Source organism: Enhygromyxa salina (assembly GCF_002994615.1).
Lineage (GTDB): Bacteria > Myxococcota_A > Polyangia > Nannocystales > Nannocystaceae > Plesiocystis > Plesiocystis salina_A.
Map to the genome: position 1 here is coordinate 1 of NZ_PVNK01000025.1, position 57671 is coordinate 57671.

Annotated in this window: 50 protein-coding genes and 1 tRNA gene (1 of these 51 running past the window's edge); 22 read left to right on the forward strand and 29 right to left on the reverse strand. The window is 69.0% G+C overall.

Annotation, left to right across the window (positions count from 1 at the left end):
• Together ENSA5_RS02475 and ENSA5_RS35470 are read right to left on the reverse strand one after the other, a co-directional pair.
• Positions 1-495: alanine dehydrogenase (locus tag ENSA5_RS02475; RefSeq protein WP_373422410.1), on the reverse strand; the 495-nt coding region annotated here is incomplete at its 3' end.
• 320 nt (positions 496-815) lie between these two features.
• On the reverse strand, positions 816-1601 hold the full coding sequence (locus ENSA5_RS35470) for an HAD family hydrolase (protein ID WP_146155250.1): 786 nt from the start codon (positions 1599-1601) through the stop codon (positions 816-818).
• 57 nt (positions 1602-1658) lie between these two features.
• Between ENSA5_RS35470 and ENSA5_RS02485 the strand changes: the two genes are divergently transcribed.
• The 5 genes from ENSA5_RS02485 (at position 1659) to ENSA5_RS02505 (ending at position 7000) form a co-directional block, all read left to right on the forward strand.
• Positions 1659-2861, forward strand: a complete 1203-nt coding sequence (locus ENSA5_RS02485; protein ID WP_181197250.1) for an FHA domain-containing serine/threonine-protein kinase — start codon at positions 1659-1661, stop codon at positions 2859-2861.
• A gap of 75 nt (positions 2862-2936) precedes the next feature.
• Positions 2937-3010: transfer RNA gene (locus tag ENSA5_RS02490), tRNA-Pro, on the forward strand.
• Between the two features lie 83 nt (positions 3011-3093).
• Positions 3094-3693, forward strand: a complete 600-nt coding sequence (locus ENSA5_RS02495) for a response regulator (RefSeq protein ID WP_106389946.1) — start codon at positions 3094-3096, stop codon at positions 3691-3693.
• Between the two features lie 430 nt (positions 3694-4123).
• Positions 4124-4723 carry a response regulator gene (locus tag ENSA5_RS02500; protein WP_106389947.1) on the forward strand — a complete coding sequence of 200 codons (600 nt, stop codon included), beginning with the start codon at positions 4124-4126 and terminating at the stop codon, positions 4721-4723.
• 27 nt (positions 4724-4750) lie between these two features.
• A complete protein-coding gene (locus tag ENSA5_RS02505; protein ID WP_106389948.1) occupies positions 4751-7000 on the forward strand; it encodes a PQQ-dependent sugar dehydrogenase in 2250 nt (749 codons plus the stop codon).
• Between the two features lie 10 nt (positions 7001-7010).
• Here the strand turns inward: ENSA5_RS02505 and ENSA5_RS02510 are convergent, their stop codons facing one another.
• The 6 genes from ENSA5_RS02510 to ENSA5_RS02535 form a co-directional block, all read right to left on the reverse strand.
• Complete coding sequence (locus ENSA5_RS02510; RefSeq protein ID WP_106389949.1) at positions 7011-7475, reverse strand: hypothetical protein; 465 nt, start codon at positions 7473-7475, stop codon at positions 7011-7013.
• Positions 7472-8767 carry an RCC1 domain-containing protein gene (locus ENSA5_RS02515; protein ID WP_106389950.1) on the reverse strand — a complete coding sequence of 432 codons (1296 nt, stop codon included), beginning with the start codon at positions 8765-8767 and terminating at the stop codon, positions 7472-7474. Before ENSA5_RS02515 ends, ENSA5_RS02510 begins: the two co-directional genes overlap by 4 nt.
• The gene (locus tag ENSA5_RS02520; RefSeq protein ID WP_181197253.1) at positions 8764-11178 is read right to left on the reverse strand and encodes an FG-GAP repeat protein; all 2415 of its coding nucleotides are present in this window, start codon (positions 11176-11178) and stop codon (positions 8764-8766) included. Before ENSA5_RS02520 ends, ENSA5_RS02515 begins: the two co-directional genes overlap by 4 nt.
• A gap of 318 nt (positions 11179-11496) precedes the next feature.
• Positions 11497-12348, reverse strand: coding sequence for a hypothetical protein (locus tag ENSA5_RS02525; protein ID WP_106389952.1), 852 nt, complete (start codon positions 12346-12348; stop codon positions 11497-11499).
• Positions 12349-12453: 105 nt separating this feature from the next.
• Positions 12454-15534 carry an efflux RND transporter permease subunit gene (locus ENSA5_RS02530; protein WP_106389953.1) on the reverse strand — a complete coding sequence of 1027 codons (3081 nt, stop codon included), beginning with the start codon at positions 15532-15534 and terminating at the stop codon, positions 12454-12456.
• Positions 15531-16757, reverse strand: a complete 1227-nt coding sequence (locus tag ENSA5_RS02535) for an efflux RND transporter periplasmic adaptor subunit (protein WP_106389954.1) — start codon at positions 16755-16757, stop codon at positions 15531-15533. The genes ENSA5_RS02530 and ENSA5_RS02535 overlap by 4 nt, the downstream gene beginning before the upstream one ends.
• Positions 16758-17619: 862 nt before the next feature.
• Between ENSA5_RS02535 and ENSA5_RS02540 the strand changes: the two genes are divergently transcribed.
• Positions 17620-18381 carry a hypothetical protein gene (locus ENSA5_RS02540; protein ID WP_146155235.1) on the forward strand — a complete coding sequence of 254 codons (762 nt, stop codon included), beginning with the start codon at positions 17620-17622 and terminating at the stop codon, positions 18379-18381.
• A 100-nt stretch (positions 18382-18481) separates the two neighbouring features.
• On the opposite strand, the gene ENSA5_RS02545 is transcribed toward ENSA5_RS02540, so the two are convergent.
• Entirely contained in the window at positions 18482-19330 is an 849-nt protein-coding gene (locus tag ENSA5_RS02545) for an alpha/beta fold hydrolase (protein ID WP_181197255.1), read from the reverse strand.
• Between the two features lie 74 nt (positions 19331-19404).
• Between ENSA5_RS02545 and ppdK the strand changes: the two genes are divergently transcribed.
• The 3 genes from ppdK (at position 19405) to ENSA5_RS02560 (ending at position 23785) form a co-directional block, all read left to right on the forward strand.
• Positions 19405-22218 carry a pyruvate, phosphate dikinase gene (gene ppdK, locus ENSA5_RS02550; RefSeq protein ID WP_106389957.1) on the forward strand — a complete coding sequence of 938 codons (2814 nt, stop codon included), beginning with the start codon at positions 19405-19407 and terminating at the stop codon, positions 22216-22218.
• A gap of 301 nt (positions 22219-22519) precedes the next feature.
• Complete coding sequence (locus ENSA5_RS02555; protein WP_106389958.1) at positions 22520-23329, forward strand: hypothetical protein; 810 nt, start codon at positions 22520-22522, stop codon at positions 23327-23329.
• 39 nt (positions 23330-23368) lie between these two features.
• Positions 23369-23785 (forward strand): hypothetical protein, encoded by a 417-nt coding sequence (locus ENSA5_RS02560; RefSeq protein WP_106389959.1) that lies wholly within the window; start codon positions 23369-23371, stop codon positions 23783-23785.
• A gap of 104 nt (positions 23786-23889) precedes the next feature.
• Here ENSA5_RS02560 and ENSA5_RS02565 read toward each other — a convergent pair whose 3' ends face one another.
• The 3 genes from ENSA5_RS02565 to ENSA5_RS02575 are packed head-to-tail and all read right to left on the reverse strand — an operon-like array spanning position 23890 to position 26137.
• Positions 23890-25356 (reverse strand): 4-hydroxyphenylacetate 3-hydroxylase family protein, encoded by a 1467-nt coding sequence (locus ENSA5_RS02565; protein WP_106389960.1) that lies wholly within the window; start codon positions 25354-25356, stop codon positions 23890-23892.
• A gap of 8 nt (positions 25357-25364) precedes the next feature.
• Positions 25365-25754, reverse strand: coding sequence for an MYXO-CTERM sorting domain-containing protein (locus tag ENSA5_RS36880; protein ID WP_106389961.1), 390 nt, complete (start codon positions 25752-25754; stop codon positions 25365-25367).
• 23 nt (positions 25755-25777) lie between these two features.
• Complete coding sequence (locus tag ENSA5_RS02575; RefSeq protein ID WP_106389962.1) at positions 25778-26137, reverse strand: hypothetical protein; 360 nt, start codon at positions 26135-26137, stop codon at positions 25778-25780.
• A 93-nt stretch (positions 26138-26230) separates the two neighbouring features.
• Here ENSA5_RS02575 and ENSA5_RS36885 point away from each other — a divergent pair, with 93 nt between their 5' ends.
• On the forward strand, positions 26231-26386 hold the full coding sequence (locus ENSA5_RS36885; RefSeq protein ID WP_181197257.1) for a hypothetical protein: 156 nt from the start codon (positions 26231-26233) through the stop codon (positions 26384-26386).
• A gap of 54 nt (positions 26387-26440) precedes the next feature.
• On the opposite strand, the gene ENSA5_RS02580 is transcribed toward ENSA5_RS36885, so the two are convergent.
• Positions 26441-27844, reverse strand: a complete 1404-nt coding sequence (locus tag ENSA5_RS02580) for a CotH kinase family protein (protein ID WP_181197259.1) — start codon at positions 27842-27844, stop codon at positions 26441-26443.
• Positions 27845-28681: 837 nt separating this feature from the next.
• Between ENSA5_RS02580 and ENSA5_RS02590 the strand changes: the two genes are divergently transcribed.
• Entirely contained in the window at positions 28682-29719 is a 1038-nt protein-coding gene (locus ENSA5_RS02590) for a fatty acid desaturase (protein WP_258182706.1), read from the forward strand.
• 154 nt (positions 29720-29873) lie between these two features.
• Complete coding sequence (locus tag ENSA5_RS02595; RefSeq protein WP_106389966.1) at positions 29874-30071, forward strand: cold-shock protein; 198 nt, start codon at positions 29874-29876, stop codon at positions 30069-30071.
• Between the two features lie 74 nt (positions 30072-30145).
• Here the strand turns inward: ENSA5_RS02595 and ENSA5_RS02600 are convergent, their stop codons facing one another.
• From ENSA5_RS02600 to pyrC, 6 genes are all read right to left on the reverse strand, one after another.
• A complete protein-coding gene (locus ENSA5_RS02600) occupies positions 30146-31201 on the reverse strand; it encodes a hypothetical protein (RefSeq protein ID WP_106389967.1) in 1056 nt (351 codons plus the stop codon).
• Positions 31198-33009 carry an MYXO-CTERM sorting domain-containing protein gene (locus tag ENSA5_RS02605; protein WP_146155237.1) on the reverse strand — a complete coding sequence of 604 codons (1812 nt, stop codon included), beginning with the start codon at positions 33007-33009 and terminating at the stop codon, positions 31198-31200. Before ENSA5_RS02605 ends, ENSA5_RS02600 begins: the two co-directional genes overlap by 4 nt.
• A 330-nt stretch (positions 33010-33339) precedes the next feature.
• Positions 33340-34284: a 2-hydroxyacid dehydrogenase gene (locus tag ENSA5_RS02610; protein WP_106389969.1), complete on the reverse strand. Its 945-nt coding sequence runs from the start codon at positions 34282-34284 to the stop codon at positions 33340-33342.
• On the reverse strand, positions 34281-35189 hold the full coding sequence (locus ENSA5_RS02615) for a hypothetical protein (RefSeq protein ID WP_146155238.1): 909 nt from the start codon (positions 35187-35189) through the stop codon (positions 34281-34283). The genes ENSA5_RS02610 and ENSA5_RS02615 overlap by 4 nt, the downstream gene beginning before the upstream one ends.
• A gap of 13 nt (positions 35190-35202) precedes the next feature.
• Positions 35203-36234, reverse strand: a complete 1032-nt coding sequence (locus ENSA5_RS38865; protein ID WP_106389971.1) for a DsbA family protein — start codon at positions 36232-36234, stop codon at positions 35203-35205.
• A gap of 64 nt (positions 36235-36298) precedes the next feature.
• Positions 36299-37339, reverse strand: a complete 1041-nt coding sequence (gene pyrC, locus ENSA5_RS02625) for a dihydroorotase (protein WP_106389972.1) — start codon at positions 37337-37339, stop codon at positions 36299-36301.
• A gap of 114 nt (positions 37340-37453) precedes the next feature.
• Between pyrC and ENSA5_RS02630 the strand changes: the two genes are divergently transcribed.
• The 3 genes from ENSA5_RS02630 (at position 37454) to ENSA5_RS35485 (ending at position 41745) form a co-directional block, all read left to right on the forward strand.
• A complete protein-coding gene (locus ENSA5_RS02630; protein WP_106389973.1) occupies positions 37454-40453 on the forward strand; it encodes a serine/threonine-protein kinase in 3000 nt (999 codons plus the stop codon).
• A gap of 41 nt (positions 40454-40494) precedes the next feature.
• Positions 40495-40866: a hypothetical protein gene (locus ENSA5_RS02635; RefSeq protein WP_106389974.1), complete on the forward strand. Its 372-nt coding sequence runs from the start codon at positions 40495-40497 to the stop codon at positions 40864-40866.
• A gap of 390 nt (positions 40867-41256) precedes the next feature.
• The gene (locus ENSA5_RS35485; protein WP_146155239.1) at positions 41257-41745 is read left to right on the forward strand and encodes a hypothetical protein; all 489 of its coding nucleotides are present in this window, start codon (positions 41257-41259) and stop codon (positions 41743-41745) included.
• 45 nt (positions 41746-41790) lie between these two features.
• Here the strand turns inward: ENSA5_RS35485 and ENSA5_RS02645 are convergent, their stop codons facing one another.
• A complete protein-coding gene (locus tag ENSA5_RS02645) occupies positions 41791-42393 on the reverse strand; it encodes an RNA polymerase sigma factor (protein ID WP_106389976.1) in 603 nt (200 codons plus the stop codon).
• Positions 42394-42408: 15 nt separating this feature from the next.
• Positions 42409-43884 carry a glycerate kinase type-2 family protein gene (locus tag ENSA5_RS02650; protein WP_106389977.1) on the reverse strand — a complete coding sequence of 492 codons (1476 nt, stop codon included), beginning with the start codon at positions 43882-43884 and terminating at the stop codon, positions 42409-42411.
• A gap of 411 nt (positions 43885-44295) precedes the next feature.
• Between ENSA5_RS02650 and ENSA5_RS36890 the strand changes: the two genes are divergently transcribed.
• Positions 44296-44784, forward strand: coding sequence for a hypothetical protein (locus tag ENSA5_RS36890; RefSeq protein ID WP_181197261.1), 489 nt, complete (start codon positions 44296-44298; stop codon positions 44782-44784).
• Positions 44785-44786: 2 nt separating this feature from the next.
• Here ENSA5_RS36890 and ENSA5_RS02660 read toward each other — a convergent pair whose 3' ends face one another.
• Complete coding sequence (locus ENSA5_RS02660) at positions 44787-45686, reverse strand: metal-dependent hydrolase (RefSeq protein ID WP_258182708.1); 900 nt, start codon at positions 45684-45686, stop codon at positions 44787-44789.
• A 122-nt stretch (positions 45687-45808) separates the two neighbouring features.
• On the opposite strand from ENSA5_RS02660, the gene ENSA5_RS02665 reads away from it, so the two are divergent.
• Entirely contained in the window at positions 45809-46399 is a 591-nt protein-coding gene (locus ENSA5_RS02665) for a hypothetical protein (protein WP_106389978.1), read from the forward strand.
• Here ENSA5_RS02665 and ENSA5_RS02670 read toward each other — a convergent pair.
• The 5 genes from ENSA5_RS02670 to ENSA5_RS02690 all read right to left on the reverse strand — a co-directional run bounded on the left by ENSA5_RS02670 (position 46396) and on the right by ENSA5_RS02690 (position 52500).
• On the reverse strand, positions 46396-46803 hold the full coding sequence (locus tag ENSA5_RS02670) for a hypothetical protein (protein WP_146155240.1): 408 nt from the start codon (positions 46801-46803) through the stop codon (positions 46396-46398). The two genes, ENSA5_RS02665 and ENSA5_RS02670, sit on opposite strands and share 4 nt — an antisense overlap.
• An 816-nt stretch (positions 46804-47619) precedes the next feature.
• Positions 47620-48273, reverse strand: coding sequence for a peptide-methionine (S)-S-oxide reductase MsrA (gene msrA, locus ENSA5_RS02675; protein WP_106389980.1), 654 nt, complete (start codon positions 48271-48273; stop codon positions 47620-47622).
• 216 nt (positions 48274-48489) lie between these two features.
• Positions 48490-50235, reverse strand: a complete 1746-nt coding sequence (locus ENSA5_RS02680) for a hypothetical protein (protein ID WP_146155241.1) — start codon at positions 50233-50235, stop codon at positions 48490-48492.
• A 46-nt stretch (positions 50236-50281) separates the two neighbouring features.
• Positions 50282-51496, reverse strand: coding sequence for a hypothetical protein (locus ENSA5_RS02685; RefSeq protein ID WP_106389982.1), 1215 nt, complete (start codon positions 51494-51496; stop codon positions 50282-50284).
• Complete coding sequence (locus ENSA5_RS02690; RefSeq protein ID WP_181197263.1) at positions 51493-52500, reverse strand: thermonuclease family protein; 1008 nt, start codon at positions 52498-52500, stop codon at positions 51493-51495. The genes ENSA5_RS02685 and ENSA5_RS02690 overlap by 4 nt, the downstream gene beginning before the upstream one ends.
• Before the next feature lie 149 nt (positions 52501-52649).
• Between ENSA5_RS02690 and ENSA5_RS02695 the strand changes: the two genes are divergently transcribed.
• From ENSA5_RS02695 to ENSA5_RS02710, 4 genes are read left to right on the forward strand one after another with little or no spacing between them, the layout of a single operon-like run.
• Positions 52650-53429 carry a hypothetical protein gene (locus ENSA5_RS02695; protein ID WP_146155242.1) on the forward strand — a complete coding sequence of 260 codons (780 nt, stop codon included), beginning with the start codon at positions 52650-52652 and terminating at the stop codon, positions 53427-53429.
• A gap of 20 nt (positions 53430-53449) precedes the next feature.
• Positions 53450-53833, forward strand: a complete 384-nt coding sequence (locus tag ENSA5_RS02700; protein ID WP_106389985.1) for a glutaredoxin domain-containing protein — start codon at positions 53450-53452, stop codon at positions 53831-53833.
• A gap of 24 nt (positions 53834-53857) precedes the next feature.
• Positions 53858-55336 (forward strand): hypothetical protein, encoded by a 1479-nt coding sequence (locus ENSA5_RS02705; RefSeq protein WP_106389986.1) that lies wholly within the window; start codon positions 53858-53860, stop codon positions 55334-55336.
• A complete protein-coding gene (locus tag ENSA5_RS02710; RefSeq protein WP_106389987.1) occupies positions 55336-55626 on the forward strand; it encodes a hypothetical protein in 291 nt (96 codons plus the stop codon). Before ENSA5_RS02705 ends, ENSA5_RS02710 begins: the two co-directional genes overlap by 1 nt.
• Here ENSA5_RS02710 and ENSA5_RS02715 read toward each other — a convergent pair.
• Together ENSA5_RS02715 and ENSA5_RS02720 are read right to left on the reverse strand one after the other, a co-directional pair.
• Positions 55623-55829: an acetyltransferase gene (locus tag ENSA5_RS02715; RefSeq protein WP_106389988.1), complete on the reverse strand. Its 207-nt coding sequence runs from the start codon at positions 55827-55829 to the stop codon at positions 55623-55625. The two genes, ENSA5_RS02710 and ENSA5_RS02715, sit on opposite strands and share 4 nt — an antisense overlap.
• Positions 55826-57229: an APC family permease gene (locus ENSA5_RS02720; RefSeq protein WP_181197265.1), complete on the reverse strand. Its 1404-nt coding sequence runs from the start codon at positions 57227-57229 to the stop codon at positions 55826-55828. The genes ENSA5_RS02715 and ENSA5_RS02720 overlap by 4 nt, the downstream gene beginning before the upstream one ends.
• 102 nt (positions 57230-57331) lie before the next feature.
• Here ENSA5_RS02720 and ENSA5_RS35490 point away from each other — a divergent pair, with 102 nt between their 5' ends.
• Positions 57332-57671 carry the 5' portion of a hypothetical protein gene (locus tag ENSA5_RS35490; RefSeq protein WP_146155243.1) on the forward strand. 17 nt of this gene lie beyond the right edge of the window, so only the first 340 of its 357 coding nucleotides appear in the window; the start codon lies at positions 57332-57334; its stop codon lies beyond the right edge, outside the window.

Here is a 57671-nt window from a genome sequence, read left to right on the forward strand (position 1 = left end):
CGTCCCCGGCACCCCGCCGAGCAGCAGCCCCCGGCCACCGTTGGCCCGCTCCAGCGACCACGCGCCGACCTGCGGGGCCATGCGCCCGGCGATCTCGCTCATCGGACGCAGCAGCGGCAGCCCGCCTTGACCATCCGTGATCGTCTCGTACGCGATGCTCCGAACCCGCCGCTCCATCAATTCCTTGGTCAGGCGAGGAACCGCCGCCAGGTGAAGATAGGTGTAGAGGATCATCCCCGGCCGAAAGAACCCAAACTCATCGGCGAGCGGCTCCTTGACCTTGACGACCATGTCGGCGTCCCAGGCCTGCGCCGCGGTCTCGACGATCCGGGCCCCCGCGCCTTCGAAGGCCTCGTCTGGAAACCCGCTGCCGTCGCCCGCGAGCCGCTCGACGACGACTTCGTGGCCAGCGTCGACGAGCGCGCGGACCCCCGCAGGCTGCATACCGACGCGGTACTCATGGTTCTTGATCTCCTTGGGTACACCGATCTTCATGGTGGGCTCCTGCGCGCTGTCGCGGCGGGGGGACTATAGGACGAAACGCCGCCAGTCGAGCCCTCTTTAACGTCTCCAAGACTCGGGCCTGCGGCCCGACAACCTCGCTGCGCTCGGCCCCCAGGTCCCAGGAGACTGGCTTTAACGTCTCCAAGACTCGGGCCTGCGGCCCGACAACCTCGCTGCGCTCGGCCCCCAGGTCCCAGGAGACTGTCTTTAACGTCTCCAAGACTCGGGCCTGCGGCCCGACAACCTCGCTGCGCTCGGCCCCCAGGTCCCAGGAGACTGGCCTTGGGTGTGCGCGAAGCGAGTGTGCAGCGTCATGCGCCGCGCAAGAGCAGTTCCGCCAGCTCCAGAAACCCATCAGCCTCGCGCGCCGCGGTCACACACTCCGGCAGGGCAGAAAACCACTCGCGCTGCCCGAGTACGTCGGCGGTCCCGACCGTCAGCCCGAAGCGATCCGGCTCAAACAGCCCGCCATCGTTGGGCGCGTCGCCGACGGTGACCACACTCGCGGGCGCGATGTTGCGGCGCTCGAGCAGGCGGAGCAGACCGGCGCCCTTGTCGGGCCGACGCTGTGCGAGGTGCACATGCACGTTCGACCAGATCAAATGGACGCCCTCGGCCTCGGCGAGCTCGCGCAGGCGCAGGAGCTCGGTCTCCTCGCGCCCCTCGCGCTCATAGGCGACGTCGCCGAGCCGACAAAAAGCGTCCCCAGTCAGCTGCAGCCGCGCGTCGTGGGCCCGGTTCAGGTGTTCACCAACGGCCCGCAGCCGCCCGACGTCGCTGACCTCACCCAGCCAGCGCGGGGCGTGATCCGGCTCGATCTCCAGCAGCCCATTTTCGGCCACGCCGAAGCGGACGCCCGGGAGGTAGCGACACAGACCCAAGACCTCGCCGGCCGGGCGCCCGCTGATCGGGATCACGCGGACACCCGCGCGCGTCAGCTTTGCCAGCGCCGCGATGACGTCGGGTCCGAACTCACCGCCGCGAGTGAGCGTGCCGTCGACGTCGGTCGCGACCACGCGGATCGTCGCAACGCGGCCAGTGGCGATTTCGGCCAGGGGACGCGGCGCGAGCGTGCTTGGATCTCGTGGGCTTGGCATGCGACTCGTGATACGTTCCTAGAGCTGGCTCGAAGCCAGCGGGGCGCCTGTACCACGATGCCGCTCGAGTTGCAGTCCGGCGACGTCTACGCCGGGAACATTCGGATCCTGGACATCCTCGGCAAGGGCGCGTTCGCGTGCGTCTACAAGGTCGACGTCCCGGGCTACGACGAGCCGATGGCGCTCAAGCTGACCAAGGAGCCGGTCACGGCCGGCGACCAGGCTCAGCGCGCCCTGCGTGAGATCACGATCTTGCGCTCGCTGACCAACCCCCACGTCGTCAAGAGCTTCGACTGCGGCCTCCGCCCCGACGGCCACATCTACATGCTCATGGACTTCCTCGAGGGCCAGGCCCTCGACGAGTGGCACGACTTCGATCGTCCGCTCGCGGCGGCGGAGGCGGTGAGCCTGGTCCACCAGGTCTGCCTCGGCCTGTCCGAGGCCCACGCCAAGGGCATCGTCCACCGCGACGTCAAGCCGGAGAACATCTTCGTCGAGACCTCCGGTCACATCCGGCTCCTCGACTTTGGCCTCGCGCGCTCCTGGGACGGCTCACCGGTCGTCGGCGTCAACGCGACCAAGGCTCACATGGTCGTGGGCACGCCCCACTACAGCCAGCCCGAGCAGCTCAAGACCCGCGAACTGACGCCCTCGAGCGACGTCTACAGCCTCGGAATGATCCTCTACGAGCTGCTCAGCGGCTGCTCCCCCTTCCACCGCGAGCGCACGCTCAAGCAGGTCAAAGAGGAATTCCGCAAGCAGCCGCTGCTGTGGCTCAAGTGTCACTCGGAGTCGCCGATCGTGCCGCTCGACGAGCAGCCCGGGTGCGCGGAGCTGCCGCCCGATCTGGTCCGCGGGATCATGCGCTGCCTCGACAAGGAGCCGGCCGGCCGTCCGCCCGACGCCGGGGCCCTCGCCAACGTGCTCGGCTACGTGCTCCACCGCAATTTCAAGGTCTCGGTCGCCGCGGACCTCCGGATCCTCCACCCGGGCGAGCGCCACCCCGAAGGGCGCGTGTTCCTGCCCGGCTCCTACCGGATCGGCAGCGGCGAGCGATGTGAGATCAAGCTGCGTCACGACAGCGTGCTGCGCGTCCACGCGGTCGTCGAGTGGGCCGGGATCCCCAACCGCCCCCAGCTGCGCCCGATCACGGGCGATGGCTCCGTGCAGCTCAACGATCAGCCCATCCACAAGCCAGTGGAGCTGACCGCGCACGACGAGTTCAGCGTCGGGGCCTACCGCATGGGCATCGCGTTTTAACCCTGCGAGCTTCGCGGGGCCGCGACCCGCGCTTTGACAAGGTCAGAACGCTCTGCTACCTACCGCGCCTCCTTCCGGGGCGTAGCGCAGCCTGGTAGCGCGTTCGGTTCGGGACCGAAAGGTCGGAGGTTCGAATCCTCTCGCCCCGACACGAGAAGGGGGCTCGCAAAGCGGGCCCCCTTCTTCGTCTCTCACCCTGCCGCGCGGGCCGCAAACCTGGCATGCTGCGCAGGTGTCACAGCTCCGCGTCCTCATCATCGACGACGACGCCAGCGTCTGCGAGTTCCTCCACGAGCTGCTGACGCCGGACGGCTGCGAGATCGTGTCGATCAACGATCCTCACGCCGGCCTCGCGTTGCTCAAGTCGGCGGAGACGTTCCACATCCTGATCCTCGACCTCAAGATGCCCGGCATCAACGGGATCGAGCTCCTCGACCAGATCCGCAAGTTCAACAAGGACATCGCAGCGATCATCCTCACGGCCTTCCCGAGCCTCGAGTCCGCGACCGACGCCATCAACCTCGACGTCTCGGCCTACATGCAAAAGCCTTTCTCGGGCGAGGAGATGCGCGAGACGATCGCCCGTGTCGCCCGCAAAAAAGGCATCGTCGTCCGGCGTGAGGACGAGCTCCACATCACGATCGGCAAGCGCATCCGCGAAGTCCGCAAGAAGCGGGAGCTGACCCTCAAGCAGATGGGCCGGCGCACGAACCTCTCGGTGTCGCTCCTGAGCCAGATCGAGCGGGCCGAGTCCTCAGCCTCGGTCTCCTCGCTCTACAAGATCGCCAACGCCCTCGATGTCCGCATCGTCGAGCTGTTCGGAGACTTTTAGCGACCCCGCAGCGGCCCCCGCGTCACAGAGCGCCACGGCCACCGCGCGCGAGCGCCCCACCGAGCGAGGAACGAGCGACCGGCCGCTCGCGGAGAGGATCGCGTAGCTCACACCAGCCCACCGAGCGAGGAACGAGCGACCGGCCGCTCGCGGAGAGGATCGCGTAGCTCACACCAGCCCACCGAGCGAGGAACGAGCGACCGGCCGCTCGCGGCCGTGCGTGGCAGGGTGCGAAAGCGGCTGTGGGGGGGTCTAACAAGCAGCCCCCCCTTGGGGGGCCACGGAGAGGATCGCGTAGCTCACACCAGCCCACCGAGCGAGGAACGAGCGACCGGCCGCTCGCGGCCGTGCGTGGCAGGGTGCGAAAGCGGCTGTGGGGGGGTCTAAAAACCGGCTGTGGGGGGTCTAAAAAACCTGGCATGATGCTGGCGTGTCCCGCCTCCGCGTCCTCATCATCGACGACGACGTCAAAGTCTGTGAGTACCTGCAGGAGCTGTTGACGCCCGACGGCTGCGAGGTCGTTGCGATCAACGATCCGCAAGCTGGGCTCGAGAAGCTCAAGACTCAAGAGACCTTCCACATCCTGATCCTCGATCTCAAGATGCCCGGCATCAACGGGCTCGAGCTGCTCGAGAAGATCCGCAAGGTCGACAAGGACATCGCGGCGATCATCCTCACGGCCTTCCCGAGCCTCGAGTCGGCGACCGACGCGATCAACCTCGATGTCTCGGCCTACATGCAAAAGCCCTTCTCGGGCGAGGACATGCGCGAGACGATCGCGCGGGTCGCCCGCAAGAAGGGCATCGTCGTCCGGCGCGAGGACGAGCTGCACATCACGATCGGCAAGCGCATCCGCGAGGAGCGGCGCAAGAAGCAGCTCACCCTCAAGCAGATGCACAAGCGCGCCGGGCTGTCGGTCTCGCTGCTGAGCCAGATCGAGCGGGCCGAGTCGTCGGCCTCGGTCTCGTCGCTGTTCAAGATCGCCAACTCCCTCGACGTCCGCATCTCGGAGCTGTTCGGAGACTTCTGAGCCCGCTCCGGGCCGGGATTCGGCAAGGTGGACCGAGCGCTCGCTGTCCGTCTCTTCGCCCTCGCCTCGCTGGTCTGCGCGGCGTGTTCACCCGCTGGAGCCGTCGACGACGGTGGCGGGGACGACGAGACCGGCGAGACCGGCGGCGAGACGACGGACGAGTCCCTGCCGGCCCTCGGTCCGCGGCCCTCGACGCGCAGCTGCGTGCTCGAGGGCACCGCCGCCGACGCGCTGCCGCGGCTGATCGCCGAGCCGCTCGACCGCGGCCCGAGCTTCGATGAGGCCGCGCAGCTCCTCGCGGCGCCGGGCTCGGGCATGTGGGTGGTCGAGGCTCGCGGGCGGGTGTGGTCGGTGGCGCCCGACGAGAGCCTCGAGCCGAGCCTGGTCGTGGATCTGAGCGCGCGCGTCGACTGCTGCGACTCGCGCGGACTGCTCGCCGTCGCGCTCGCGCCCGGTCCGGACCCGGGCGAGCTCTTCGTCCACTACCACGACGCCGCCTGGCCCGAGCGGACGATCGTCGCGCGCATGAGCTACGACGCCGAGGCCGGGACCGCGGATCCGCAGACCGAGCAGACCGTGCTCACGGTCGTCCACGAGGGCACGGCGGCGAGCGGGGGCGGGCTGGTGTTCGACGCCGGGGGCATGCTCCTGGTCGGAGTCGGCGACGACGCGACCGAGGCGCCCCAGCTCCACGCAGACTCGCCTGCCCGCGATCCGCTGGACCTGCGCGGGAGCGTCCTGCGCCTCGACGTCTCCGAGCCCGGGCCCGGCTACGCGATCCCGGCCGACAACCCCTTCGCCACGGATCCCGACGCCCGGCCCGAGCTGCTGGCGATCGGCTTTCACGACCCGCGCGCGTGCGCCACCGACCCCGAGGGCGCGCGCAGCTGGTGCGTCGACCTCGGCGCGGGGCTGCGCGAGGAGCTCGACTTGCTGCTCTCGGGCGCCGACTACGGCTGGCCCGTCGTCGAGGGCCGGCGCTGCACCCAGGGCCCGTGTGACATGGCGCCCTTCGCTGCGCCCGAAGCCGACTACGGCCTCCAAGAGCCCGACGCGGCCGGCGACCACTGCGGGATCGTGGGCCCGCTCGGCTACCGCGGCGCGGCCCTGCCCGAGGAGCTCGCGGGCGCCCAGCTGTTCGCGGATCGCTGCTCGGGCCGGGTGTGGGGCGTCGCACCCGAGCTCGGCTTCGAGGTCGTGGCCGCGGCCAGCGAGGGCGTGGCCGCGCTCGGGCCCGACGCGGCCGGCGAGCCGTGGTTTGTCGACGGCGAGGGTCGGCTCGCGCGCCTGGTCCTCGCGCCCGACGGTCTGCCCGGCACGCTCCCGAGCGCGCTCTCACAGCTCGAGTGCTTCGACGAGCTCGAGGCCCTCGACCCGGGCCCCGACCTGATCCCCTTCACGGTCGCCTCGGCGCTGTGGAGCGACGGCCTCCACAAGCTCCGCCACATGGTCGTGCCCCCGGGCGAGCGGGTGCTCGTGCAGGACGACGGGCGCTGGACCTTCCCCGAGGGCAGCTTGCTGATCAAGACCTTCATCCTCGAGGCCGTGACCGGGGACGCGGACAGCCGCCGGCCGATCGAGACCCGGTTCATGGTCCGGCGCAACGGCGTGTGGGAATTTCACAGCTACCGCTGGAACGAGGAGGGCAGCGACGCGGAGCTGCTCGTCGGCGGCGCGCAGGCCCAGCTCAGCGTCGAGGATCAAGCCGGGGTCCACGAGTTCGAGTGGGGCTTCCCGGACCGCGTCGGCTGCCGGATCTGCCATGGCTTCGGCGGCGGGCGGCCGCTCGGGCCGACGACGGCCCAGCTCAATCGCCCGGTGATCTACCGCGAGGCCGACGACACCCACACGCAGCTCGATCAGCTCGCCGCGTTCGCGGCGATCGATCTGCTCGAGTTCGAGGGCGGCGCGACCCCGGCGCTCGAGACCCTGCCCGCGCTCGCCGACCCCCGCGACGACGCGCTGCCTCTCGACGATCGGGCCCGCGCCTACCTCGACAGCAATTGCGCCCCGTGCCACCAGCCGAGCTGGATGGTCCCGGATCTGCGGGCGTCGATCTCGCTCGCGGACACGGGCGTGTGTGAGCCGCTGGCCTTCGCGAGCTTGTGGGTTGATGGCGACATCCGGGTCGTGCCCGGCGAGCCCGAGCAGTCGAACCTGTGGCTGCGGATGGCGACCCGGGGCATGGGCCAGATGCCGCCGCTCGGGACCGCGGTCGTCGACCCGCTGGCCATCGAGCTGATCGGCGCCTGGATCGAGGAGCTCGACTGCCCCTGAGCCAACGAGCTCACTCGCTCAGCGCGGCGAGTCGATCCTCGAGCGCGTCGCAGCGGCGGATCCCTGACGGGTCGGTCCCGAGCTCCGTCCGCAGCAGGGACAGCGCGCGCTGGGCCTCTTGGATCGCGTGGGTGTCTTGCGGGTCTCGCTCGACCCGGGTCAGCGCTCGCTCGAAGGCCTGGGTCGTCAGCTCGATCCGCGCGGCGTCCGGGAGCCGGGCCCAGCCGGGGTCCGAGACTGACGCGCGCTGGGTTTGCGAGGGCGCGGCACGCCCCGGGGACGCCGGGTGCTCCGCAGGCGCCGCCGCCCTCACGGCCGCCTTCACGGCTGTGGGAGCGGCGGAGGGCTCGGGTCGCTCGCGCCCGAGCTCACAGGTCGAGACCACCAGGCCGACGACGCAAGCGAGGGCCGCGCCGACCAGCGGCCAGACCAAAAACACACGGCGCTGGTCCTGCATGACGGGCGCCACCTTCACGCGCCCCAGCAGTCGGCGATCAGCGGGACCTCGGCCGGGATGCCTTCGGTCCACGCCAGGTCGGGGTCGCCGAGCCCGAGCTGCCCCTCGGAGTTGAGGCCCCAGCAGCGGATTCGGCCGTTGTCGAGCAGCGCGCAGGTGTGCTTGAGGCCCAGCGCGAGATCGCGGACCCCGACCCCGATGTCGATGTCTTCGCTCGGTGGCTCGTACAGCCGCGTGATCGAGGGGCCATAGCCGAGCAGGCCGGGCATCAGGCCGTGGCCCCAACAACGGATCCGGTCGCCTTCGAGCAGCACGCAGGTCCGCAGGCCACCCATGAACACGGCCTCGACGGGCTCGCCGATGTCGACCGGGCCCATGTCCGCCGGGGTCTCGTCGTCCCCGACGCGCTCGGTTTCCGAGAAGATGTCGCCGTAGCCGAGCATGCCGTAGGCGGCGTCCCGACCCCAGCAGCGCAGGCTGTGATCCTCGAGCAGCGCGCACCAGTTGCTGCCCGCCGATGCGAGGCCGATCGCCGCTCCGCCCAGCGGCACGTCGCCGGCCTCCGCGGGGGTCTCGTCGTCCCCGATCGGCTCTTGCGATCCGTAGCCGAGGGCGCTGTCGGTGCCCCAGCAGCGCACGCCACCGTCGAGCAGGAGCGCGCAGGTGTGGCCGCCGACAACGGAGGTCCCGGCCTCGATCGACAGCGCCGGGCCGCCGAGCGCGAGATCTGGGAGCTCGGCGAGGATCTCGTTCGGGTCGGCTCCGATGCCCCGATCGATGCTGTCGCCGTAGCCGAGCTCGCGCCCCGCCCCCCAGCAGCGGACCGCGCCGTCTTCGAGCAACGCGCACGCATGATTGACGCCCTGAACGAGCCGCTCGACGCGCGGGCACGCCTCAATCTTCAGGCCTTCGAAGGGCAGCTGCTCGGCCCCGGTGAACGCGAACCCAAAGATGCCCGGACCCCAGCAGCGCGCCTCACCCGAATCCAACATCGCACATTTGCCGCCGAGCTCCTGAACATCGTGGACCGGGCCGCCGACCGCGACGGGGCCGACCGAACACCAGTCTTCGTCGTCGCCGATGTTCTCCGATTCGCCGTACCCGAGCAGGCCCTGACCGCCGCTGCCCCAACAGCGCAGCCCGCCGCCCGAGTCGAGGGCACAGGTCGAGTGATCGAAGGCGACGAGCTCGACGACCTCGACCTCGTCAGGCAGGTCGGTCGGGGCGGACTCGTCGGCGTTGGGATTTGGTCCACAGCATGGCAGCAGCGTGAGCGCCGCCAGCGAGACCGCGGCTGCGATCGTGTTCACGGGTTGAGCTCCCGGCTGATACGTACGGCGTGAAGTCGCGCGAGTTGCTCGAGGTCACCCCAAGCTGCCGTCGACAGCTGGCCCTCGCCCACGCTCACGCACTCTAACATGTTGGCGCTTGGGTCGATCGTTCCGGTGGAACCTACGATTGAGTGCCATCCGACGACCTGCTGTGGCGCGCTTGGATCACAGTCTTCGTTCGGGACCAGGATCCGCAGCGTGTCTGCGTCGACGCCAGGGATGACCTCCAAGCGCGCACCAAAACGATCGTGGGCTTCGCCGATATCGGCGATCCCCCCCTGACCCTGGATGACACGCGTGTTGGGGTAGTCGGGCAGCCCCGCCGAGCCGCCGTAGAAGATCGAGACCTGGCCGACGTCCGGCTCGAGGCCAAGGTCCTTGTCGGGCGTCCCAATCACCAGGTCCGAGCACGTGGCGCTCGTGAGTCGGCCCGCCGCGATGCTGGCACCGAAGTGATCGTTTGCTTCGACCACGACTCCGGCGGCGCCGTAATCTGCGAAGTCTTGGGCTGCCAGGGTGCCCAGGCCGCCGGAGGTCCCATACATGACGTGGACCGACCCGGCCTCGTGTGCGCCGCCGACGGTCGCGCGGGGCGTCCCGATTGCGAGGTCGTCGAGGCCGTCACAGTTGAAGTCACCGACGGTGAGCTGCTCGCCGAAGAAGCTCCACGCGGCCGCGACGCCGCCGATGCCGACGCTCTCCTGATCGAAGACCTGATCGCCCGAGGCCATCAGCCCGCTCGATGAGCCATAAAAGACGTGGATCCTCCCGGCCCCGGGCTCGGAGTTGACCCGCGCGCCGGGCGTGCTCGCGGCGAGATCCTCGAAGCCATCGCCGTTGAAGTCGCCGACGGTGAGCGCCGCACCAAAGTAGTCCTCGCACGCGGCCGCGCCGAGAACGCCCGGCGTATCGAGATCCCAGTCGGTCCGCACCCCGTTGGGATCGAGGACGATGAGTCGGCCCTTCCCACAATCGAAGTCCGGGTCCGAGTAGACCTCGTACAATTGGCCGGTCCCGGAGAAGTCTGCGCTGACCGCATCGCTCAAGTAGCCGCCGAGCTGACCCGCGTCGAAGATGCTCGACAAGAAGGTATAGGACGAGTCGGCATAGCTCGCGTCGTACAGATAGTCGGCGACCGCGTCGACGCTGACGGGATCACCGAATTGGCCTTGAGCGGCGAGGGCCAAGGTCGGCGTGAGCTTGGCCTCGACCGACTTGGCCTCGATCCATAGATGTTGAGGTTGGGGCAGGGTGCCGGCCGAGATGTCGAGCGGCGGCGCGGGCCACCCGCCACACGCCTTGCCGCCCCTGTCATGCAGCGAGCAGCTGTTCGCGGCGAAGCTCCCACCGCCCGGCTCATTGATCGAGGTTGGAAGATCACCGAGGCAGTCGCCGTGCCAGACCCACTCGTCCTCCTCGTTGAGGTCATGGCAGGGCGTCACGTCGCGGCCGGTGACGTACTCGATCCAGTGGACGTACGCGGGCGCGGCCTCGTAGAGATCCAGCGCGTTGGGCGTCCCCCCCGACGCGTCGCCGTTGAGATCGCCGATCACCCGCCAGGTGCCGTCGGGCAGGCGGTGGAGGATCGGGCCGCCGGAGTCGCCGTCGAGGGTGCCCTCGCCGGGGATCGGGGTCTCATCCCACGCGACCGTGTGGTTGGTGACGAGCTGCGTCGGGCTGCCCTGGTGGTAGTAGTTCGCGTAGGGCCCCTTGGCGCCGGAATTGTCGACCTGAACGTAGAGCGTTGGATTGAACGCGCGCTTGAACCCGTCCTCACCGCCGGGCTTCTTGCCCATCCCGATCGCCACGACATCGACGCCGGGGAAGTTCCCGTCGGCTGGCTTGCCGATCGGGGGCGGCGGCGTCCAGCAGCCGGACGGACCCTTGACCTGACCGGGCGCGCAGTCGTAGGTCGTCCACAGTAGCTCGTGCAACCAGTCCCGGATGCAGCCGGTCGGGACCATCACGGGGACGGTCGGGAGATCGTCCAATTTCGCGTAATCGGGGTCACTCGAATCGAGGACGCAGACCCCGAGGTCCACGCCCGCGTAGTGCCAGATGTTGTTGGCGACCGACTTCGCGCCGCCGCCCGGATGGCTGTAGCAGTGCTCTTGACTGATGACGTCGGGGTCGGGCGCGATGTCGACCTCGAACCTGTCACCCTTGGGATCGGCGTCGGGGTCGGCGTTGGCGAAGATCACCCGCTTGGGGTTCTCGGAGTCCATGCAGTGCCCAGCCATGAGCACGACGCCGTCACCGATATAGGAACCTGTGCAATGGCTGTCGATCCGGACCGCAGAGGGATACGAACATTCGGAGACCGCCGGGCCGCTGACCGGATCCATCGCGCGCGCCGAGCGACTCGTGAGCAGCGCGAGGATCAGAACCACCCATGTTCTCTGGCCGTGCATTGCGGGAGCCTAGCCGTGCACGCGGGAGCGACAATGGGGGCAAAGGCGCAAATAAGTTCGCAAATCCAGGGGAGCCCCCCGGAACATTTCAGGGGGCGCGTGGGATCGGGGCGAGATGGAGAGCTTTTCCGCGTAGGTGCGGATTTTTCCTGGGTCGGGTGCTCGAGCGCTCTTCCACCCCGAGGCGGCCCCGCGCTCGCCGACGGAGACAAGCGAGCATGACACTCGACAAAGCCCTCACGACCCTCGTCCTCGCGGCGCGCTCGCCGGGCTCGGCTCCCAGGCCTGGCGCCGGGCTCAGTCGTCGCCGCCCTCTTGCCCGAAGCAGGCCTCCAGCGGCAGCAGGTTGCCCATGCAGCTGGCGGCCGGGACGGTGCTCGGGGGCATGCCGTTGAGGTGATCGCAGCACACAGAAAGGAGGGGATCGTTGTCACACAGGCAGGCCTCGTTGCATCCGTCGCCGTTCGGATCGCCCGGCCAGGTCCCGGGTGGACAGACATAGCGAACGTCGGGGCTGCCGTCGCAGTCGAGGTCGCCGTTGATCGCGTCTGGGGCCCCAGGGTAGGGACAGTTGCCAGAGTAGTCGAGGTTCTGGCACAGGCCGTAGAAGTCCTCGCAGGGATCACAGGCGCAAATCTCCTCGCAGCCGTCGCCGTCGAGGTCGGCTGGCGAGGTCCCGGGCGGACAAAAATAGCGAACATCGATGACGCCGTCGCAGTCCATGTCGCCGTTGATCGCGGAGCCCCCCGCAGGCGGGCACTCGGGGTAGCTGATCCCGGGGCACAGCCCGACGAGGGCCTCGCACTCGTCGCACTCTTGCTCGGGCACGACCACGTGCCCGGGGTACTGCAGGCAGGCGGCCGTCGTCATCCACATTGGATCGAGGGGCGGGACCTCACAGCAGACCTTGGGGTTGCCTGGGTTCTGGGGAGCCGGAGTCGGCTCCATCAGCGGGAGCTCGGATCCAGACAAAGGGGTGGCCTCGTTCGGCTCGGGCGCCTCCGGCGTCTGGGGGACTGCGACCAGCGGGAGCGTTTCGCGCTGCTCGGCGCGCTGGCTCGGCTCGTCGAGCTCGGCTTCGCAAGCTGCGAGCCCGAGGCCAGCGAGGGTCAAGACGGGGATGAAGAAGTTCGACAGGGAGTGCTTCATTGTGTCCTTTGCCGAGCAGTCACATTCGAGACGTGAAGAGATCGTGCTCGAGCAATTTTTTTGCCAGCGCTTCGACGAGGCTCAATTTCGCCGTCGGAGCTCGGCTCAGCCCTCGCGCCGACGGTGGACGAGCGTGAACACGGCCGGGATCAGGACCAAGGTCAGCAGCGTCGAGGCTCCAAGCCCGCCGAGCACGGCCCGAGCCATCGGCGCCTGGGCGTCAGCCCCCTCACCGATCCCGAGCCCGAGCGGCAGCAGGGCCAGGACCGTCGTCAGCGTCGTCATCAGGATCGGTCGGAGCCGCCGGCGCCCGGCCTGGGCCGCCGCCTCAACGCTCGGGAGCCCGTCTTCGTCCTGCAGCCGCCGGGCCTGATCCACGAGCAGGATCGCGTTGTTGACCACGATCCCGCCGAGCATGATGCAGCCGATGTAAGACTGAACGTTGAGGGTCGTGTTGGTCACGGACAGCACGGCGAGCACGCCGATCGCCGCGACCGGGACCGAGAGCATGACGATCAGCGGATCCCGAAGCGACTCGTACTGCGCGGCCAGGACCATGTACACGAGCAGCAGCGCGAGCAGCAGCGAGACGAGCAGCTCGGTGAAGGCCTCCTGCTGCTCCTCGAAGCTGCCGGCGACCACGAAGTCGTAGCCGACCGGGCGCGGGATCTCGGTCAGCCGGGTCTCGATGTCGGCGGCCACGGACCCGAGGTCGCGGCCGGCGACGTTGGCGGTGATCTTGACGAGGCGCTGCTGGTCCTTGCGCTCGATCATGATCGGCCCGCGGCCCGGCGAGGAGGTGACGACGTTGCGCAGGGCGACCTCCTCGCCCGCGGGCGTGCGGAGCGTGAGATCGAGGATCTCCGTCAGCGGCAGGTGCTCGGCTTCGGCGAGCTGGAGGAGGATCCGATAGGAGTAGCCGCCGACCCGGTACTCGCCGGCCTGAGCCCCGGCGACGGCGGTCTCGAGGGCGACGGCCACGTCGCGGGGGCTCAGCCCGAGGCTCGCGGCCTTGGCTCGATCGATCTCGATCGTCGCCTGTGGGACCCCGGCCTCGCGGCTGAGATCGACGTCGGTGATGCCCGGGACCTCGGCGATGACCTCGGCCGCGCGCTGACCGAGGCGATCGAGGGTCTCGAGCTCGAAGCCACGAACCTCGACGACCAGGCCTTCGTCGCCGCCGAGCACACGCTCGAGCAGGAATTGACCCTGCGGCGCCCGGGTCCGGATCGTCATGCCCGGGACCTTGGCCTGGAGCTGCTCGCGCAGCGCGGTCGCGATCTCGACGTTCGAGCGCTCGCGCTCCGCCGCCGGGGTCAGGGTCAGCCGCAGCTCGCCGCGAAAGGACTCGCTCGGGTTGCGCGAGGCGGACTCGGCCACGCTGACGACCGAGGACACGGTCTCGGGCACCTCCGGGTAGACGTGAGACTCGAGCAGCCGGGTCTGGCGGTCTACGAGGGCCAGCTTACTGCCGACCGGCATCTCGCCGCTGACGCGGACCTCGCCCTCGTCGCTCGGCGGCATGAATTCGGTCCCGATCGTGGGCAGCAGCAGCAAGCTCGCCGCGAGCGCGACCGCGGCCGCGATGATCGTCGCCGCCCGGTGGCGCAAGGCGCCGTCGAGCAGCCGGCCGTAGCGCTCGTCGAGGCGGGCGAAGGCCCGATCCGAACCCGCGACCAGCTTGCCGACCCAGCCCGGCCGCTGACCCGCGGCCTGCGGCTTCAGGAGCTTGGCCGCGAGCATCGGGACCACGCTGAGCGAGACCAGCAACGAGCAGGCCAGCGCGAAGGAGACCACGAGCGCGAAGTCCTCGAACAGCACGCCGGAGACCCCGCCGACGAAGGCCAGCGGCAGGAAGATGACCAGGGTCGTGACCGTGCTCGCGACGATCGCCGGTCCGACCTCGGCGGTCCCGGCCACGGCGGCCGCGGCGGTGTCCTCGCCGAGCTCGTCGCGGCGGCGAAAGATGTTCTCGAGCACCACGATCGAGTTGTCGACCATCATGCCCACGCCCAGGGCGAGGCCGCCGAGGGTCATGAGGTTGAGGGTCAGGCCCGTGAAGTAGATCAGCGCGAAGGTCGCGATCAGCGAGACCGGGATCGCCAGGGCGATGACCGCGGTGCTCCGGAGGTTGCGCAGGAAGAACAGCAGCACGACGATCGCGAGCACGCCACCGTAGAGGACCGAGCGGGCGACGTTGGCGATCGAGCGCTCGATGAAGTTGCCCTGGTTGATGACCGGGACGACCTCGATCTGCGGGAAGTCGCGGTTGATCGCCTCGACCTCGGCGAGCACCCGCGCGGCGACCTCGACGGTGTTGGCGTCGGACTGCTTGCGGATCGCCAGCCGCAAGCCCTGGGCGCCGTTGACCCGGGCGAGGCGCTCGAGCTTTTGGTAGGTGTCGCGGACCTCGGCGATCTGTCGGAGCTCGACGGCCGCGCCGTCGCGGACCCCGACGACCGTCGCGCGGATCTGCTCGAGGTCGCGAAACTGCGCGGGCGCGCGCACGGTCACCGACTCCTGGCCGCGCTCGATCTTGCCGGCCGGGAGGTCGAGGTTGGCGTCGGTCAGGGCCTCGCGGATCTGGTCGAGGGGGATGCCCAGGGCCCGGAGCCGGGCCGGATCGAGCTCGACCCGAACCTCGCGCGAGTACTCGCCCCAGGGGTCGACCTGGGCGACGCCGGGGATCTGGGAGAAGCGATGGCGGAGCTGCTCGTCGACCAGGGTCGTGAGCTCGATCGGGTCGAGCTGGCTGGAGATGCCCAGGATCACGACCGGGAAGCTGCCGACGTCGAACTTGCTGACCCGCGGGCGGACGATGTCGTCGGGCAGCTCGTTGATCTCGTCCTCGAGCTTGGCGCTGACGTCGATCGCGGCCATGTCGACGTCGATGCCCCAGCCGAAGGTGACCTTGACGCTGCTGTCGCCCTCGGACGAGGTCGACTCGAGGTCCTCGACGCCGGGCACGGTCGCGACGATCTCCTCGATGATCGTCGTGACCCGCTGCTCCATGACCTCGGGGTTGGCGCCCTCGTACTCGGTCCGGATCGTGACCGTGGGCAGCTCGATCTCCGGCAGCAGATCGATCTGCACGCGGCTGAGCGAGACGCCGCCGAGGACCAGCACGATGAGCGTGAGCATCATCGTGAGGACCGGCCGCTCGACGCTGACTCGGGCGATCTTCAAGACGGGTCCCCCTCGGACATGCGCCGCTCGGGGACCACGACCGCCGAGCCGTCGACGAGCTGCTGCTGCCCGAGGGTGACCACGCGGCCGGTGATCGGCGCGCCGTCGAGGGCCGTCACGGCCACGCGCTCGCGCTCGCGGACGCCGACCTCGACGGCCCGCAGCGCGACCGTCTCGCCGGCCTCATCGAGCACGAAGATCACGACCTCGCCGTTGCGATCGACGAGCGCCGAGGCCGGCACGATCGTGGCCTCGGGCACGCGCTCGAGCACCGCCCGGGCGCGCACGAACATGCCCGGCTTGAGTCGACCGTCGCCGTTGGGCACGCGCATCTCGACCCGGGCCTGGCGCGACTGCTCGCGGAACACCGGCGCGATCCGGCTGATCTCACCGGCGAAGCTCTCGCCCGGGAACGCGTCGGCGCGCAGGGTCACGGGCATGCCCGGCGTGAGCTCGGCGTAGTCGACCTCGGTCACGAACACCACGACGATCACGGGATCGAGGTCGACGATCCTCAGGAGCGGCGCGTTGGCAGCGAGCAGCCCGCCCTCGTCGGCGAAGCGGGCGGCGACCAGGCGCCGCGCGTCGCGCTCGCGCCCCTCGGCCTCGCCGCCCTCGGCCTCGCTCCACTGCACGGTGACCTCGGTGTAGCCGCGGCGGATCTGCGCGGCCTTGGAGACCGCCCGGGCCCGAACGACCTCGGCCTCGGCGACCTCGAGCGCGGCCTCGGCCTCGACCTTGGTCGCGCGCGCGGTGTCGAGCTCCTGCTCGGAGCTGATGTCGCGCCCGCGCAGGCCCTCGACCCGGGCGTAGCTGCGCCGGGCCAGCGCGGCGACCTTCTCGGCCGCGCTCGCTCGGGCCCGGGCGACGACGAGATCCGCGCGCGCCTCGGCCTCGGCCTGACGCAGCTCTTCGTCGTCGAGCACGGCCACGACCTGCCCGCGGGTCACGAGATCGCCGAGGTCGACCTTGATCTGCTCGACCCGGCCGCCGACCTTGGGCGCGACGGTGAACTCGGCCGCGGCCTCGAGGGTGCCGGTGAACTCGCGCCGACGCTCGATCGGCCCCTGCTCGACGGCCGCGACCTCGACGGGGACCGGCCCGCTGTCCGCGGCTGCGCCGGTCTGCTCGTCGCTGAATACCCACAGGCGCAAGGCGACGCCGCCGGCGATCAGCGAGGCGGCGATCAGCGCCGCGATACCCCATGTCTTGGCCTTGCCCACCTTCGTGTTTCGCTAGCGGGAGGGTAGCAGCCCCGTCCGGGCTGGTGAAACCCGCGCGACTCGTTCGGCCTGTGGACGCATCCTGGCTTCGTCGCGAGCTCGGCCCCGGGCTGCTAGCAGCCCGGGGTGCAATGCATCGTGTCGCCTCGCGCCGGAATGTTCGCCGAGGGCGCGAAGCCAAAACGCCGCTGTACCGGGCGTACTGCAAGTTTTGGCGACAAAGCCCTCGGCGAAGAGGCCAAGCGAGGCGGCGCGAGCTCGGCCCCGGGCTGCTAGGTCTAGTCGCCTCCGGCGGATCCGAGAGCGAGGCGGCGCAGGAGCGCGGCGAGCCCCTCGCCCCGGGTGAGAACCCGGCGGATGATCCGGGGTTGGCACTCTCGGCCGCGACTTGGACGGGGCTCTCACCCTCGCTGAGCTCGAGCCGGGTCGGCTCGGTCGAGCTCACCGACGTCGAGGGCGCATTGCCTCGGGGACGGTGACTGACGCCCGCGGGCCGATCGAGCTCAGCGACAACATCCAACAAGCACGATCGTGTCCCGCGAGTTCTGGGCCGGACTCATCCCCGGAGCGAGTCGGGCGACTGCCGCGCCCGCGGCGAGCGGGGGTCCTCGGTCCCCGAGTGCCGCGTGTCGGCGTTGGTTCTGACCATCACCGACCGCCGGCGAAGCGGGGGCGGTCTTTAGCTGAGTTCGGAGACGTAGAGAGAATAAGGAAAGATATGAATGCCAGCGCTGCGCTTATTGTGGTGATTTGGATGCGAGGAATAGTGTGTGTGTAATATTCGAGAGGCGTGTGTGGCGACGAGGCGAGTATCGCAATCGTTTCGCCAACATTACGCTGCTGTAACGTTCATATTAATTGGGTGCAGAACACGCGAGTGATCGTGATCTGCGGGCTGTTGCTGGCAGCGGCCTGCCCGAAACAGGACGAGGCGGAGCTCGCGGCGAGGTTGGACGCGAGGTCCGTGCAGGGGCGAGAGGGCGATGAACGGCCGGCGCCCAAGGTCCACACCCAAGATCACTTCACCGTGGCCGAGGAGATTCGGCTCGCGCTGATTAGTGGCAACGTCGACGCCGCGCTCGCGCCGGCGGCGTGGATGGCTGAGCACTATGCAGAGCTCGAATACCCCGAGCCGTGGCGGCCCTATGTCGAACACATGCATGATTCGGCGGACAAGATCGGAAGCGGCGTGGAGCTCGCCGTTGCGAGCGCGGCCCTCGTCGAGGTCGGGCAGGCCTGCGCCGCGTGCCACGTCGCCGTCGATGGCCCCGAGATCGAGGTCGACGAGCCACCGAGCGCCGACGCGGCGGGCGACACGGGCGACACGGACGTGGTCACGGTCGACCATGGTTGGGCGATCGACACGATGTGGACGGGCCTGACCGGGCCGTCGCGCACGGCCTGGATCACGGGCGCCGAGGCGCTCGCGGTCGCCCCCCTGGTGCCCGAAGAGATCAGGGGAGGGCGCTCGGCCCGAGCGGAGATCGAGGAGCTTGCCATGAGGGTTCACGAGATTGGCGACCAAGCGCGTCAGTCGCTTGTGGTCTCGGGCATCCCCGGGCAGCTCTTCGGTGAGCTGCTGACGACCTGCGAGGCCTGTCACGCGGCGCTGGATCGTCACTGAGCGCCGCGTATTGTCGGGGCCGAGATCGCAGTCCTCGCCGGGGCTGACGACGCCGTCGCCATCGCTCCCGGAGCCCGTGCCGCCGTCGCCGTCGCCGGTGTTAGCGCAGAAATTCGACGAGGGCGGTGAGCAGCTGCTCGCGCATCGGCTCGACCAGCCACGGGTCATTGTGGTTGGCGTCGAGCTCGACGAGCCGCGAACCCGAGAGCGAGGCGTGCATCGCCCGGATGTGCTCGATCGGGCACACGCTGTCGCGGACGCCCGACACGAGCAGGATCGGGAGCTCGCGGCCCGCGAGCGACTCGATCTTCGCCCGGGTGTCGGTTGGGAAGTGGCGAAAGGTTCCGAGGATCGCCCGGCGCAGCTTGCCGGGGTCGCGGCCGCGGATCTCGAGCTCGACCGCGAGCATGTGCTCGATCACCGCCGCGTGGGTGGTTGGATCGTCGAAGCCCCGGGCCAGCTCGCCGCGCAGCATCCTCCAGTAGAGCCGGTCGAGCAGCCAGCCGAGCCCGATCCGCGGCAGCAGGCGCGCCGGGGCCAGGAACGGGGCCCAGGCCCCGAAGGGACCGGAGATCGTCAGCGAGCGGGCGCGCTCGGGCTGCGCGGCGGCGAAGCGCGCGACGACGTTGCCGCCGAAGGAGTAGCCGAGCAGATCGAGGGGCCCGGAGAGCTCGAGCTTGGCGAGGAGCTGCGTGGCCTGGTCGAGGTAGAGCGCCTCGTCGTAGCGCTGGCCGGGGTCGGCCGAGTCTCCGCGGCCGTAGTAGTCGTAAGTGAGCACGCAAAAGTCGGCGCCGAGGCGCCCGCCGAGCTCGGCGAAGAAGCGATCGCAGTTGCGCGGGAAGTGAAAGCCGCCGAACACGAGCAGGGACCGCGGCGCGCCGAGCTGGCCGTGGATCGTGTAGGCGGTGTCGCCGTGGGCGAGCTCGACGGTCGACCGCGCAGTCCTCACGCCCCATCGTAGCGTGTTTGCAGGGCCGCCAGGCATTGACCGTCGTCGTGCACAGGCGTAGAGCAGCGCTTGTCATGCCCCGCAAGTACGTCTACTCGTTTGGTGAAGGTGCGGCCGAGGGCCGCGATGACATGAAGGGTCTGCTCGGCGGCAAGGGTGCCGCGCTCGCCGAGATGACCAACGCCGGGATCCCGGTCCCGCCGGGGTTCACGATCACCACGACGGCGTGCACGCTGCACCGCGAGCTCGGGACGATCCCGGCCGAGGTCAGCCGGCAGATCGACGAGCACCTCGCGGTGCTCGAGCAGCGCATGAACCGGACCTTCGGCGACGCCGACGAGCCGCTGTTGGTCTCGGTCCGCTCGGGCGCCAAGGTCTCGATGCCGGGCATGATGGACACGGTCCTCAACCTCGGCCTCAACCCCGAGGCGGTCCGCGGCCTGGCCGAGTCGAGCGGGGATCCACGCTTCGCCCTCGACGCCTACCGTCGCTTCATCATGATGTACTCGGACGTGGTCCTCGGCGTCGAGCGCTCGCGCTTCGAAGCGGTCATGAGCTCGGCGCGCCGCAAGGCTCGCAAGCAGACCGACTCGCAGCTCAGCGCCAAGCAGCTCGAGAAGGTCGTCACCGCGTTCGAGAAGATCGTCCTCGATCGCACGGGCGAGCCCTTTCCCCGTGATCCTCGGGTCCAGCTGCGCGGCGCGATCGAGGCGGTGTTCGGGTCGTGGGACACCGAGCGCGCCCGCCGTTACCGCAAGCTCCACGACATCTCCGACGCGCTCGGGACCGCGTGCAACGTCCAGGCGATGGTGTTCGGCAACCGCGGAGAGCGGAGCGCGACGGGGGTCGGCTTCACCCGCAACCCCGCGACCGGCGAGCGCGAGTTCTACGGCGAGTTCCTTCAGAACGCCCAGGGCGAGGACGTCGTCGCCGGGATCCGCACGCCGCGTTTGCTCGTCGAGCTCGAGGCCGTGCTGCCCGAGGCCTACCGCGAGCTCCAGGACATCGCGCTGCGGCTCGAGCGTCACTACGGCGACATGCAGGACTTCGAGTTCACGATCGAAGAGGGCAAGCTGTTCATGCTCCAGACCCGCACGGGCAAGCGGACCGGGATCGCGGCGGTGAAGGTCGCAACCGACATGGTCGACGAGGGCCTGATCACCCGCGAAGAGGCCGTGATCCGGGTCGAGCCCGTGCAGCTGCTGCAGCTGCTCCACCCGGTCTTCGACCCGGCCGCGCGCGCCGAGCACGAGGTCGCGGCGGTCGGCATCAACGCCTCACCGGGGGCCGCGTGCGGGCGCCTGGTGTTCACGTCCGACGACGCGGTCGCCGAGGCCGAGGCCGGCAACGAGGTCATCCTCGTCCGCCACGAGACCAGCCCCGACGACATCCACGGCATGAACGCCGCGGTCGGGTTGCTGACGGTGACCGGCGGCATGACCAGCCACGCGGCGGTCGTCGGCCGGCAGATGGGCAAGCCCGCGGTCGTCGGCTGCGAGTCGCTCCGGATCAACGCGGCCCGCGAGCAGCTCGAGGTCGGCGGCCACACGGTCGAACGCGGCGACTGGCTGTCGATCGACGGGACCACGGGCGAGGTCATCTTGGCCGAGGTCGGGACCATGCCCTCGGAGGTCGTGCAGGTCGTGACCGGCGAGCTCGACCCGGCCAAGAGCACGATCTTCGCCGGGTTTCAACGCCTGCTCGAGTGGGCCGACCTGACCCGCCGGCTGCGCGTACGGGCCAACGCCGACACCGGGCCCGACGCGGAGGTCGCCCTCGCGCTCGGCGCGGAGGGCATCGGCCTCGCGCGGACCGAGCACATGTTCTTTGGCGCCGATCGCATGCCAAAGATGCAGGACATGATCCTGGCCCGGACCGAGGCCGAGCGGCGCAAGGCCTTGCGCCGCCTCTTGCCCCTTCAGCGCCGGGATTTCATCGCCTTGTTCAAGGCCATGAGCGGCCTGCCGGTCACAATCCGCACCCTCGATCCCCCGCTGCACGAGTTCTTGCCCAACCCGACCGAGCTCAAGGTCGAGATCGAGGTCATGAAGGCGACGGGCAAATCCAAGGGCCAGCGCAAGGCCGACTACGAGGCCAGGCTCGCCGAGCTCGAGGCGATCTACGAGCGGGTGTTGAGCATCACCGAGATCAACCCAATGTTGGGTTGGCGGGGCTGTCGGCTGACCATTTTGGTCCCCGAGATCATCGAGATGCAGGCTCGTGCTCTATTCGAGGCCGCGGCCAAGTGCATTTCGAACGGCGTTTCCGTTGACCCTGAGATCATGATCCCGCTCGTTGGTGACGTCGGCGAATTGCGTCGCCAGCGCGAGGTCGTCGAGCGCGTGGCCAAAGAGGTCGAGGCCAAGCTCGGGGTCCACGTCAACTACAAGATCGGCACGATGATCGAGCTCCCGCGCGCCGCGGTGACGGCCGACAAGATCGCCGAGCAGGCCGAATTCTTCAGCTTCGGGACCAATGACCTGACCCAGACGACCTTCGGCTTCAGCCGCGACGACGCGGGTAAATTTCTCGGGCGCTACGTCGACGAGGGTATCTTGCCTCGCAACCCTTTCGTGTCGATCGACCGCGAGGGCGTGGGTGAGCTCATGCGCATCGCGGTCAGCAAGGGACGCGCGGCCCGTCAGGGCATCAAGATCGGCATCTGCGGGGAGCACGGCGGTGATCCGCAGTCGGTCGGCTTTTGCCACGACCTCGGCCTCGACTATGTCTCGTGCTCGCCCTACCGGATCCCCGTTGCGAGGCTGGCGGCTGCCCAGGCCGTCCTCCACGAGCGTGGCGTCGAGGAGCTGCGCACGCGCGCGCGCAGGAACCTGCGCTACAAGACGCCGCCGACCTACCACGACACGGCGCTCGGCCACGACGCTTGAGCGGTATTCGATTTCCCCGCGCGCCGCGCGACCCCTAAACACAAGAACTGCGTTAAAGCCCTTGCCAGATTCTCCCGCGCGTCGCGCGACCCCTAAACACAGGAAACTGCGTTAGGCCCCCTTTAGGGGGCCACGCAGACGATGGCGAAGCACACCCCAGCCCACCGAGCGAGGAACGAGCGACCGGCCGCTTGGGGCCGTGCGTGGCAGAGTCGCAAACGGCTGTGGGGGTCAAAAACATCCCCTTGCTAGCCATTCTTGACCTTTGCCAAGAGCCACGGATTGGTCCAGGCTAGGTCACATGAGACTTGGAGAAGCAATCGCGCTGGCTCGGCGCTACAGATCTGACGCGCGGCCTCAGGCCGCTTGGTCCATCGACAACGTCCCGACCGCGATCCACGCCCTGACTCAGCGCGGCTCTGCGACCGTCGCGGTCGCGCTGGTCCTCGACGACGACGGCGCCTTGACCGAGGCGATGCCGACGGTCCGCGCGAGCCACTTTCGCGTGTTCGAGCGCAGCATCTCGCGCGAGCTCGGTGAGTCGTGGCCGGTCTTCGTCGAGCGCTGCGGTCGCGAAGCCAAGGAGCTGCCCGCCGAGCTCCTGGCCGAGTTTCACTCCGCCGCGGCCGAGCTCGCGCTGCCCGACGAGCATCGCCTCTGGTACCGGCTGACGTGGAACAGCGAGCTCGAGTGGCACCAGAATTTTGGGCTCAACCTCATCGAGCTGCGCGACGGCGAGCCCGCCGATCCGACGATCGGTCACGACGCCGAGGGCATCCACTATTTTTTTCGCCACGCCCACACCGACCCCAAGCTCGGCCGGCACCTGTTCGATCTCGCCGAGCAGCTGTGCGCCGAGCTCGACCGGGTGCGTGGCCCCCTGATCGGGTTCGTTCGGGCGAAGCTGGAGACCGCGCACGATCCATCGAGCCCCGAGCTCGAGGCCTTCATGCTGCGCGCGGTCGGCGAGCGCGACTTCGAGGTCTACGCCTACCTGCGCGACGCGGCGTCCGATCCGGACGGCCTGGCCCGTGGCTACTGGGAGGTCAGGCTCGCCGAGGACTTCGCGCCCGCGGCGTTTGGCGGCGTGGTCTCGGCGATCCCGCGCTGAGCCTGCGCTCGCGGCTCGCGGGCAGGGTATGCTGCGCCAATGAGCGCCGCCCAGCCCCCGACGAATGCCCAGGTCCCCTGGATCTTGTGGGGCGCGTTCCTGGTCAGCCACGGATTGTTTCTCCTGACCGGGCACATCGTCCACGGCCAGGACAGCGGCCAGGCCGGTGACATCGAGATGATGTCGCTCGTGCTGACGGGGGCCGGGGCGATGACGGCGGTCGGCAGCGCCGTACTCGCGCCGGGCCTGACGCGGCGGCAGCCCTACTTCGTGTCGATGATCATGCGCTTCGCCCTGGCCGAGTCGGCGGCGCTCTTTGGGCTGGTGCTCGCGATGCTCGGCGCCGAGTTTCACTGGGTCTACACCCTCGCGGGCCTCGGCGCCGTCGCGCACCTCGCCGCGGCGCCGACCCAGCGCGAGCGCGAGGCCCACGAGAAGCGCCGGGCCGGGCTCTAGCAGCCCGGGCTGCTAGCGGTGCAATGAGCTTGGCGGCGGGCTCGGGCGGCAGGCGAGCGTCAGCGAGCTGAGGCCGCAGACCCCGATGAACTCGCGCCGATCCATCACTCAGGCTCGGCGTCTTCGATGTCGGCGAGGCGCTTGGCGAGCTGCTTCTTGGCGTCGAGCTGCATCGCCCGCGCGATCTGAATGCGCTGGGCCTGCGGCGAGCCGGCGCCGTGCATCGACTCGGTCAGGTAGCCGACGGCGTTGCGCCCGAGGGTCATGTTCTCGATCAGGCGCAGGATCTTCCAGCGATCGCGCACGTCGACCTCGTCGCGGGTCTTGAGGTACTTCTCGAGCAGGGCCCCGACGGCGTCGGATTCGAGGTCGGCGGCCGAGGGCAGCGTCGCGACCAGGCCGCCAGCGAGATCCTGAGCGAGGCGAGCGATCTCGTAGGGCAGCTTGGTCACGTGATGCTTGCACACGTTGGCGAGCATGTCGTCGTTTAGATAGCAGCCCGACTTTGTCGCCTGGGCCTGATGCGACGACGCGATCCCGATCCCGTAGATCGTCTCATTGAGGTGGGTCATCTCGACTAGCTTGTCGCGGATGTGCGAGGCCTTGGGCACGCCGTTGTAGTCGGCGATCGTCGCGGCCGCGCCGATCAGCACGTCGCCGACCCCGGTCTTGCACACGTAGCTGCGCCGGTGATAGCAGGTGAAGCGCTCGACCAACATCGCGGCGAAGTCGACCTCGCCGTCCATGAACACCCGATCCCAGGGGATGAACACGTCGTCGAAGATGACCAGGGCCTCCTGCCCGGAGAAGCGCGGGTTGCCGCGGTCGAGGCTCGACGGCTCGGCGCTGCGGGTGTCGCAGGACTGGCGGCCGTAGATGTAGGTGATCCCCGGCGCGTCGACGGGGATGGCTCCGATCACGGCATAGTCGCGATCCTCGGGCCCGAGCCGCATCGTCGGCATCACGATCAGCCAGTGCGAATTGATGCACCCGGTCTGGTGGGCCTTGGCCCCGCGGATCACGACGCCCTCGTCGTTGCGCTCGACGACGTGGACGAAGAGATCGGGATCGCTTTGTTGATGCGGCGCCTTGCTGCGGTCGCCCTTGGGATCGGTCATCGCCCCACCGATCACGCAATTGCGCGACTGGACCAGCTTGATGAACTCGCGCAGCCGTCCGTGGTAGGGCGTGTCGTGCTTGGCGTCGAGCTCGAAGGTGACCGAGTACAGCGCGTTGAGGGCGTCCATCCCGACGCAGCGCTGAAAGCAGGTGCCCGTCAGCTGGCCGAGCTTGCGCTGCATCATGTTTTGCGCGACCAGGTCGTCGGCGCTGGCGGCGACGTGTAAGAAACGATTGATCCGCTCGCCGGTCAGCGGCGAGATCGTCGTGGCCAGCTCGGGCTCGCGGGCCGCGAGGTCATAGGTCTCGGCGACGGCGTTGATCGACGGCCGGATGATCGGGTGATCGACCGGCTCGGCCACGCGCTCGCCGTGCAGGTAGACGGCGAGGTCGCGGCCGCGGAGGCTGTCGATGTACTCGGCGCCGCTCGTCAGCGGCCAGGTGGTAGCCAAGGTCGGCCTCAGCTCCGGCGACGGCGCAAGGCGACGCCCGACAGCAAGAGCACGAGGCCGGCGAGGCCGAGGACCCCGTCATCGTTGTCGACGACGGAGCAGGCGCCGTCTTTCTTGTCGTTGTCGGTCTTGGCGTCGTCCTTCTTGGCGTCGTCGGACTTGGCGTCGTCGGTCTTGGCGTCATCGGACTTGGCGTCGTCGGTCTTGGCGTCGTCGGTCTTGGCGTCGTCGGCCTTGGGTTGCTCGGGCGCGGGGGCCTCGACTTCGGGCGCAGGCTCGGGCGCGGGCTCGGGCGCAGGGCCGGGGAGGTCGGCGAGCGCGAGCGCGGGGCCCGTGGTGAGGGCGAAGAAGGTCGCGAGCGCGAGTAGACGGCGAGGGACGGGGGCGGGGCGAGACATGGCCGGCAGTATACCCACCCCGGTCACGGCCAGCCGAAAACCTGACGCAGCGCCATCCCGATCAGCACGCTCGCCGCGTTTGCGAACGCCGCCCACGCCAGGCTCCGGCGCAGGCCGAACGCGCGCAGCCACGCGGCCTCGGTCAGGATCGCGAACAGCTCGGCGATGATCACCATCGTCAGCCACGAGCTCGGGACCAGCTTCGGCATCACGAACCACACGATCGGGTGGGTGATCGCGCTGGCTCCGAACGCGAGGCCGAGCGCCGCCGACCAGCGCGCGACCACAGGCTCGCCCCCGTCGAGGCGCTCGAGCAGCGCGCGCATGTAGATCGGGATCTCGATCACCTGCGTGAACACGAACGCGGTGAGCCACGCGCTCATGTTTTCCGGACGCCTTGGTCGAACACGGCCCCAGCATAGCAGCGGACTACGGGCTCCTCACGACCACGCGCGGGCGTCAATCAGAGCGTCAGCGTGGGCGTCAGTCAGTCGACCTGCGTCGGGGTCAACCCCTTACTCACCGTCGGCGCCGACCAATCGATCAACGCGGGCGCCGACCAGTCGTTGCGCGTGAGCGGCAACCATTTCTCATGTGACAAGACCCACGACGAGCGCGAAGGCTCGGCCTAGCACCCCGGGCTGCTAGCACCCCGGGCTGCTAGAGAACCTGCCCGCGAGGCCAAGTCAAGACGGATCACAGTAGCCGTCGTCGTCCTTCTCGCCCCCGTCTTTCCAGCACTGGAGCCACTCTTCGACGAACTCGTAGCGCGACTGGACGTGCTCATGGAGCTCCTCGACCTCGTCGTAGTAGTCCTCGTTGGACCAGGGCTTGTTCTCGTCCGTGAGCACGGACTCCTCGATCTGTGCGGTCCACTCGTCGATCCGTCCGTGCATCTTCTCGGGCGTGTAGGCCTGATACAAGATCTCCTCGATCTCGCTGATGTAATGCGCGAACCACAGCTCGTCAGCGATGGCCGCGTCGTACCAGGGGCGGCCGTGGCTCGTCTTCCTCTGCCATACGACCAGGTCGGGGTTGACCGGAAAGTCGCCGCCGGGCTCGTCGTTGAAGCGCTCGAAGGTGTTGTCCAGGTCCCAGGGGATGAGCCAGAATTTTCCCTCGATGGGGTGGTCGTATAGATAGAAGTTGAGCCCGCCAGCCCACTTGCCATCGCCGTTTGGAAGCACCGCGTCGGCCGCGTAGACGCGCATGGCCTGCTCGAACGCGAAGTAGGTGTAGACCTCCTCAGTTGACTCTGCGTCCTTCAACTCTTCGAGGCGCTCGTCGTTGGAGGTGTCCTTGTTGGTCTTGAGCTCCCAACCGTGACGCTTCCACAGGTCGCCCGTCGGGTCATCAAACACCCGATCGAGGAAGACCTCGTCGATCTTCTCGACGTTGGTGAAGATGCCGTAGTACTCGCCGTTGATGACCAGGCGCGCGTTGTTGGCACAGGACGCGGCGATGCCGACCTCGCGCATCACGGCCAGCGCGAGGCGGTCGCGCAGCAAGTGCTCATTGGCGGTGTGGGCGTCGAAGCACAGGCGCTTGATCCCGAGGAAGCGGCCATCTGGATCGTTTCGGTGGAACCCGATCTGAAACTGCATCTTGTCGCCGGGCAGCGGGTCCCAGTGGGTCGCGTTGCCGCGCAGGCGGATCTCGGCGTCCTTGATGACGATGTCGCCGTAGCGAAACTCCTCGAGGGGGAGATACTTCTTCGGGTTCAGCCCCATGTCGTAGATCGCGTCGCCGCCGTCCCACATCCACTGAAGCTGATCCCACACAACCGGCTGGATGGTGAGTTCGAAGGTCGGCAGCAGGTCCTGGGCGAAGATCGCATGGCAGCCCTCCTCGTCCTGCGGGGGGATCTGCTCGTTGGGATCGGTGTTGTCGTTGCCGTTGCCAAGGTCGGTGGCCGGGCCAGAGTCGGTGGCGTCGGTGGAGTCGGTGGCGTCGGTGGAGTCGGTGGCGTCGGTGGAGTCGGTGGTGCCGGTGGTGCCGCTCGGGCCGTCGCCGTCGCCCGTATCGGCGTCACCGCCGATCTCGTCGCCGTCGCCGTTCGGTGAACCAGTGCTCGTGTCTGCCGCGCCCAAACCCGAATCGTCGGGGCCGCTGTAGCAGGCAATTGTGCAACAAAGGGCGAGTGACGCGAAGATGGTTTGTTGAAGGTCGGCCATGTGTCAGTCATCCCTTGTTGTTGGGGGTTGGGCTATTGAGTTATTGGGTTATTGGCGATGCCAGTTCATGCGAATTGACTCATGGCGCAACCATGGGTGCGTTGAACTGGGCAATTTCGCCTTTTAGGATCGATGTATAGGGGGGGGAACCGTTGGCAACGTAGCTTGGCGCCCTCTCGATCGCAAACGCGGTCCTTGCATGCCAGGTTGGCCCGTCACGCTCGGCGGGGCGGTCGCCGGCTCATTTCGCTATCCATCGCGCAATGGTTCAGCTTGGGAGGTGCTCGGCGCTGAACTACCTCTATGAAAATGACTGCTGTTTTTATCCAGCGCTCGTCGACGACGCGGCGCATCGAGCGAACGCACTGTCGGCGATGGTCTCTTGCGGCGGGCCCGCGGCTGTCCGTCGCTGTCTTCCGCTGTTCGGTGACGATGAGCTCGGGCCGCTCGGCGTCGAGCTCATCGTGGGCCAGCGCAGGACTGCCGACCGACGGCGACAGGGTCTTGCGCGATCTGCTCGCGGACCGAGGCGAGGATCGCCCAGCGGTGGGGTGACGGCGCCGATCAGCCGCCGGTCGCCGGTCGCTCGCCGCCACCAAGGCCGCGAGCGAAACCCGCATCGGGCCCAACAGGCCGAGGCAGGCGAGGAACGGCTAGCGTGATCCACGCAATGGAATTCCGCGCCCGACGTGAGACTCTCTGCTCGCCTTGCCCGTAGCCGCCGCTCCGAAAACGAGTTTCATCGACCGAGTCTTGGAGCCGCCATCCTACGGATGGGAGACCAAGCCGTCGGCGCGCCAACTGTTCCGCGAGCTGCTCACGCGCATCAACGTGTTCGCGGACCGCAAGAACTGGCTGGCGCTGACCAACTGGGTCTGGACCCTGGCGCTGATCCCATTCTTGCTGCTGTTCTTCTTCAAGTACTTCACGTGGTGGATGCTGCCGCTGGGCTTCCTCTACAGCATGGTCGCCATGGGCACCTATGGGACGATCTGGCTCCACCGCTACGGTACCCACCGGGCGTTCGTGTTCAGCCATCCGGTCTGGCGCTTCATCACCCGCAACCTGGTGATCAAGATCGTGCCCGAGGAGATTTACATCGTCTCGCACATGGTCCACCACGCGAAGCCCGAGCAGCCTGGCGACCCCTACAACGCCAAGGCTGGCGGGCTGTACTGCTTCTTGGCCGACGTCACCTCGCAGCCGATCGCCCGGGATCTGTCGCCCGAAGACTACGAGCGGGTCGTCAAGCTCGTCGCGCACACCGGGGTCGTCGCCAACAGCTACGAGCAGTACCAGCGCTGGGGCTCGATCGCGCACCCGCTGCGGACGACCCTGCACTTCGGCCTCAACTGGGCGTTTTGGTACGGCGCCTTCTACCTGATCGGCGGGCACCTGCTCGCGGTCACGATGTTCGGCTCGGCCCACATTTGGGCGATCGGAATCCGGACCTTCAACTTCGCCGGGCACGGCGGCGGCAAGGACAAGCGGCGCGACGGCGTCGACTTCAACCGGCGTGATCTCTCGATCAACCAGTACTGGCCCGGGTTCGTCGCTGGCGAGTGGCACAACAACCACCACCTCTACGCCAGCAGCGCCCGCGCGGGCTTCCTCTGGTATCAGATCGACCTCGCCTGGTACTACATCAAGTTCCTCTCGATGATCGGCGCCGTCTCGTCCTATCAGGACCATCGCGCTCGCTTCCTCAAGCAGCACTGGGAGCCCTACCTCGCTCGCAAGCGCGCGGATCTCGAGCGCTCGGTCGACGCCGTCGAGCACGCCGAGTCGTGATGGAACCCGCGCCGGGGGCGCGATCTGGTCCGAGGGCGCACGAGCTGCGGTGGACACCCGGTCAATTTCGGGGTACACGCGTGCCTTCGCAGGGTTGATCCGCCTTCGTTTGGCGGCTCACACCACGCGAGACACACTTTCAGGAAAGCACAAAATGGCAGAGGGTACGATCAAGCGTCTCACGGACAAGGGCTTCGGCTTCATTGACACTGGCACCGGCAAGGACATGTTCTTCCACATGTCGAACCTCGAGGGCGTCCGCTTCGAGGAGCTCCGCGAAGGCCAGAAGGTCTCTTTCACCCCGGGTGAAGGCCCGAAGGGCCCCCGCGCCGAGAACGTCCGTACCATCTGACGTTTTGAGGTGACCTTTTGAGGCAGCGCTACGTGCGCTGAGACGGGGCCGACGCTTGTCGGCCCCGTTTTTCGTTAACCGACCGGATCGAATTCTTCGCACGCACCGCTGATGACGGAGACCGCGTCGAGGAAGAAGGGGCTGTAGTCCGGCTCACAGACCGACGCTCGGCTACTTTGCTCGAACAGGTCCAAGAACGCGCTCATCCGTGGGGCGGCGACCGCTTCGGCCCCGCACAGCGGCATGCCGAGGTCGCCGTCGGGGAGCAGGCCGAGGACCACGACCGCGTCGGGGTTGTCGGCCTTGGTGGCGACCACGGCGTCGAACCATGTGCCGGGCTCGTCCATCGAGTGTTCGTCGGGCTCGTCGGTGATGATCGTGATGACCAGGATCGCGTCGTCGCGGACGAAGCCCTCGTTGCAGCCGCCGGGCTCACCGAGCTCGTCCCCGAGCGCGCGGACCATCGCGTCCATCGGTCGCTCGGTGTCACCACCGTCGACGCCGACCTTGGCCACGCACGAGAAGCTCGCGAGCAGGTCCGGCTCGCCCGACTGGATGTAGCGCGCGTCGCTGGCCAGGGCGCAGTCTTGGTTGCTGGCGGCCTCGCCCATTGGGGCGATCACGCCGCCTCCGATGGTGATGTCACACAGCTCGGGCGGCGGCGTCTGGCAGTCGAACTCGGGCGCGTCGGGGCAAAAACCGAGGGTCGTGCAGGCGTTGGCGCAGTCGGTGCCGCTCCACTGGCCGTCGCTGTCGACGACCATCACGTGCCAGTCGTCGGCCTCGACGTTGTCCATCATCGCCGCGACGAGGCCGGGGAAGCTTGCGATCAGGTTGGCCTGGTTGTCGGCCATCGAGCCTGACGAGTCGATCACGAACAGAAAGTCGATCTTCTCGCAGCCGCCCTCCTCGCCGCCGGGGAGGTCGGTCTCCTGGCTCAGATCGAGCTTGGTGCCGCCGTCGGGATCGTCGGTGTCGGTGCTGGTCGTGATACCCGTGTCGTCTTCGGAGCCCACGCCCTCGGCGTCGTCGGTGTTGGTCGCGTCGCCGCCGGGGTCAGCGCAGGCGGACAGCGAGAGCAGCGCGGCGATCGAGAGGCGCGAGATCGTGCTTCGGTGGACCTGGCTCACGCTGCACCTCCGCGGCGACGCACGAGCCCGAGTCCGAGCCCGACCGCGACCAGCCAGCCGAGCGGGGCGGGGTGGTCGGTCTCGGTCGAGCAGCTGCAGCCGTCGGCGCCGACATCGGCCGCGCCGCCGCCCGTGCCCGTGTCGCCCTCACCGGCGCTGTCTTCGGCGGTGGCGCCCTCTTCGCCGCCGTCCTCGCCGCTGTCACCCGCCGAGCTGCCGCCGTCACCGTCACCTGCGGGGTCGCCGTCGCCGTCGCCTCCTGTGTCGCTGTCGCCGTCGCCTCCGTCACCATCGTCCGGAGCTTCGTCGCCGTACAGGGTCTGGGCGACGTTGGACAGGAGCGTGAACTCGTTGAGCCCGACGCGGTAGTCGAGGGCCGAGCTGTCGTCGTAGAGGCCGTACTCAGCCAGCTCGATCACGTAGCTGCGGTCGCCGTTCTCGTCGGCGCCGAGGTTGCCGAGCTGCCACACGACCTCGTCGCCCATGAGCACGCCGCCCTCGGTCGCCGAGACAAAGGTTGTGTTGGGTGGCAGCTGGGCCCGGAGCACCGCGTCGAGGGCCGTGGCCGCGCTGGCGTTGACGTAGGTGACGTCGACCTCGATCTGCGCAACCATGGTGAAGTCGGGAGCGGCCGTGGCCAGGTTCAAGGTTGGGAGCCCGTCGACCGTCGCGCACGGGGCCTCGAACAGCGAGTTGAGGAACAGGCGCGTGCCCTGGGTGTCTGGGTTGTCCGAGATCGGGAGGTTGGTCTTGTATTGGTGACCGCCGAGGTAGCTGATCTTGCCGAGCGAGCCGCACTCGGGCGCATCCGGGGGGCAGGTGCCGTCGAGGTAGCCGGTCATCCACACGTCCTCGACCCCGACCGGCGTGTCCGCGCCCGTGATCATGGTGATGCCGCCGGCGAGGTAGTCGTCGCCCATCGGCAGGCTGTAGGACGGCTCGCTGCCGCCGACAGCCTCGAACAGCCCATCGAGCTGGGCGTAGGGCGAGCTCGGGTTGAAGTGCTCGACCTCGTTGGGGCTGTCGCCGATCTCGAAGCCGTTGGGCGTCAAGAAAAAGCCGTGGGGATCGAGGTTCTCGAACGCGTTGACCGCCTGGCACTCGGCGAAGAAGTGCACGGGGTTGTTGAGGTACTCGCGGACCTCGGCGACGACCTCGGGGTCGTTCTCGGCGTCGCCGACGCCCCAGTGCATCGACATCAGCTGGCAGTAGACCGGGTCGCCGTCTTCGTCGAAGAGCAGGCCGTCACGGTGGTTGTCTTCGGTCGGGCCCGAGAGCTCGTCGACGTCGAGCATGTCGGGGCTATCGTCGGGCCACAGCAGGTCGCCGGTCGAGTCGGGGATACCCGCGGCGGCCAGGTACCCGCGCGCGATCTTCTGATTGCCGTCGGCGATCATCGCGATCGTGGGCGCGACCACGAGGTAGTGGCCGACCTCGGCCTCGAACGCGACGCTGGCCTCGTGGACGGCGAGGTCGGGGTTTTGCTGCTGCCAGGCCTCGACGATCGGCAGCGCCTCGGCGGCGTCGGCGGCGTCGATGACCCACGGGCCGCCGCGGTAGTCGTGCATCGGGATCGGGTCGCCGGTCGCCAGGTCCGTGGCCGCCGCGCTGAAGTCGGTTCCATCTTGGGCCTTGGCGTCGTTGATCGCCCAGCGCACGGGGACGTCGTTACTGAGCAGCTCATAGACCAGGCCATAGGCGCGGAGCATGCCCATGTCCTGGTAATCGGTGTCCATCGGGATGATCAGCGTTCCGACGTCGAATTGATCGAGCTGTGGGTCTCCACCTGCGTTCGCGGTGCCGGGCATGACCAGGACCCCCACCGCGAGACCGACTGTACTGAGCGCCATAATTTGCGATGGAACCGACGACAACGACATCATCCTAGTTGACCACCATCGAGCGCGGATCTCCAGCTTATATTCTGCGCACGCGAAATTGAGTGTGTGGGACACCCACCATGATTCGGTAGAATTGTCCGGAGTGCTTGATTCACTCGACATTGCCGCGGGAGCTTCGCGCAGCCGTCTATCCGATGTTCGCGCGAACGCCGTAGGCATCGCTACGATCCGATCATTCAGAGCGCGGATTCGAGCCGTCTTGGTATTCGACGGTTCGATCCGTCCCCGACGAGCGGTCTACCCGCGGACGACGGCGTGGGGCAGGGGCTGACCGTGGACGCCCGCGAGCAGGTTCATGCACGCGAGCTCGGCCATGCGGCGGCGCGTGGACTCGGTCGCCGAGCCGATGTGCGGGACGATCAGGCAGCCTGGCGCGGCGAACAGCGGGTGATCGGGCGGGAGCGGCTCGGGCGAGGTCACGTCGAGGGCGGCGCCGCGCAGCCGGCCTGCCCGCAGCGCGTCGAGCAGCGCGTCCTGATCCACGATCGAGCCGCGCGCGGTATTGATCAAGATCGCGCCCGGCTTCATCCGCGCGAGGGCGTCTCGATTGATCATGCCCTGGGTCTCGGGCGTCAGCGGCACGTGGAGGCTGACGAAGTCGGCGCGCGCGAGCAGCTCGTCGAAGGCTACCCGGCGCGCGCCGAGCTCCTCGGCCTCGGGGTGGTCCGAGCGGCTCGCGTAGCAGATCTGCATGCCGAAGCCGCGCGCGCGCTCGCCGACGGCGTAGCCGATCTTGCCGAGGCCGACGATCCCGAGCGTCGTCCCGCGCAGCGACACGCCGAGCCAGCCGTCTGGAGTCCAGGTGTGCCAGCGGCCCTCGCGGGCGTCGCTCGCGGCCTCGTCGAGTCGCCGGGCGCTGGCGAGCAGCAGGGCCATGGTGAGGTCGGCGGTCGCGTCGGTCAGCACGCCCGGGGTGTTGCCGACCGCGATGTTGCGCGCGGCGCAGGCCTCGAGCTCGATGTTGTCGTGGCCGACGGCCATGTTGCTGACCACGCGCAGCGCGGGCAGGCGCGCGAGCAGCCCGGGGCCCACGGGCATGGTCAGGAGTGAGAGCAGGCCGACGACCTCGGACAGGCGCGGAGCTGGGACGGCGTCGAGGCCGACGATGACCTCGCACTCGGCGTCGAGGCTCGCTAGCCAGTCGCCCGGGACCTCGGGCGGGACGACGACGAGTGGGGTCATGGCGGCGCGAGCGGGTCGGGGAGCTGGTCGAGGGCGGCGCTCGCGGTGGGGTGCGCCGCCTTGAGCTCGGCCAGCCAGCTCGAATCGTAGCGCTCGAGCACGTCGCGCAGGCCGTGCCAGCACGCGGGCAGCGAGCCATCGAGCTCGCGGCGTAGCCAAAAACCCGCGGCCATCGGCCCGGTCATGGTCGTGCCGTCCCTGCCGCCACCATAGGCGGGGATGCTGCCGCTGTAGTGCCCCTCGAGCCAGTTGATCCCGTCGGCGCCCCTCGATGTGTCGCGGAGGTAGGCGTCGGCCTCGGTCCTGAGCGTGCCCGGCTCGACCAGATAAAACAGGCTGTGGCCCATGACCCGGAAGAAGCGCTGAAACACGCGCTCATAGGCGAGCTGAACCGGGATCCCCTCGATGTACTGCTCGGGCGCGGGCAGCAGCTGGGTCCGGGCCCAGGAGATGATCTCGGGGTTGACCGCGTCGAAGGGCAGGGTCGAGCCGGCGACCGTGGCGGGCACGCCCGCGAGGGCCTCGATCGGGCGGTAGTCGGCGTAGTGGCCCGGCGGCTGGCCGCTGAGCTGGCCGGCGCACCCGTTGAGATCGCCGTAGTAGAGGATCCCGTTGATCCCGGCCATCAGCATGCCATAGCTGCGGTCGTTGATCTCGAGCGGGGGCCCGTCGTGGGCGAACATGTACTCGTAGGGGCTCGAGAACCAGCACCCATAGAGTTCGGCGACCTCGGCCGAGATCGGCGAGAACAGCCGGCCGCCCTCGGTGTCGGGCTGCGACTCGACGAAGGTCTTGGCGTCAGTCCGCGCCGCCTCGCTGCCCGCGTCGAGTTCGGGCAGCGTGGCGGGCACCTTGTGGCACGACAGCGCCAGCAGCGGGGCCATTAAAACCAGGCGACGGGCCATGCCGAGCGGACCTTCAGCTGCCGAGGGCCTTGTCGAGCTCGGCCGAGATGCTCGCGACGTCGGTCGCGTTTCCGGCCCGCGTGCCGTTGATGAACATCGTCGGCGTGCCGTCGACGAAGACCTCTTTGCCGAGCTCGAGCTCGGCGTCGACGGTCGCCTTGTAGGTGCCGTCGTCGAGGGCCTTGTTGAACGCGGCCATGTCGAGGCCGACCTCCTTGGCGTACTTCTCGAGATCCGCGCGCTCGAGCGCCTTTTGGTTGGCGAACAGCTTGTCGTGGAACTCCCAGAACTTGCCCTGGGCCTGGGCCGCGAGCGAGGCCTGAGCGGCGAGGTGGGCCTGCTGGTGGAAGCTGAGCGGGAACTGCCGGAACACGAAGCGGACCCGGTCGCCGTACTTGGACTTGATCTCGTTGACCGCGTTGGCGGCGCGGCTGCAGTAGGGGCACTGGAAGTCGGAGAACTCGACGACCGTGACCTTCGCGTCTTCGGGCCCGAATGAGGGCACGTCGCCCTCGGTGAGCTTCGCGACCTTGTCGGCCGGGAGCGGCTTGTTCTTGGCCTCCATGCGCTGGAGCTCGGCGAGGGTCTTGTCGTAGCCGGCGGTCATCGCCACGCACTTCTCGCTCGGCATGTTCGGCGTCTGGGCCTTGACCATCGCGCAGGTCTTGGTCTCGGGCCCGAGGTCCTTGCACAGGCGCTCACTGAGCTCGGCGCAGACCTGGCCTTGGGCGGCCAACTGCTGCTTCGTGTACTCGATGTCGGTCAGGCCGACGGCGCAGGCCTTGGGCGACAGCAAGGTCAGGGCGGTCTTGACCGACGTGCAGGCCTGGGTCTCGGCCCCGGCCTCTTCGCAGATCTTGTTTGCGAGGTTGGTGCAGGACTCGGCGTCGCCTTCGGGCGTCGCGGTCGCGGTTGCAGCCCCGGCCTCGGCTGCGCCAGCTTCGGCGTCCTTGGCGGCCGGCGCAGCTCCGGGAGGGGCGTCGCAGCCGAGCAGCGAGAGCGTGGCCACGAGGGGCAGGAGCACGAAGAACGCGTTGCGTTTCATCGCCGCACAGTCTGTCGGTGTCGCCCGCGTGTCAATCGGACCGCCTGAGACCCCACAGACGGCGTCATAGGGGTGTTTCGATGCGCCAGGTGACGCGCTCGCCAGCACGCAGCGGGACCAGGAGCTCGTCGCCGAAGGCCAGCGTGTCGGGCACCTCCCACGGATCACGGACCAGCGTGATCGTCTTGACGTTGCGCGCCAGGCCATAAAAATCGGGGCCGTGGTGGCTGGCGAAGCCCTCGAGTCGGTCGAGGGCGCCGGCCTCGTCGAAGACCTCGGCGTAGAGCTCGAGCGCGGCGTGGGCCGTGTAGATGCCCGCGCAGCCGCAGACGCTGTACTTGGCCGAGACCGGGTGCGGCGCGCTGTCGGTCCCGAGGAAGAACTTGGCCGAGCCCGAGGTCGCGGCCTCGACCAGAGCCAGGCGATGGCGCTCGCGTTTGAGGATCGGGAGGCAGTAGTAGTCGGGTCGGATGCCGCCGCGAAACATGGCGTTGCGGTTGAGCAGCAGGTGGTGGGCGGTGATCGTCGCGGCCGTATTTGGCCCGGCCTCGCGGACCCAGGTGACCGCGTCGTCGGTCGTGATGTGCTCGAGCACGATCCGCAGCTGCGGGTGGCGAGCTCGCAGCCGCGTCAGGGGTCCGGCGATGAACCGGGCCTCGCGATCGAAGACGTCGTCGCTCGGGTCGGTGCTCTCGCCGTGGACCAGCAGCGGGATCGCGTGGGCGGCCATGGCCTCGAACACGGGCGCGAGCGGGTCGAGGCCGGTGACGCCGGCCTCGGAGTTGGTCGTGGCTCCCGCGGGGTAGAGCTTGACCGCGACGAGCTCGGGGGTCGCGGCCACACGCTCGATCTCGGCTGCGCTGGTGGTCTCGGTCAGGTACAGGGTCATCAGCGGCTCGAAGCTCGAGCTCACCGGGCGCGCGGCCAGGATCCGCTCGCGGTAGGCCAGGGCATCGGCGACGGTCGTGACCGGCGGGCGCAGGTTGGGCATCACGACCGCCCGAGCGAAGCGCGCGGCGCTGGCGGCCACGACCGAGGCCAGGCGGGCGCCGTCTCGCAGGTGGAGGTGCCAGTCGTCGGGTCGCGCGATCGTGAGTCGGTCCACGGGGCCTTGTACCCGGGCCGCGTAAAAAAAATCTACCCGATCACTCGCCAGCGGTGACTATCCTTGCCGTCTCCTGATTCGGGCCTTCGTGCGTAGCGAGGGCCCGCGAACGATATGCCCAACCCAGTCACGACCTCGGACGAGTCGACGATCGGCACCGCCGGGCCAGGTCGGGTTGGGGGCACCGACGGCGCGTGGATGCCGAGCACGCAGTCGTTGTTCGGCGACTCCGACAACGAGGCCCGGATCGTCCGGGACTCGATCAAGGCCCGCCTGTTTCCGGGCCTGTCGGGGCCACGATCGCACAGCGCGGGGGCCCTCGGGTTCGCGGTCCCGCGGGTCGGGCGCTTCTCGGTCCTGCGCAAGCTCGGCGAGGGCGGGATGGGCGTCGTATTTCTCGCCTACGACGAGGAGCTCGACCGCAAGATCGCTGTTAAGGTCTTGCGTCGAACCACCGAGCGCGACGTCAGCCGCGCCCGGCTCACGCGCGAGGCCCAGGCGCTCGCGCGGCTCTCGCACCCCAACGTCGTTCAGATCTACGAGGTCGGCGACTACGAGGGCCAGACCTTCATAGCGATGGAGTACGTCGCGGGCCAGACCCTGCGCCGCTGGCTCGAGCAGCCCCGGCCCTGGCGGGAGGTCCTCGCCGCCTTGATCCAAGCTGGCCGCGGGCTCGAGGCCGCGCACGTCGCCGGGCTCGTGCACCGCGACTTCAAGCCCGACAACGTGCTCGTCGGCGAGGACGGTCGGGTCCGGGTCCTCGACTTTGGCCTGGTCCGCGCGGACCTTGGCTTCGATTCGGTCGAGGAGCCGTCCCTGGTTTCAAGCGGCGAGCGAGCGCTCGACGAGGCCCTGACGCGGACGGGGTCGGTGCTCGGCACGCCGGTCTACATGTCGCCCGAGCAGCACCTCGGCGAGCAAGCCGACGCGCTCGGCGATCAGTTTAGCTTCTGCGTCACGGCCTGGGAGGCCCTCCACGGTCAGCGGCCCTTTGGTCATCGCTCGCGCGCCGAGTTGATCGACGCCGTCTTGACCAAGGCGATCGCCTCGCCGCCCAAGGGCTCCCCGATCCCGCGAACGCTCCGGGCCCACGTCGAGCGCGGGCTCGAGCCCGAGCGAGACCGGCGCTGGCCAGCGGTCAGCAGCTTGCTCGTCGCGCTCGAGGCCGAGCTCGCGCCGCGGCGGCGCACGGTCTGGGCGCTCGGGGCCGTCGCGGTCCTCGCGGCCGGACTCGCGGCCTGGATCGCGCTGGCCTGGGCCGGCGAGCAGCCCGACGCCGACGAGCAGGTGTGCGCGCTCGGGCCCGAGCAGCTCGACGGGACCTGGGACGCAGCGCAGGCCGACGCGCTGCACCGCAGCTTCGCGGCGACCGAGCTCGGCTACGCCGACGAGGCCGAGGCGATCGTGCGGGCCAGCCTCGACGGGTGGGCCGCGGACTGGATCGCGGCCAGCCGCGACGCCTGCGAGGCCACGCGGGTGTATGCGATCGCGTCCGAGGAGCTGCTCGACCGCCGCGGCGCGTGCCTGGCCGAGCAGCGGCTGGCGGTCGCGGGCCTCGTCGCCGTGTTGGTCGAGGCTGACGCGCAGGTTGTTCAGCGCGCGGCCGAGCTGCTCGCGGGCGTGCCCGAGCCGCAGGAGTGCGCGCGGATCGAGCTCCTCGATGGGCGGCCTGCGCTGCCCGAAGACCCTGACGCTCGCGCGGCGGTGTTGGCCGGGCAGGGGAAGCTCGCCGAGGTTCGAGCGCTGCGTGCGGCCGGGAGGCGCGAGGCCGCCGAGGCTGCGCTCGCGGGGATCCTCGCTGGGGCGCCGCCGGTCGCCAGCGTCGACATCGACGCCCGCGCGCAGGCGGCCTTGATTGAGCTGGAGTATGGGCGTGGTCGGCAAGAAGATCTGGTCGCGCGGGTGCGGAGCCTGGCCGCGGAGGCCGAGCTCGCTGGGGATGATGTGCTCGCGGCTGACTTGCGCGTCGAGCTGGCCTTGTTGGTTGCGGGCAAGCTCGCCGGTCCGCGGACCGAGCTGTGGTTGGTCGAGGATGCTCGCGTCGCGCTCGCGCGGCTCGGCACCAGCGACGAGCGTCGTGGGGCTCAGCTCGAGCTCGCCTCGGCTCAGGTTGACCAGCACCGTGGGCGGCTGGCGCAGTCTGGCGACGCCTACCGAGAGCTGATCTCGCGGGCTGACGCGCGGGATTGGTCGGAGATCGCCACAGTTGCGAGTCTCGAATTGGCGGCGGTGCTCGATGGCCTCGGGGACTACGAGCTGGCCGAAGCGGCCTACGCGAACGCTAGCGAGCGCGCGCGACAGCGGTTCGGCGAGGGCCACCCGCGCGTGGCGTACGTCGACTTGAACCACGCGCTCCATGCGATCGACGTTGGCGACGAACACCAGGCTCGGCGACTGCTAGCGAAGGCCGAGGCGGCCATCATCGATAGCCAGGGTCGTGACTCGCTCGAGTTTGCGCGCGTCGAGGTCGCGCGTGCCAAGCTCGCGGTCATCGACGGCCAGTGGAGTCACGCGCTCGCGCTGCTCGAGTCGTCACGCGCGACCTACCAAGCCAAGCTCGGAGTTGACCACGAAGAGACCGCGCGGCTGCTCGATTTCCTCGCCACCCTGCGCTACTACAACGGTGATCTCGACGGCGCGTTGGTGGCCTACGAGGCGGCGCTGAAGGTCCTCGAGCGCCGCTTCGAGCCCGGCCACGAGACCCTCGTTGTGCTTCACGCCAATCTTGGAGACACTCTTCTCGCCCAGGGGCGCCTTCCGCAAGCACAGCGCGCATTCGATGAGTCGCTCGCCCAACTCGAGCTTGGCCTCGGGCTCGATCATCCCGTGGCCTGTGTCGCGCTCGCCGGCCGTGGTGAGATTGCCCTTGCCCGTGGCCAGGCCGACGCGGCGATCCCCGATCTCGAGGCCGCGCTCGCTCTGCTTCGCCGTCAGGCCGGTGACGCGGCTGAACTCGCCCAGACCCAAATGTCCCTCGCCCGGGCCCTCGCCGCCGTCGATCGTGAGCCCGAGCGGGTCGAGCAGCTCGCCGTTGCGGCCCGCTCGACCTTCGTCGATCTCGACCTCACCGAGTCCGTCGCTGCCCTCGACCTGTGGCGCGCGAGCCTCGACTGAACGTTCTGTAAACCCGATACTTCACGCACCGGAGACCTACCATGTCTGCACCCCTCACGAATCAAGATCCGATCTCGCTCACTGCCCAAGACACCGCCGTCGGCCCGCGCCTGTTCCTGCGCACCGACCAACTCGGCACCACCCTCGACGATATCTTCGACGAAAACACGATCCTGACCAACGTGCCCATCACGATATCCAACGAGGCCGGGTACACCGTCGACATCTCCTTTGACAGCGGCAGCGCGACGCCGGTCGCTGACGAGGGCTCCATCACCCACACTTTGGGTATGCCGAGCGCGGGCGCGTGCAACTCCGTAAACATTACGATGTGGTCCGCGGGCACGCGGCACCACGACCCGATCATTCGTATCAAGCGCAAAGTGGGCAGCGTGACGCCGACCTGTAGCTAGCCCTGAATCAAGCGCTGCGCGCTCGACTCAGGCCTTCTCGTCTTCAAGGGGCCTTTCAAAAGGCCCCTCGCTGCGGCGGCGAAGCCCCCGCAGCTGACCCCCAAACGCTCGCCTCGCGGCTCGTGCTAGCCTTAAATCATTCAGCTTTTTGAATCCAGCGCTTGATTTGGGGCTAGCAGCCCGGGGAGCAATGCCTCGCGCCGCCTCGCTTGGCCTTTTCGCCGAGGGCTTTGTCGCCAAAACTTGCAGTACGCCCGGTACAGCGGCGTTTTGGCTTCGCGCCCTCGACGAGAGCTCCGGCGCGAGGCAATAATTCCCATACCTGTTGCTATGCCGCAAACAGTCCACTCGGCCAGTTGTGACGATTCTGGGCGGGGTGTATAAGGGCACATGCAACAAAGCAAATTGTCAAAATCTCTCCGTGTCATCGGTATGGGTCTGGCGTTCCTTCTCGGAGCAGCCACGGCAGCTCAGGCCGATGATGTCGGCGCGGTCAACAGTCGATTCTCTGCCGCAGATACGACTTACTACGATGATAGTACGCTGACACTCCAGGCCAAGATCGAAGGAACCAACGTCGTCCTCGTTGAAGGAGACTCCATTGATGACATTTTCGACGAGAACACCCGAGTCACACAGGTCGTGGTCACGATCGAGGCACCGAGGACCGGAGAGTCGATCGTGGTCACGGCGCTCAGCGGCCCGACCTGGACCGAGCAGGCCGACGACAGCTGGCAAGCAACGTTCGCAATGCCCGACGCCGGGGAGTGCACGACCGGGAGCTTCGGCCTGGCAGAGGCCGGCGGAGCGATGTACGACCCGATCGTTCGTCTCAAGCGCAAGATCGGCGGCGTGACGCCGACCTGCAGCGGCGCATGATCATCGACTCGCGACCGTGTTCACGCGGCGCCTCGGGCTCGACGCTCAGCCGACCTCTTTGTAGACGTCTCGCGCCCAGCGTTCGAGCCCGCCCCAGGTGCTCTCGAGCTCGTCGGCGTCGCTGGCCAGGGTCTCCATGTGGCGGCGCAGCAGCTCCTTGCCCCGGCGCAGGCGGTTGCGGACCGTGTGCTCCGACTGGTCGATGACCTCGCCGATGCCCTTGGCCGTCAGCCCCTCCCAGTAGTACAGCTCGAGGATCACCTGGTGCTCGAGCGGGATGTGGCGCAGCGCCTCGAGCAGCAGCTTTTGCTCGCGCACCTTCGCTATGATTGTGGACGGTCCGGGCTGGAGATCGTAGGCGCTGACCTCGGTGAACTCGAGACGATCGCGGCGGCGCCTACGGTAGTAGTTGCGCAGGATATTGTTAGCGATCGCGAACAAAAAGGTCCGAAAGCTGCTGTCGAGGCGGAAGCGGTCGCGGGCCTCGACGCAGGCCGTGAAGGTCTGCTGGACCAGATCCTCGAAGTCGTCGGATACTTTGTTGCGAAAAAATCGTGACACTGCGGCGAAGTGGCGATCGAAGAGGGTCGCGCCGGACCACTGGTCTCCCTCGCACCACGCAACGAACAGGTCGGCGTCGCTGGCCACGGGCGCAGGGTAGCATCAGGGCTGGGGAGCGCACACCAGGAAGGCCAGATCGCACACGTTGGTGCCGGTCGGCCCGGTCCGGACGAGATCGTCGAGTTCGGCGAAAATTCGGTGGCTATCGTGGGCTGCGAGGGCCTGTGCGATGTCGAGGCCGGCCGCGCGAGCGCGGGCCAAGGACTCGCCCGTGACCAGCGCTCCGGCGGCGTCGGTCGGGCCGTCCTCGCCGTCGGTCGCGAGGGTCAGCAGCGCGACCTCGGGGATGCCCGCGAGGCCCTCGATGGCCGCGAGGGCCAGCTCCTGGTTGCGGCCACCCGCGCCCGCGAGGGCTCCGGGGCCAAGCTCGACGGTCGTCTCGCCGCCCGTGACCAGGCACCAGGGCGAGGTGATCGGAAGATCGCCGGGGGTGTGGGCGAGCAGCTGCGCGAGGCGGCGGCCCTCGTCGGCCGCGAGCCCCCCGAGCGCGGGGAGCAAGACAATGCTGTCGAGGCCCTCGGCTCGGGCGCCGCGGCAGGCGGCCTCGCGCGCGTCGCCGTTGCGCGCGACGAGGACCTGGTGGACGCCTTGGGGCCGGCCCGAGGGGGTCGTGGGCCCGGCGGGGGAGGGCGGCGGCTGGAGCAGGGCCTGACGCAGGGGCTCGCGGAGGCCGAGCAGGCGCTCGCCGAGCTCGTCGAGCAGCTCGGCGTAGCCGGCCACTTGTGGCTGTGTCGTGTCTTGCGCGCGGGCCTGGGCCTCGACGCTGTCGCCGCCCGCAGAGTAGACCGTCGGCCCCGAGCCGACCAGCGCGAGCTCGTCACCGACGACGTCAGAGACGATCAAGCTCACGACCGTGGCCGGAGACATGAGCCGCGCGAGGCCGCCAGCTTTGAGCGCGTCGAAGCGTCGCCGGAGCTTGTTGATCGCCTGGATCGAGACGTCGCGGTGGAGCAGGTGCTCGGTCAGCTCGGCCCAGTCGGCGGCCGGGAGCGTCGGCTCGCTCAGCAGCGCCGACGCGCCGCCGGAGATCGGGCACAGGACCAGGTCGCGCGGCCCGACCTCGGCCGCGCGGGCCCGGAGCTTCGCCGTGGCCGCGGCGGTCGCTGGACCGGGCACGGGATGGTCGCCCACGAGCAGCTCGACGGGCCCGATCCAGCCGCCCCCGGGCGGGCGGTGCTTGACGATCACGACCCCGCCCGCGATGCGCTCGCCGAAGCGCTCGACGAGGGCCTCGGCCATGGCCGCGCTCGCCTTGCCCGCGCCAAACACCCAGACCCGGCCGTACTCGGCCTCGCTCGGGGCCGCGGGATCGGCCGCGAGATCAAACACGAACTCGCCGACGACCGCGGCCTCGCCCCGGGGCTTGATCAGGCGATGGGTGCTGCGCAGGACACAGGCCCGGGGGTCGACGGCGGCGAGGGCCTCGGCGGCGACGCGGGCGAGCGCGCGGCCGTGGGCCTCTCGGGTCAGGCAGGGGCTGCGCTGGAGCAGCCGCTCGGTCCATGCGGTGACGTCCACGGGCTCACCTTCGCGGTTGAAGGGGGCCGCAGCCCCGAGTCTTGGAGACGATAGAGACAGTTCGAGTCGCAGCCCTCGTGTTCGATGCCGTCGCCGTCGTCACGCTCATAGGGGTACCACGGGTCGTCGGGGGCGACGGATCTCGCGGCTTGGGGGCGGGTCTCGGACACTTGTCTCTTGCGTCCATGGGTCGCGCGGACCGCGGAAAATATCTAGCAGCCCGGGGTACAATGCCTCGCGCCGCCTCGCTTGGCCTTTTCGCCGAGGGCTTTGTCGCCAAAACTTGCAGTACGCCCGGTACAGCGGCGTTTTGGCTTCGCGCCCTCGGCGAAAATTCCGGCGCGAGGCGACACGATGCATTGCACCCCGGGCTGCTAGCTGGATCGAGTTGAGTCGAGTAAGACTGGCGCCATGAAGCGGTTCAACTTGCTCTTGCTGGCCTTCGTTCTCGCCCCCGGGGCGGTGGTGACGGGGTGCTCGGACGACGGTGCCACCGGGACAGAGGAGGCGGGCGACGGGGACGGCGACGCCGAGACTGGCGACGGCGACGGAGACGGCGATGCCGGAGACGGCGACGGCGACACCGGGGATGGTGACGGCGACAGCGGGGATGGCGACGGCGACACCGGGGATGGTGACGGTGATACGGGCGACGGAGACGGCGACACCGGAGACGGCGACGGCGACACCGGAGACGGAGACGGCGACACCGGAGACGGCGACAGCGGAGACGGAGACGGCGACACGGGCGGTCTCGGTGAAGGCGAGGTCTGCACCGACATGCAGGACGCCTGCGGCCCCGGCCTCGCGTGCTGTTACCCCTGTGGCGTCCCGGACTGCGACTTCGTGTGCACCCCCGAGGACCCCGACACCATGGAGTGCCCGCCGCCTCCGCCCTGAGCTCAGGCCTGGCGCCGCCCGATCGACTCGAGGTAGTCGCGGGCGAGGGCGTCGTTGGGGACCTTGGCCGGGTGAAAATCGGGCGCGAGGTAGGCCAAGAACGCGGCGGGCATCGTCGCGGCGACGCCGTCGTCGTCGCGGCGGATCTCGGCGTAGTCCCGGATCATGTCGCGCCAGGCGAGCTCGGGCTCCTGGCCCAGGAGCACGACGACGCCGTGGGTCCAAAAGCCGAGCAGGGCCAGAGTCGCCGCGACCAGGCCGGCGACGCGCAGGGCGTAGGAGCTGTCGACGACCTGCAGGACCTCGAAGGCGACGTCTTTGTGCTCGATCTCCTCGGCCGCGTGCCACAAGAGCAGCTCGGCCATGACCGGCGGCGCGAACTCGTCGAGGATCCGGACCGTCAGGGCGTGCTCGGCGAAGCAGGCCGTGAAGTGCTCGAGCGCCGCCGTGATCGACAGGCGCAGCTTCGGCGGCAAGGCGGGCGCGAGGAGCTCGTAGGCGACGCGGCGATAGGGGACCAAGAAGGCGTCGATGTCGTAGCCGTGGCCCCGCATGATCTCGAACAGGCGCTCGTGCTCCCGGGCGTGCTGGCCCTCCTGGCCGTAGAAGCGCTTGACCCGGTCGCGCAGGCCCGGGTCGTGGATCTGATCGAGGAAGTGGTTGACGCTGCGGACGAAGAAGCGCTCGCCGTCGGGGAAGACCAGGTTCAGCGAATTGGCGATCGCCGTGCCGACCACGCTGCCGCCGGCCCAGTGGCGCGGGATCTCGCCGCCCTCGAAGTCGAAGTCCATGCGTCGGACGATCGGCTCGCGGGCGGCCGGGGTCGCGGACGGCGACGACGATCCGGTGACCCGGGTACGCAGACGGTCGAGGAGCTCTCGAGCTTGGGCCTGGAGTTTCATGGTCACGCAGCGCGGGCTCGGCGCGGGGCCGGGCGAGGAGCCTCAATTCGGCTCACCCGAGCCTATCAAGCCCTCGCTCGTGTCGCACCACGGGCTGCTACGCTGGCCTCGCTGGCCACGTCATGACCACCAACCCGATCGCCGAGAGCACCGAAGCGTTCCTCGCCAGCCTCAGCCCCGAGCAGCTCGAGCGCGCCGAGCAGGACATGCTCCGCGACTCGGTCCGGGCCGAGGGCGTGGCCATGAGCCTCGCCGACGAGATCAACCTCGGCAAGGCGATCCTGTGCATCGCCGGAGCCGACGGGCTCAGCCGCGAGGAGCTGACCGGGCTCAAGTACCTGATGATCATCTCGGGCGTGCCGCCGCTGGTCCAAGCGCACGTGCAGGCCTTCGACGCCTCGACGACCCACACCGCAGACGTCGCCGCGCTGTTTCCCCCCGCGAGCCGCAAGGCCTGCTACGTGCTGTCCGGGACCGTGACGGTCGCTGCGCTCGACGGGCTCTCGGGCGAGGAGCGGGACTTTGCTGTGGACCTCGGGGCGAGCCTCGGGCTGCCGCCGACCTTGGTCGTGCTGCTGATCGCCGAGGCCCGCGCGACCGCGTTGGCGATGAAAGAGGGCAATCAGGCGATGGTCGCCGAGCTGGTGCGGATGCGCGAGGCGCTGTATGACTTCGCGTTGGAGGCACCCGTGGACGGGGCGATCTCGGATTAGCTGGCTGCGCGCGCGAGGTTGCGGAGCTGGCCGACGATCTGCTGGGTGACCGGGAGCTCGAACAGCTGCTTGAGGATTCGCTCGAGCTCGTCACTGGTTGCGCACTGGGTGTGCCGATCGGGGTCCGGGTCGTCCTCGCCGGGGAGGTCGAAGATCGAGACCGGGAATCCGAGTTGATTTCGGGCTCGGAACAAGAGGTAGCGGTAGCCGAGCTTGTCCGAGACCAGGTAGAACTCGTGCTCGAGCCACTCGCCGGCTGCGCGGGTTCGGACCTCGGCGCGGACTTCTTGGTTGGTCACGCGGCCGAGCTCGGTGGCAGCGTCGTGGAGGATGTCCTCGGGTTGGGGGCCCTCGGGTTGATGACCGGGGTCTTGCGGCCAAAAGCGTGGGATGTCCGTGTTCACGATGACCTCCTCCAAACCGAATCGCTCAGCTCGAAGAGCAGGGGCAGGTGATCGGAGACGCTCAGCGTCATCGTCTACCTGGCTCGCTCGACCGAGGGTAGCCTGTCTCACGCAGACCGGCACTGGCGATCGACGTGTCGGGTACAGCCATGAGACCAGCAGGAAATGCACGAGCAAGGGCAAGAGCGGGGACCGCCCGGCGAGGCCGACCCTACTCGCGGCGCGAGCTTGAGGTCGAGACCGGGCCTCGACCCACCCCGGCGCGCTTCACGCGAGGTCGAGACCGGGCCTCGACCCACCCCGGCGCGTTTCGCACGAGGTCGAGACCACGGCCCAACGCACCTCGAAGCGCTCCGCACATGCTCGGGACCCGACGACGACATCGACAAGCCGCTCCCGCCGCTGCCCGACAGCGAGTGAAGCGGTTCACGCCCTCGACTCAGGCCCTCTCGTATTTCTTCGAGGGGGCCTTTCAACACATCTAGCAGCCCGTGGTGCAATGCATCGTGTCGCCTCGCGCCGGAATTTTCGCCGAGGGCGCGAAGCCAAAACGCCGCTGTACCGGGCGTACTGCAAGTTTTGGCGACAAAGCCCTCGGTGAAAAGGCCAAGCGAGGCGGCGCGAGACATTGCACCCCGGGCTGCTAGCAGCCCGTGGTGCAATGCATCGTGTCGCCTCGCGCCGGAATTTTCGCCGAGGGCGCGAAGCCAAAACGCCGCTGTACCGGGCGTACTGCAAGTTTTGGCGACAAAGCTCTCGGTGAAAAGGCCAAGCGAGGCGGCGCGAGACATTGCACCACGGGCTGCTAGGCCAGGCCTAAGTCGCAAGCCCAGTCGGGCAAGTGACCCCAGTACCTCCCACCCCACAATACCCATTCGGGTTCTTGGCCAGGTACTGCTGATGATAATCCTCGGCATAGTAAAACGCCGGGGCCTCGCGCATCTCGGTGCTGATCTCTCCGTGCCCGGCCTCGCGCAGGGCGGCCTGATACGCCGCCCGCGAGGCCTCCGCTGCCTCGGCCTGCTCAGCCGAGTGCGTGTACACGGCCGAGCGATACTGGGTCCCGACATCGTTGCCCTGGCGCATGCCCTGGGTTGGATCGTGGTTCTCCCAGAACACCTCGAGCAGCCGCTGGTACGAGACCTTGGCCGGATCGAAGATCACCCGCACAACCTCGGTGTGCCCGGTCTGCCCGCTGCAGACCTCGCGGTAGGTGGGGTTGGGCGTGTATCCGCCCGCGTAGCCGGCCGCGGTCGACCACACCCCCGGGACCTGCCAGAATTTCCGCTCCACCCCCCAAAAGCAGCCCATCGCGAAGTCCGCGATCTCTAGCCCGTCCGGGAAGGGCGGGACGATCCGGTTGCCGTTCACGAAGTGGAGCTCGGGCACCTCGAGCGGGGTGTCGCGCCCGGGCAGGGCCTTGTCGGGGGTGACCGTTTTCAGCTTGCGCGGGTCGGCGTAGCGAAACATCGCTCGCCAGCATAGTCCGACGACCTCTCCGTGGCCAACCCGACGAGGGCTCGGCTAGCAGCCCGGGGTGCAATGCCTCGCGCCGCCTCGCTTGGCCTTTTCGCCGAGGGCTTTGTCGCCAAAACTTGCAGTACGCCCGGTACAGCGGCGTTTTGGCTTCGCGCCCTCGGCGAACATTCCGGCGCGAGGCGACACGATGCATTGCACCCCGGGCTGCTAGAACCGGTAGAGCAGCAAGACCCGCAGATCCGTGCGCCGGTCCGTGCCGTTGGGGATCGAGGCGCTCGGGGCCCGCTCGACGTAGCGGTCGCGCCACACGATCTGGGCCAGGAAGACGTTGCGCCACAAGTAGATGTGCGCAGCGAACCGGTACTGCAGCTCCTTGAGCTGACGGAGCAGATCCGAGCCGAGCTCCTCGGGCGGATTTTCGAAGGGGGTCGCGAGGTACTGACCAAAGTCGGCGCTCAGCAGCAGCCGGCGCTTGACGGCGAGCACGCCGAGCTGAACGTTGAAGGCGACCTGCCAGTTCTTGAAGTTGAGCTCGCGCTTGCCGTACATCTCGCCGAGCAGGACCAGGCGCTTCCAGCGGAAGGTGCTCTGGACGTTGACCGCGGGGTAGCGCTCCTGCGAGCGCTGATCGTACTTGGCGCCGACGGTCAGGGTGAACGCGGTCGAGGCGGGCGTGTACAAGAAGGGCGAGTCGAAGCGGTTGTAGTAGCCGATCAGGTTCATGTGAACCTGGGCGCCGCCGGACCAGGTGAAGTTGCGGTTGTCGTCGGGGAAGAAGGTGCCGCCGACGTTGCCCGCGAAGCGCCCGCTGCCGCCGGCCAAGAAGGTCCGGTAGATGAACTTGCCGCGCTTGTCGAGGGGCCCGCCGAACTCGAGCGCGGCGCCGTTGCCCTGCTCGAAGGCGTTGTAAACGTAGTAGGCCGGGTCAACCATCATCCGCTTGTGGACCGAGCGGACCAGCTCGAGGCTGAGCCCGCCGCCGCCGCTGTTGACGTTGACGTAGTGGCCGTTCTTGATCGGGACCTGGAAGGTGGCGAAGGTCAGGCGCGGGGTCTTCTCGGCCCGCATCGACAGCAGGAAGAAGCTGTTTTGGATGAAGGGGATCTGGCCGAGGACCCGCATCTGGAGGGTCTCGAACTCGGTGTTGAAGGGGCTGCGGTTCTCGTCCGCGCGGGGGTCGGGGTCGTTGCTGCCGTCGGTGTTGGGCGGCTGGGCGATCACCGCCTTGTCGCCGAACTCGGGCCCCGCGAAGCTGAACTCCTGGGAGATCCGGGCCACGACCGAGAAGCGGATGTCGCCGGCGGGCTGACAGACGGTGACCTCGGTCCCGAGCTTGCAGCCGATGTCGTCGCAGTCGGTGAAGCCGTCGCCGTCGTTGTCGAAGCCGTCGGAGCAAAAGTAGTTGCTGCGCTCGCCGTCCTTGTCGCCGCCGCGGCCCTGGAGGTCTTCCTCGACCTCGCCGGCCTTGATGTCGAGGCTGGGGCCGGGGCCGTTGGTCGTCGTCGTCAAGCCGCCGTCGCCCGGGCCCTTGCCATCGTCGACCGTCTGGCCGGCGAGCTCACGGTCCCACGAGCCGAGGCAGGCGTCGACGCCCTGGCAGTCGATGTCCTCGCAGTCGAGGTAGCCGTCGGCGTCGTTGTCGACCCAGTCCGAGCAGCGCGCGTTGTTGGACTCGGGCTGGCCGTCGGGCTGGCAGACCGCGGCGTCGTGGCAGTCGTGGTCGCCGCAGTCGAAGACCATGTCGCCGTCGTTGTCGACGCCGTCGGAGCAGTCGGTCTCGGTTGCGGTCTCGGTTGCGGCCTCGGGCGCGGCCTCGGCCTCGGCCTCGGGCGCGGGGGCGACCTCGGGGGCGGGCGCGGCCTCGGACTCAGGTGGCGCGGCGAAGGCGGCGCGCGGGAGCAGCAGGCCGAACAGCACGAGCACAGCGGCGTGCAGAAGTTTGGAGCCAGTCATGGTGAATCGTTTCGATCGCGGGAGTCGGAGGTCGAGGAGGGCGGGGTCAGAGATCGCAGATGCCGGGGCCTTCGCAGATCGTGACGAGCGGGTCGTAGCTGCAGTCCCAGTCTTCGCAGTCGACGAAGCCGTCGCCGTCGTTGTCTTCGCCGTCGGAGCAGCGGTCGTTGGGGGTCTCGCCCGGGCCTGCGAGGCTCTCCTGGCAGACCTGCGCGGTAGCGATGTCGTCGGCCTGGCTGCACGAGAAGTCGCCGCAGTCGGCGAAGCCGTTGCCGTCGTCGTCGATGCCGTTGCTGCACTTCTCGGGCGTGCGCTCGAGCTGCTCGTCACAGACCTCGATGACCGCGGGGTCCTCGGACCGGCTGCACGAGTAGTCCTGGCAGTCGATGAAGCCGTTGCCGTCGTTGTCGACCCCGTCCGCGCACTCGTCGGCGCTCTCTTCGCTGAGGCAGACGATCGCCGGGTCGTCGGACTCGCTGCACGAGAAGTCGGCGCAGTCGATGAAGCCGTCGCCGTCGTTGTCGAGGCCGTCGGCGCAGGTCTCGGGCGTGTCCTCGGCCGGCGGCGGAGGCAGGCTCGCGCAGTAGTCGACGGCCTCGGGGGAGCCGAACATCGAGCACGAGAAGTCGGCGCAGTCGACGTGCCCGTTTTGGTCGTTGTCGATCCCGTCCATGCACGCCTCGAGGGTGTCTTCGGGCTCGCTCGGGACCACGCAGGCGTTGGTGCCCGTGCAGTCGGGGTCGTCGCAGTCGACCTCACCGTCGTCGTCGTTGTCGAGGCCGTCGGAGCAGGTCAGGTTCGAGTCTTCGTCGCAGACCTGGACGAACTTGCCCCTGCTGCAGCCGAAGTCGGCGCAGTCGGCGAAGCCGTTGGCGTCGTTGTCGAGGCCGTCGGAGCAGGTCTCATTGCTGATCTCGCGCAGGCAGCAGGTCTCGGGGATGTCGCGGCACTGGGGATCCCCGCAGTCAAACTGGCCGTCGTTGTCGTTGTCGATCTTGTCGGTGCACTTGAGCAGCGTGTCTTCGGGCTCGTCGACCGGGATCAGGGGCACGTCCTCGCCGCACAGGTGCGAGAGCACCAGGCAGTCGGGGTCGTAGCAGTCGACGAGGCCGTCGTGGTCGTTGTCGACGTAGTCGCTGCAGGAGATGTCGTCCTGCTCGTAGCCGAACAGCGGGTGGTCGGGGATCTCGTAGCAGGCCACCGCCACGGCGAAGGTGCCCGCGACCAGGCCGGCCGCGGCCAGGACCGCGCGGCGCCTCACTTGAGGCACTCCGCCTTGCCGCCGCCGAAGCGACGCTTGAAGGGCGCGTGGATCATGCACGAGCCCTCGCTGCGCTGCTGGGCCCCGAACTTGCCGGCCTTGGCCCACTCGTTGAGCAGCGCGTCGAGGGCCTTGCGCTGGTCCTCGGGGATCTTGCGGTTGATGTGGCGGTACTCGGCGAAGTCGTAGAGGACTGAGCGCGCGTCCGCGTCGGACAGCGGGCGGAGGAAGGCGCCGATCTCGGCGTCGGACTTGGCGACGGGGAGGAGCTCGTCGATCACCGCGCCGTCGACCGAGTAGCGGTACTGGCACACGCGGTCGCACTCGGCGTAGCGGGTGTTGTGCCGCCACTTGACCGAGTGGCCGTCGACCGAGGACACGAGCCGGTTGTAGGTGCCCTTGCCGTCGACGTCTTCTTCTTTGGAGTGAAGCGAGGTCAGGACGAAGTCGGGCACGCCGTGGGCCCAGATCCCGCGGCGCTTGGTCACCGCCTCGCGCTGGGCGGCGATCAGCTCGGGCTTGCCGGGGTTGTCGTCGATGCTCATCACGTGGGCGTAGCCCCCACGGATCTGGGACTCGGCCAGCTTTGGGCACCACACGAGGATCCGGCCGTAGGTGTCGGTCGCGCCGTCGGTCTCGCACTCCCAGACCCCATCGCGGGCGTTGTAGGTGCCCATCTTGGCGATGACGTAGAGCTCGTGCGCGGTCCAGCTGCCCCACTGGTGGACGGGGCCGTAGGACTCGAGGGTGTTGTAGCCGAACAGGCGCGCCTTGGTGTCCTTGAAGTCGCCGGTCAGCACGCGGAACGAGTCGCCGTCGTTGAAGTGGACCGCGACCGCCTCGCCGTTGAGGATGACCTTGGTCTGGGACTCGGCGGCTTGGGTCTCGCGCTGCGGAGCCAGCAAGCTGGCGAGGGCGAGGCCGAGGGCGAGCGCGCCGCCGCCGAGGATCAGCGCGAGGCGGCGGCGGGGTGCAGAGGAAGTTCGTGGGTTGGCGCGGCGCATGTCGGCGTTCCTGACGGGCTGGGGCATCATGGACGGTTGAAGCGGCGCCGAGCAATGCGTTTTTGGTTCGATCCGCGTTGCGATTCGATGACGGGCGCGGTATTTGCTCGCGCGTGCGCTGATCTGCGCCCGAACGCCCGATGCGCACCGTGAATGGCCGTTCTCAGCTGCTTGGCCTCGCGCTCGCGTCGCTCGTGAGTTTCGGTCCGGGCTGCGGTGTGCAGCAGCGCGCGGCCGAAAAGCTCATCGATCCGCAGCTGCGCAGCGAGGGCGTGCTCGTCGAGCGGCAGCGCGGAAGGCGAGATCTCGAGCTCGGGCGCTATCGCGTCGAGGAGCTCGAGCTCGTCGACGAGACCTTCGACGGCAGCGGCCCGCTCGCGCCCGACGCGGATGGCCGCACGCGCCCGACCGAGCAGCTGCGGATGTCGTTCACGCTGGCCGGCGGCGCGCAGCCGTGGACGGCCGAGTGCGTCGGCCAGCGTCGCCAGCCGCCGGATCACGATCTCGCCGTGCTCGCCGGGGAGCTCCGCGACGAGGTCGCGGTCCACTGTCAGCTCGCGGGCGGCGAGTCGCGCTGGGTCCTGCGCGTCGAGGGGCCGCTGACCAACAACTTGCTCGGTCGCGTGTACGCGGCGGGGGAGGCCGAGCCCGGCGAGCTCGGCGAGGTCGGCGAGCTCGGCCAGCTCGGCGAGGGCGGTCCGGGCAGGGTCGTCGAGGTCGTCATGTGGTACCAGCTGTGGAACTTCACGCGCCGCCACCTCCCGGCCTCGCTCGTGGTCATCCGCGGCGACGAGGGCACCGAGGCCGCGCTGATCCTCGACGCGCCCGAGCGCGCCTGGCTCGACGCGGCGCTCGACGACAGCGGCCGCGAGCTGGCGCTGACGACCATGCTGGCCCTGCGTCTCCTGCCCCTGGGCTTCGACGGCTAGATGCGCTACCCAGGCAGCTCATGACCGGCCCGAGCGATCCCCGACCCTTGCTGAGCGACGCCGACAAGACCGAGCACGTCCGCGCGACGATGGCTGGCTTTCACCCCGACGTGGTCGCGGAGGTCCGCGCCGCCGTCGAGGGCTCGGCGCTGGTCGTCGTTGGCATGGCTCGAAACCCCTTCGTCAAGAAGACCCGCAAGGCGCTCGCGGCCGCCGGGCTCGAGTTCACCTACCTCGAGTACGGGAGCTACACCAAGCAGTGGAAGCGGCGCCTGGCGATCAAGATGTGGAGCGGCTGGCCGACCTTTCCCCAGGTGTTCGTGCGCGGGACCCTGATCGGCGGCAACCAGGAGCTGCAAGAGGCGCTCGCCGACGGCTCGCTGCGCGAGCGACTCGCAGGCTGAGTCGGTGGTAGCGTTGCCCTGGTCATGGGCACGACGAGGCCGGCGGATCCCGACAGCAGCTTGCCGCAGACGACTCCGGTCGCCGGCGCGCGCTCGCTTCGCTTCGTGGTCAACCCGCTCGTCAGCTACCTCCGCGCGCACCGCCAGTCGGCCCTCGACTTCGCCGTCGACAAGTTCAAGCGCCATCGCGTGACCGCGATCGGCGAGCAGCACGCTCCGGGCTTCTCCGCGATCGGGGACGAGAACGGCTGCGTGCGGATGTTCCTGCGCGATCTGTGCCTGGCGCTCCACGCCGACAGCGACTGCCGGTTTCGCTACCTCGCGCTCGAGCTCGACGAGAACGCGGTCCGCCAGCGCGTCGGGGGCTGGGAGACCATGGTCCTCCCGCCGGGGGTCGTCAATCGCAAGGCTCACTGGCTGGCCGAGGCCGGCTTCAGGCCCGCGCTGAGCGAGATCTTTCGCGCGATCGCCCAGCGGATCCCCGACACCGAGCTGACGGTCGTCGGGATCGATCACCGCGTCGGCGAGCTGTCCTACGACCGGGCCGGGGCGTTCACGCGCGGCCTCGATGGTGGCGACGTGCAGCGGGCCCCGAACGAGTCGCAGGCGGAGTTCGAGCGGCGTCGAGATCAGTCGATCGAGGACCGACAGCGCGAGTACAACCAGCTCTCGCTCGAGCGTGACCGCGAGGCGGCCAACAACTTCGAGCGCCAGATCCTCGCCAACTTGGGCAGCGCGCGAGCGCTAATCTACTACGGCGCCACCCACCTGCGCGAGGGCCGGGTCGAGCCCGGGCGCCACTACTACACCGGGATCACCAACAACACCTTCATCCGCCAGCTGATCAACCGTGACAACGGCCTGTCGGCCGACGACGTCTGCTCGCTCGTCAGCGTCTACCCCGGGTCCGGACGCCGCGAGCGCTCGATCTCGACTCGTGAGCTCCGCCGCGAGGTCGCCGACGAGGTTCAGCTCGTGCGGATCTTCGACCTGCTCCGGGCCGAGTTCCCCGACGACGACAACATCGGCTTCGACGTCGACGACAGCCGCTTTGCGATCCTGCCGATCGATCGCAGCAACGCCTACCCGATCGGCGAGCGCTTCGATGGCTGCCTGTACTTCCGCGACCTCAACAACTGGGACGGTCAGACCCAGCCCCCGGAGGGGGCTCGCTCGCAGCCGGCCCAGGTCCCCGAGCTGAGCGTGACCAGCGTGATCCCGATGCGGGCCTCGCCGGGCAACACGATCTTCATTTATGGCTTTGTGCTGAGCGCCGACACCGAGGTCACCGTCGTGACCCGCGGGCCCGAGGGGCCGGGCGCCCGCTTTGCGTGCACCGACGTGGTCTGCATCAACGAGAACGTGATCCGTGCCCGCGTCCCGCGGCCGGGCGCGACCCCGGTTGGCGGGCAAGAGGCGACGATCCAGCTCTCGCGGCGGGGGGCGCCGAGCTCGGGCGAGGCGGTGGAGCTGCTCGGGGCGTTTCGCTACGTGATCATGTGATGGAGATCGGGGAGCCAGTGTCACCGCTCGCGGCCGGGAGCGCCGGGAGCACCGAGCCGCCGCCCGCGGGCAAGCTGCGCCTGTGGATCGTGGATCCGCGCTACGTGCCCGTGGAGCTCGGGGAGGCGCTCGAGTACAAGGTCCTCGATGGCTCGGGCCAGACGATCGCGTCGGGGACCCTCGAGGGCACGGGGTATGTCGACATCGATGAGCCCGAGGGTGGGGAGGTCTCGGTCTGGCTCGATGGCGAGGTTCTGACGGCGCACGTGGGTAGCGGTGACGCTGGTTAGTCGGGTTTGCGGGCGGTGCTCGACGAGGGGGTCACGATCGTGTCGAGGGGCGTGCTTCGCATCGCGTCCAGCGCGAGCTCCCAGCGCCCCTGTGCACACAGCCCGCTGAATCCACCCTGCTCGTAGGCGGCCTCGGCGGCCTCGAGGCATGCGCGCCGGACCGCCTCTGCGAGGCGCCGTCGCTCGTCGTCGTCGAGGCTCATGGGCTGAGTGTATCGTCGCCCGGCGACTTCGCGCAGGGGGATGGCCCCGGCGTTCGCGGCGTCAGCTGCCTGCGAAAGCGAACCAGGTACAGCACCAGCGCCCCGGCGATCCACGCCGCGCCGATCGCCGCCGCCCCGCGGACCTCCGGGTCCAGCCACGCGCCCACGATCACCCCGAGCTCCGCGACCCCAAACAGCAGCGGCACGACCGGAAAACCAGGCATCCGCACCGGTCGCTCAGCGTGGGGGAAGCGTCGGGCGAGGACCAGCGAGGCCAGCCCGGTCAGCGCAAAGAACACCCCGTCGACCAGCACCACCCCGGTCAGCAGCCGATCGACCCCATCGGCCCCGGCGACCACGAGCAGCACGATCGCCGCGAGCGCGAGCACGGCGATCGCGGGCACAGGCGTCCCCCGGCTGGCGTGGACGCGGCCGAGCACCGGCCACAGCCGGCCGTCGCGGGCCAGGGCGAACAACAGCCGCGGCCCCGTGAGCAGCTGCGCGTTGAGCACCCCAAACGCCGAGACCGCGACGGCGACGGCGATCGCCCGGCGCCCGGTCCCCGCGAACACGACCGCGATCGCGTCGGCGGCCAGCGTCTCGCTGCCCGCGACCCCGTCGTGGCCGAGCAGCGCGAGGTAGGCCCAGTTGACCAGCATGTAGACGCCGACCACGACCGAGACCCCGGCGATGATCGAGATCGGTAAGTTGCGCTCGGGCCGTTTGACCTCGCCGCCCATCCACAGGACCTGTTGCCAGCCGCCGAAGGTGAACAGGGTCGGGACCAGCGCCGCCGCGATCCCGGCGACAGGGTGGAGGCGCGCCGGGCTGTGAGCGGTTGCGAAGGCCTCGAGCTCTTCGGGGGCGGCGAGGAGCGCGACGGCGGCGACGGCGAGCAGCGTCGCGAGCTTGACGACGACGGTCAGGTTCTGGATCCGCGCCCCCCAGCGCACGCCCGCCGCGTTGGCCAGGGCGACGCCGAGGACCAGCCCGATCGCGCAGCCGAGGGTGAGCCAGGGCCCGAGGATCGCGCCGTGGATCGCAACCGCGAGGTTGTCGACGCAGACCAGCGCGATCACGCCGGTCGCCCCGGCCTGGGTCGCGGTCGCGTTGCAGACCACGTAGACGAAGCCCGTCGCCGCGCCGTAGGCGTCGCGCAGGAGCTCGTACTGCCCACCCGCGCGCGGGACCAGGGCGCCGAGCTCGGCGAAGGTCAGGGCGCCGAGCAGCGCGATCAGCCCCCCGATGCCCCAGGCGAGCAGCGCCAGCTGGCGGGTCCCGGCCAGCGCCGCGACCCGACTGGGGGTGAAAAAGATGCCGACACCCACGATCGCCCCGATGACCACGGCGGTCGCGTCGAGGCTCGACAGCTCGCGGCGCAGGGGCTCGGCGTCGGCCACCTGCACAGGCTACTACGGTCTCAGGCCTCCGATGATGCCTCTCTCGAACTTTGGGGGGGATCCCCTGCGAGCGGAGGTGCATCGCGGGCGAGATCAACCCTTTTGGCTTCGAACCAGAACATCGAGGCCCGGCGGCTCGTCACAACGAGCATGACCCACCGCCTGTTGTTGTCGTCGATGCTCCTGGCCTGTGGATTGAGCCTCGGGTGCTCGGTCTCGATGACGACCTCGAGCTCGGGTCACCCGACGAAACACTTCAGCAGCAACAGCCGCTCGAGCCTTGGCTCCGGCGGCTGTTGCTGTTCGTCGCCGTCGGAGTCGCGGCCCAACACCTCGCGCCCTCGGCCCGACCCCGGCGGGCCGACCGCGACCCCGAAGCCCAAGCCCGATCCAAGGCCGGTGCCCAAGCCGCCGCGGGCCAAGCCCAAGCCGCCGCGGGCCA

Bases quoted from the DNA above. Each gene is read 5' to 3' on its own strand.
- ENSA5_RS35470 (WP_146155250.1), bottom strand. From the start codon at position 1,601: ATGCCAAGCCCACGAGATCCAAGCACGCTCGCGCCGCGTCCCCTGGCC.
- ENSA5_RS02485 (WP_181197250.1), top strand. From the start codon at position 1,659: ATGCCGCTCGAGTTGCAGTCCGGCGACGTCTACGCCGGGAACATTCGG.
- ENSA5_RS02525 (WP_106389952.1), bottom strand. From the start codon at position 12,348: ATGAAGCACTCCCTGTCGAACTTCTTCATCCCCGTCTTGACCCTCGCT.
- ppdK (WP_106389957.1), top strand. From the start codon at position 19,405: ATGCCCCGCAAGTACGTCTACTCGTTTGGTGAAGGTGCGGCCGAGGGC.
- ENSA5_RS02555 (WP_106389958.1), top strand. From the start codon at position 22,520: ATGAGACTTGGAGAAGCAATCGCGCTGGCTCGGCGCTACAGATCTGAC.
- ENSA5_RS02560 (WP_106389959.1), top strand. From the start codon at position 23,369: ATGAGCGCCGCCCAGCCCCCGACGAATGCCCAGGTCCCCTGGATCTTG.
- ENSA5_RS36880 (WP_106389961.1), bottom strand. From the start codon at position 25,754: ATGTCTCGCCCCGCCCCCGTCCCTCGCCGTCTACTCGCGCTCGCGACC.
- ENSA5_RS02575 (WP_106389962.1), bottom strand. From the start codon at position 26,137: ATGAGCGCGTGGCTCACCGCGTTCGTGTTCACGCAGGTGATCGAGATC.
- ENSA5_RS02595 (WP_106389966.1), top strand. From the start codon at position 29,874: ATGGCAGAGGGTACGATCAAGCGTCTCACGGACAAGGGCTTCGGCTTC.
- ENSA5_RS02605 (WP_146155237.1), bottom strand. From the start codon at position 33,009: ATGCCCGGCACCGCGAACGCAGGTGGAGACCCACAGCTCGATCAATTC.
- ENSA5_RS02610 (WP_106389969.1), bottom strand. From the start codon at position 34,284: ATGACCCCACTCGTCGTCGTCCCGCCCGAGGTCCCGGGCGACTGGCTA.
- ENSA5_RS02615 (WP_146155238.1), bottom strand. From the start codon at position 35,189: ATGGCCCGTCGCCTGGTTTTAATGGCCCCGCTGCTGGCGCTGTCGTGC.
- ENSA5_RS38865 (WP_106389971.1), bottom strand. From the start codon at position 36,234: ATGAAACGCAACGCGTTCTTCGTGCTCCTGCCCCTCGTGGCCACGCTC.
- ENSA5_RS02630 (WP_106389973.1), top strand. From the start codon at position 37,454: ATGCCCAACCCAGTCACGACCTCGGACGAGTCGACGATCGGCACCGCC.
- ENSA5_RS02635 (WP_106389974.1), top strand. From the start codon at position 40,495: ATGTCTGCACCCCTCACGAATCAAGATCCGATCTCGCTCACTGCCCAA.
- ENSA5_RS35485 (WP_146155239.1), top strand. From the start codon at position 41,257: ATGCAACAAAGCAAATTGTCAAAATCTCTCCGTGTCATCGGTATGGGT.
- ENSA5_RS36890 (WP_181197261.1), top strand. From the start codon at position 44,296: ATGAAGCGGTTCAACTTGCTCTTGCTGGCCTTCGTTCTCGCCCCCGGG.
- ENSA5_RS02660 (WP_258182708.1), bottom strand. From the start codon at position 45,686: ATGAAACTCCAGGCCCAAGCTCGAGAGCTCCTCGACCGTCTGCGTACC.
- ENSA5_RS02665 (WP_106389978.1), top strand. From the start codon at position 45,809: ATGACCACCAACCCGATCGCCGAGAGCACCGAAGCGTTCCTCGCCAGC.
- msrA (WP_106389980.1), bottom strand. From the start codon at position 48,273: ATGTTTCGCTACGCCGACCCGCGCAAGCTGAAAACGGTCACCCCCGAC.
- ENSA5_RS02680 (WP_146155241.1), bottom strand. From the start codon at position 50,235: ATGACTGGCTCCAAACTTCTGCACGCCGCTGTGCTCGTGCTGTTCGGC.
- ENSA5_RS02690 (WP_181197263.1), bottom strand. From the start codon at position 52,500: ATGCGCCGCGCCAACCCACGAACTTCCTCTGCACCCCGCCGCCGCCTC.
- ENSA5_RS02700 (WP_106389985.1), top strand. From the start codon at position 53,450: ATGACCGGCCCGAGCGATCCCCGACCCTTGCTGAGCGACGCCGACAAG.
- ENSA5_RS02705 (WP_106389986.1), top strand. From the start codon at position 53,858: ATGGGCACGACGAGGCCGGCGGATCCCGACAGCAGCTTGCCGCAGACG.
- ENSA5_RS02710 (WP_106389987.1), top strand. From the start codon at position 55,336: ATGGAGATCGGGGAGCCAGTGTCACCGCTCGCGGCCGGGAGCGCCGGG.
- ENSA5_RS02715 (WP_106389988.1), bottom strand. From the start codon at position 55,829: ATGAGCCTCGACGACGACGAGCGACGGCGCCTCGCAGAGGCGGTCCGG.